This window comes from Bradyrhizobium sp. UFLA05-153 (assembly GCF_054185185.1).
Genome location: NZ_JBBIAM010000053.1, coordinates 1 through 57,671 on the forward strand (window position 1 = coordinate 1; position 57,671 = coordinate 57,671).

Sequence of the window (57,671 nt, forward strand, 5' to 3'; positions counted from 1 at the left end):
CGGGCGTGCGCGATGAGCAGGCTTCCAGTCCGCGTTAAGCCGCGGCGCCAGAAAGTCTGCTATGTCGGGGTGCCGGCGATCTTCAAGCTGCAGCAGGCCCGCCGGAAATTAGCCCGGCGGGCAGCATCGCACCGGGTGCGTGCAGCCTCGTTGCCTCGCCTATATTGGTCTGCTGAGCCTAAAATGGTGACGCGGCTCACTTTGCGAGTATCGCGATACTGGGGCCGGCGCCGAAGAGACCATCGTTCTGTTCAATAACGTAATCAAGGCCAGGCATTATTGGTCCAGCCCAGCCTTGAAGACGGGTCCCCTAGCCATGGAAGACATGAATAATCGTGCCCGCCAGGAACCTGCCCGATAGCAGATGGTGCTTTTGAGCGGAAAGATCGGACATGAGGACGAAAAACTGCGCGCTGCTTGGCTGACGCGCTGCAGTGACATTGCGCGAGGATGCTGCGTGTGAAGCGCCAGAGGCTCCCGTCTGTCCGGTAGGTGGATGAGAGCTTCTCATGCTCCTGTTCGAAGAGCCGTCCTTAAGTCTGAACGCTTTGAATTCCGACCCTTGGCCTCGAAGCTTCACGAAGAGCAGATGCGCCCGTGTTTTAAGCTCCAAGAGTAAGTCCGGCTGACATACTGAGGGGCTTACTTCAAACGAAGTCTCGTAGCGCTTCATGCAAAGTGAATCTTTGACGCTCGACGTGTAAGAGACCTTTGACAACCTAACCGCGTGAGCTATTCTGAGTGCCGGGCGCTCCTTGGGAAACTGGCAAGGAGGATTGCAATGTCCGCATTGATTAGACAGGTAGCTCTGGTTTCTTTATCCCACATTGTACCCGCGCGCGCTGTGATGCAGATATCAGCAGCCCTGCAAAAGCAGGCTACGCGAGATCTTGGTCCTGTGTGGGGGATTTCGGCGACCGTCGACGCCTTCGAGCGGTTGGGCCAGGTCCCGGTCGGGACATGGCCGATCGTCATAGGGGCCAGAGTGCCTCCCGGTGCTGGCGGCTTTCACACCGACAAGAACGGCCAGCCGTTATCGCTCGTGCGCGCAAACCCCGATATCGACGTGCTCTGCCAAACGTGCAGCCACGAAATGATCGAAATGCTGGTCGATCCGTTCGGGAGCCGGTTCGTTCCGGGCGACTCTCCGATGCCGGATCAGGGGCGGGTGAACTTCCTCCTAGAGGCTTGCGATCCCTCCGAAGCAGCGCAGTTCGGATACACGGTCAATAACCTACTCGTATCAGACTTCTACACGCCGCACTATTTCGATCCGGTGCAGTCGAGCGGCGTGAGATATTCGTTCACTGGAGCGATAACCGAGCCAAGGCAGGTACTTGAGGGCGGTTATCTGTCCTGGCAAGACCCTACTTCGAGCCATTTTTTCCAAGAGCGAAGAATTGAAACGGACGAACCGGAATTCGAGGATTTGGGTATGCCGACGGACGCCAGGATGACGCCGCGTGAGTTCATAGACAGAATGACGGACAGGTTCACTAACGAGGCGATCGGCGTCGGACGAAAGTCGGCCTCCATGGCGTCGAACCTCAGTCCGGAAAAGCTCGACCATGCAACGAACTCGCAAGCACAAGTTTGGGAGGAGCTTCTGGAGAGACTATCTGGGAGGGGAGACAGCCGACGTGAGGAACGTCCCCTCGAAGCGGTTCGCCGCCCACCGCGAGCCCCCAAAGCCGCGTGATGTTGTGCGTGCCGCTTGCTGGAATTGTCATGCGAGCATGAGATAGCAATGAATAAGCGGACGACACGAAAGCCCAGCAAAAAGGCAGAGCATGCGGACCGGGAGCGCGAGCTGCGAGATTTGATCGAGCAAGTCGAGACCAGAACGAGCGGTGATACGCCCCCGGAGGACGAGAGCCCGCACGATTTCGTGGAAAGAAAACGGCGCGAGAGGCCAAAGCCGAAGGATAGCTAACGGCTTTGCTAGCGTCGACTGAGGTGCCCGTGCCAGCATTTCGCGGAGAAGGCCCGCTGTCTCAGACCTTGCCTCGTGGCACGGCAGGAGAGAGGCGGCGGGTATTTTTTCTCTGGCGAGGGCCGTCGTCGTTTTCGACGGCTGATTTAGGCCTTTGCTGAGATTCTACTTGTGCCGACAAAATTCGGTTGGATCGCGGTTTGCGAAGTGATTCCTGCGCAGGAAAAGATCGTTGTCATAGGCAGAAGGTACGGAAAGCTCGCGAGCGCCTTCAGCGATAACAAGACGTGAGGCGAAATGGCTCGTTTACTCGATTTAGGATTGCGTCCATAGTTACACAGCATTTTTGATGTTTTCGATTTCAGACTGTGGGGAGGTAGATTGTGCCCCGTCAAACCAATCTTTGCGAAGTCGTTTACCTCTTCGCGTCGGCCTTTCTGGCTGTCTCGGCGCCGTACGCCGCTCACGCAGCGTCAATCAAATCGACAATGATGGAGGTCATCGCGCCGCTGACCGACGACGATGGAGAGGAAGCCACCAACATCAGCGGCGTGAGTTGCCTGCCACCCGTCGGCGAAAAGCACGTTTGCCTCACGATCGATGATCAAGGACGGCTGGCGCAAGCTGCGACGATCGAGGGATCGAGGCTCACGGGTGCGGGCAAGATCCGGATCATCGACAAGGAGGCCGCGCCCGCCGACGTTGTGGGAAAAGAACCGGACATACACGAGTGCTCGAACAAGGTCGACAAGTTCAAGGATTTGGACGGCGAAGCCGTCGCGCATTATCAAAATGACTTCTACGTTGTCGGGTCACACGGATGCTCGCGCAAAAGCAACAAATTCCGCGCCTCGTCCTTCATATTGGCGCGAGTTCCGGACGACATGGTTGCGAAGGCGGCAGCCGCCGGTCCGAAAGCGCCGATCGAGAAGGGCCAGGTCGCCACGAGCTATCGCTTGTCGGAGGCGCTTCTGATCGCACCTCATGCGAAGGCATTCTTCACGCGGGATCTGATGACGGGCAACGGCCTTAACGTCGAAGGCCTCGCCGTGGTCGCCGGCAAGCTCTACGCGGGACTGCGAGCGCCGGTGATCGGGATGAAAGCGTATCTGGTCGAAGTGGATCTGGATGCGCTTTTCGATGCAGGTCGCTCAATGTCGCTTGGAAAAGAAGTTCGTGAGATCGAGCTCGATTTCCTTGAGGGGCGTGGCATCAGGGATCTTGCAGTTCTGGCAGACGGTCGGCTGCTTATCTTGAGTGGACCGGCCCAGGCCGAGGGCATTTCGTTTGCGCTGCATGCAATAGACCCAAAGAATAGTTCATTCAGCCTTGTCGCGATCATCGATGATATCCCTTCCGATTGGAAGGCAGAAGGGCTTCACGTTCTTGGACAAGACCAGTCCGGTCTAGAGCTCATGATCATGTTCGATGGACCGAAGAGCGGCGCGCCGAGGCGATACAATATCAATTGAAGTGATTTCAGACGACCGGAGTCGCAGCCCACAACGGTGGTGACTCAAAGCTCAGTGGAGGCCGATTTCTAATCTTTAAATCTAAAAATTGATAGGTGACCGTCATGTATGGGCACGGAGCTTTTATTTTCGAACCCGCTGCAGCATCAAAGAAATATCGCAATTGGGATGGTGTAGCGAGCGCCCTTCTCAAGATGAAAATGAATCATGCCTGGATCAGAGGGCACGGCAAGGATGGTCTGTTCGAGGTTAAAGATAATCTCAGCCTGGTTGGGGCCCTGCGTAAAGCTGATATCAAAGTCCTTGTATGGGGCTGGTGTCAGGGCGAGGGCCAACTCGATAAAGACATCAAGAACGCTGCAGATGCCATCGCCAAATTTGACCCAGATGGGTACGTCGCCGATATTGAGCAGGGCGTAAACGGGGCGGAATGGACGGCGAAAGGCATCAAGACGTTTTTGACGGCAACGAGGGCTGCGCTCGGTGGCAAGCCGCTGATCCTGTCCACGCACGGTTTCGTGCCCTACCATGAACCCGAGCTGATGCGCGCGGCCGATCCATTTGTCGATGCCTTCGCACCACAGGTTTATTGGTTCTGGTATCCGAACAAGAGGATGTTATCGCAACCGGGCGCAAAAGGACCTTACAAGACCAACGATGCCGCCGCATACGCCAGTCTGTGCCTCGACGTTTGGCGCCACATCACCCGTAAGCCGATCGTCATCACCGCCCAGGCCTACTGGGGAGAAAACCAGCAATGGGGGCGCCAGGATGCTGAAAATAAACTTCAGGAGTTCGTAACGCGCTTTACGCGGTACGATGAAATTGCAGGCCTCAATTGGTGGCATCTCGCGGGCAACGCGGCGATGTCGCCCGCCATGGAAGAACTGATTGCGGCTGCTGATTTCCAGGCCAAGCTAGGTGCCGTCTTGAGTGCTGGCGAAGAGCCTTCCGTCGTGCCGGCAACCTTACTGGCGTTGAACGGAGAAGCCCAACCGCTCGACCTCATCGCCCCACAGTTCGATACTGCGTCGGCGTTAGCCGCCGTCACTCCTCGCATCATTGCAACCGCAAAGGCCTCGGCGATCGCTCGATACGACTGGAAGAACCGCGGTCCGGCTTGCGTCGGTTACACGGCCGGGATGGCGGTCGCCTACGCGGCAGCGTATGCCAGGTTACAGGCGCATGATCCGGTTGCAGACCGGATGTCGCGCGCACTGGAGCCGGCCTTTCGTGACCACCGCGGGCATCTGAAGGGCGATGCGCTGACGTGGTACGATGACCAGTTTAAGACAATTGGCATGGGCGCTGCGACATCGCTGGAGCGGCTGCGGCGGCTATTCGTGCTGCAGCTTGGCCTCGGCGTGCGTGAAAGCAGCGGGCGCTACTGCGAGGGCCGAGATCGTAGCGCACAGAATACAAGTGCCGACACGGCCGAGGCGGGTCTGTTTCAGATAAGCTTCGATTTGCTCGCCGCGCGTGCGGAGCTGCTTGACATCTTTCACCACTATCAGAGCAATCCGGAAGAGGGATTACGCGAGACTTTTGAAGAAGAAATGTCGCCGCCTCCACGAGCAAAGGACCTCGAGAATTTCGGTCCCTCCACCTCGCCCGGCTTTGCGTTTCAGAAGCTCAGCAAGGAATGTCCGGCGATGACAGTCGAGATCGCCGCCCTGGGACTGCGGGAAGAGGCGGGGCACTGGGGGCCGATCATCAATCATGCCGCCGAGGTGCGATCTGCGAGCAAGGAGTTGTTGCTGACCGTGGAGGGGATCATTGACGCGCCGATGACCGCAGCAACCGAGAGCGTGATAAAGGCTTTGGGTGCAACCGTCATGGAAGACGGTCGTAGCCGCCCGGAGATCGCCCGGTTCTATTCGCAGCGCGTCGATCTAGCCGACCTGTTGCCTATCAATAAGCATCTTTCAAGCGCCAAAGAGGAGACCATGATCTCGCTACTCGGCGCTCCGCACCTCCCGCTGACGACCCATGGCCAGAACGAGCGGGCATCGGACCTCGTCAAGCGGAACCTCGTCATCGAACGCATGTCGCCGCTCTTCCGATTGCAGGGCTTAGAACCGGCGATCGCCGACCTGAAGACGGTTCTGGCGCAAGCTTTCGCCGCGGAGCCGGACCTTGAGAGCGTATTGTCGACCGAGGGCATGCTCAGCGTGCGTATGCGCAAGCCGACCGACGGCTCCGTCAGCACGAAAATTTCCAATCACGCGTGGGGAACGGCAGTTGATTTCAAGATCGTCGGGTTCGAAGCCCCCGCCAATACCGGCAGGACGGTGCCGCGGTTCATTGCGATCCTAATCCCCTTGCTCAATGCCGCGGGATGGTACTCCGGGGTAGGCTTCCGCGACACGATGCATTTCGAAGTCTCAGAAGAGCGCATCCGGAAATGGTCGAACGAGCACGTGTTCAGATGACGGCTAACCGACAGATGAAACCGGCTTCGAACTTGCGATAAGGTCGGTTTCTTGAGCGAGGCGGAATTTTCCATTGAATGCTGCTTGGGCGCACTGGTCTGCCAGTCGCCTCGCTCGGTCAATACACACTTCTTTGAATATTGATGCGATCTCTGGTCAAGCTCATGCGCGGGTAACCGAATTGAGGGAAACCGTCATCACTCGATATTTTCGCGTTGTCGTGTCCAGCGGTGTTCGATTTTAGACGCTTATGTCCTGAACCGAACGCTTGCGCGCAAGTATTTCGTCGGTGCGGTGCGAAGGAGATAGTTTTCGCTCATGCTCAAGCAAGACTCGCGGGCTATCTTTTGATGGCACGCCAATTGCTGGACTTAAGAGAAGGATGCGCAACATGTGGTGGTCTCATTGTCCAGGATTTGAATTAAGTGTGCTCGACTGATCTAAGTGAATGCGATGGACGCTGCACCGCCCGGTGCGGCGCCCGGAGGTTCGCTGCGGCATGTAGGTGCCGCTGTCGTTATCTGTGCCGAACTATCACAGTCGCGTCGGTGTCGCCGAGCCGACGGCAACGCGGGATGTGATCTGCGTGGGGCCGGGGCAGAGAATCCGCGCGCTGATTAAGGTGCACGGCGCCCGTATCGAACCCGAACAGAATGTCGTCCCTCTGACGCCTGCGTGTCGTCGCGCCCTGCCTTCACACGAACGCTAAAGGATTCTCCATAATGCGCGCGCCAAGCTATTCCGAGGCACTGGAGTTCGCGATCGACCGCTCCTACGAAATCAACCTCGACATGCTGAGGGCGCGAAAACTGCACCTTGACACCTACAACGATTATCTAGTCGGCACATATCCACCCCTCAAAGCAATGGGCGAGCTGAATGCCGAAAAATTGTTGAGTGAGATTACCTCGTCAATTGATCTCTATTTTCACATCCCCTTCTGCAATCAGTATTGCACCTTTTGTCACTTCGCCAAGGAAATCAACCCGCGTTCCGGGCGAGTGGAACGTTATCTGGCGGCTCTAAATAAGGAAATGAGTTGGTCGGACGCGGCGCTTGCCGGTAGGGAAATTGAGACCGCATTCTTTGGAGGTGGCACCCCCTCAATCTTGACCAACCCACAACTCAAGACGCTATTTGACATGATCAAACAGCGCTTTGATCTATCGAAGTCCGAAGTAAGTTTCGAATTGCACCCTTCTCTTGGAAAGCAGGTGGACGCCGCAGATCGCATATCCACTATGCTAACAGGCGGCGTAAACCGCTTCGTGCTCGGCGTTCAAAGTCTTGATGAAAACATTCTGCGCATATTGAACCGCGGGCACGGTGCGGACGAGGTGAGACAACTCGTAAAATTGCTGGATGAGCTGGGCGTTCAGAATCTATCGCTGGACCTTATCTATGGGCTGCCGCAGCAAACGCTCCGGAGTTGGTATGAGTCGCTCATCGGTCTACTGGATATGGGAGTGGAGAAGTTTAACATCTTCCCATTGTTGTTCAAATCGACGGACCCCGTAGCCCGCCATTTGAGCAAAGGGCGCTACCAATTCGCTGGGGCAAAGGAGCGCATCATCATGCATTTCATGGCGGAGCACATCCTTACGAGGCTTGGCTATCGTCATGGCCCGATCTTCTATTGGACCAAGAAGTCTCAGCCGCACTCCGTTCAGCAGCGCCGCAAATACGATTCCTGGAACGACAACAATCTGGTCCCGTTTGGGGTTGGCGGATTTGGCTATATGAGTCAGTGCCAGTTCTACAACGAGGCAGATTTAGATCGCTACTTACAACGGGTTGAGTTTGGCGCGAAGCCAGTGTGGAAGGGCGTCGTCCTATCGCAAGACGATCTGATGCGCAGAACCGTCATGCTCGCGTTGCGAAGTAGTGGAGTGTCGCTCTTCCGCTTCGAGCGGGAATTTGGAGTGTCCATGGAACAATACTTTCATCGCGAGCTTAAGAAACTAGATGAGGCAGGACTCATCAGCATTTCGAACGAAGGCGCGCTGACGCTAACCACCTCGGGCATCATCAATTCGGGCGCGGTATCGCTGCAATTCTTTTCCAACGCGGTGCTTGAGCGGGTCGCGCGCACCGACAGCAGGATCTTAGACAAACGAAAAGATCTTATCGAGAAGCACGACTACTCACCGGCCGCCCGATACGGGGCGACTGCCGAAATGCAAGCTGTTTTTAGCCAGGGCCGGTGAGTGCTCGCTATGGTCGGCAGTATTTCCCCTTCCGCCCAAGAACCGCTGCGCTACTGCTCGCAAGACATATTTTCTCATGTGACCGATAGCATTGATTCTCGACGACGAAAACGACCGCTTGGGCGATTCAGCAATTTTGTCGTCGATGAATTGCCACATAGTATTGCGGAGATCAAAGGCAGCGAGCGGCCGGATGAAGCGGTTAGGGCACTCGGTCGCGCTATCAGCGCGATTGTGGCGGACACGGACTATGATGCGCTGTTGCGCCGGCTACCGCAGTCCGATTTCGAGATCGCAAAGACAGACATCCAGTATCTCACCAATTGTGCCTATCACATGTCCGCTTTTGCCGGTCTCCATCCCGGGGACGCTGAATTGACGGTGGGGGAAGCGCTAAGTCGTCTTGCCCGCTTAACCCGCCTGCGGCAGCCTGGCGTTGATGTCCTCTCCTATGAGGATATGATACTTACGAATCCGGTGCAGAACGATCCGCGTCTATACTGCCTCGGAGCGGCCGGCGTCGAGGAACGAGATTTTTGCTTAGGCCATCAATTCATCGAAAGCGAATTGCAGTTGGCGATTGACGCCCTACTCGAGTTGCGAGATGCGGCTGACACGGATGCGCGTCAATGTCTTGCGCTGTGCGTGGAGCACCTTGAGACAGCGAATCATGTCCTGACGCGCTTTGAACATATGTCGCCGGATCTATTTGGCCAATTCCGCGTGTTTTACGCAAAGAATCCTTACAAGAATAGGCTTGGCCCAAGCGGCAGATTCTCTGCCCGTATTGTGGCTGTCTCAGTGCTGCTGATCGGCAAGGAGCTTTTCCTCCAGAAACCGCACTTCTTCACGGATGTATATCGGCTGTCCGAATACTATCCGCAAGCGTACATTCACGAGGTATTCCGCTGGTTGGCGCAGGACAAGGAAGGCGCATGTCTCAAGCCAGGTTGGCTGGAAGGAAAAGCAGACTTCCCTGGGGAGGCAACCATTTCGCCCGTCATTGAGCACGGCGACAGTGAAATCCGAAGGCTGCGCGACTCCTGTGTTGGAGCGTTGGATCGGTTTACCCTGATGCACCATACCACGGCTTTGAAATATACGGTCGAGCCTGGTCGACCACTTGTCGGAGTTGAGGCATCTGAAAGTATTAACGCTGTCCTTTTGCAGCGGCTCTTGACGACGGCGCGTCAATAAGCTTGAGGGTGCTATCTGCGTGGGCAAAAGGATAATGACGGGAAAGGGGCTGGCCTCTGATGCGAGTCCGCAGCGGATGTCGATGTCTCAAGACGAGGTGATCTTTCGTCGGTTTGAGCCAGGGGATGCCGATGATGTGTGGCATCTGCATAGAGCTGCATCCGAACATGGTGGTGCACGTGGCCCAGAAGGCGCGTGGGAGGATGATTTAAGCAATGTAGGCGAAGTATATATCAGGTCGGGCGGCTACTTCTTAACTGCCCATATTGGTTCCCGACTCGTCGCCATGGGAGGATTGAAGCCTGTCGATGTTGACGTTGCACAGCTGAAGCGCATGCGGGTCGATCCGGCCTTTCGCCGACGAGGGTTTGGAAGGCGCCTCCTTCGTGAATTGGAATTGAGAGCCGTTGCTCTGGGGTTCAAGTGCATCGTGCTCGATACGACAACGATCCAAGTCGCGGCTCAAAAACTCTATGAGGCAGCCGGCTATGTTCGCCGCAGGCAAGGGATGCTGCACGGATATACAGTGATTTTCTACGTGAAGCAGCTGGCCGACCAGGGTGAGGCTCGCCGTTTGACCAAGTAAGTTTGTGAGGCTGGAACGGTCCATTCCAGCGCTGTAGACCAGCTTCATGACGCACTGAAGCAACGTGAGGTGCTGCGTTTGTGGCGCGGGCCTACCAACAGATAACGCGCCGCCGCGCAAGCCGCGCGCGCGCTTATCCGTCCACTCATGTCCGTCCACTCATGTCGCACCTCCCCTTGAGCTGGGAAACTTGCTGCTCACTTCCGTCAGATGCCGGTTAACGGTCCCCTTCGTCATGCCCTCTAAGCCAAACGCACCTGCACGTCAGCTTATTTAACCATCACTTGGAGCAACGGATTAGCCGGACGCGGCGATGCAGGGAGGGAAAGGCTGCTGATGGGCGAGTCAATGCAAACACCGTGCGGATTTTGCTTCGCAGCTCTGAACTCTCTGCGCTTGTCATTTTAAGGCACCAAATAGTGCTGATCCCACTCGGGTCTGGGCACTGGCGTCCCGAGGGTATAACTAAATGACCGAATTGTTAGGCCGTCGTCGCTCGTTTCGCAGCGATACGCGACGTGGTACCACACGCCGCGGCTTCGCAATGCGGCGCCGCCCGCGGCTATGGCATGGCCACGAATGACCGGGTCGGCGAAAGCATAGGCGACGAATTCGTCCGGCCGAAAGCCCTGGTGCTCGCGGCCGATTGCTCCCATCGCGCGTGCATCGCAACGCTGCTCAAGTCGCGTTTCCGGAGAAAGCGTCAGCATCTGCTCTTCGGTGGACTTGGCCGCATTGGCAATCCGAGGTAGGGCGAGAAGGATCAGGTAGGCTGATAGGAGGTGTGGTCTCATGTTCAACTTTGTTATCGAGGTCGACGGCTGTCACCTCAATCTGGAACGGCGTGCTCGCCGCGGGAAGTCGTGCCGCGCTCACGAATGTCTGTGCGGGCTGCACCTTTTGAAGGCAGACAGCAGTCGCCCATACAATGCTTGTGTTCGGCAACATTACGGCCGTACCTGACGGATTTTGAAATCTTGGCAGTATCGGAGAGCTGGACGCTCTGTTTTGAACGCAGCAGAGCAGTTCAGGTAAGGGGAATCGGGCTGCTCATGCTGGCGCGACCCCAGCAGGGGTCGAAGCAATCGTTCGCGGGGGCGTCAGCAGTCAGACGCGTTCAAGGTGCCCGACGGGGTGATGCTCGCCGGCGGTATCGGCAAGGAGCGCCGCGAGTGCCGCGCATTGGTTGCGAATGTCAGGTATCGCGATGATCTCCCAAAAGGCCGCGCGCGTGAGCGGACCCACCGCGAATAGGCGGTGCGAAGCCGTGCCGGCGCGGCTGATGACCGCACAATTGCGATCAGTCTCGATGCCAATGCAGAGCGGATCGACGCGGCAAAGGCCACGATCGAATAGACGGCGCACGGCCGGATTGAGCGTAGCGCGCGGATCTTTGACGATGCCGGTGCAATCGACGACGGCGCCGACCTGTATGTCGACAGGATTGGCGTCGCCCCGCCTGCGGTACTTCACTCTGGCGCCGGTCGTGCTGGGCTCGACGTTGATCACCTTTGCTGCCATCAGGGTGAGCTGACCTCTGTCAAGCGCCCGAGTGATGCGTGCTTCGACTTCCGGAGCCATCCGATGACGATGCACGTCCCACCAAGCGCGCGCGTGTTCCAGAAAGCGGCGTTTCGATGCCAGCGGAAGCTCATGCCACAGTCGCTGGGTATAGGGTCGAAGGCCGTCGATGACGCTGCGCCAGTTGCCGCCTTGGGCCGCATTCCGGTCTATGCGATCACGAAGCCAGCGCAGCAGGTTGCTAATGCTGGCACCGAAAGGAACATCCCCCTCTTCAATTCGCAAAGCATCGATGTGGCGGTGGGGTTTTGCGAGCAGGCCGCGCCGTGACATAGCGATGATCGGCCCGCGATGGCCGTCGCGCAATAGCGACAGAACGTAGTCGACCATGGTAAGGCCCGTGCCCAGGATCAGTACGGTGGCATCGGTGTCGACGCCAGCAGTCGATGGTGGTGCCCCGGGATTCGCATGAGCCGGGCGGTTAGCTCTCGTATCATGTCCGGTTGCGAGAACGACTGTGTCGGCCATCAGCAATCGGCCATCAGCCAGCTTGACCGACACGCAGGCGGGACCTTCGTTGATATCGACGCAAGTCCCGTGCTCGACCGACAAGCGCGGTGCGTCCGTCGGCTCAGATGTCTGCTGCTCGAGCAAACTGGCGATGTAGTCGCCATAGACGCGTCGTGGCACAAAGCAATAAGGATCGCGATACAGCGACGCGTCCGCGTCACGCGAGTTCAGCCAACGCCAGAAGTGATCCGGTTGGTCGGGCAGCGCGCTCATATTTGAGGCGCGTACGTTGAGCAGGTGATCAGGATTGCCCGTGTGATAAGCTATACCGCGTCCGATGTCGGGACGCTGCTCGATCAGCGTGACGCGTAGATCGCTGGTCGGCTGATGCAGCAATTGATAGGTGAGCAGGACACCACTGGCGCCGCCACCGATGATCATCACGTGCCGCGCGCTTGAAATCGTCATGCTACCACTCTGTCGATCAAGGCCTGGAGCACATGTGCGGTTGCCAAGGCTCATCATTGAACAAGCTTCACTTTTCTGAACGAAGCTTATCCCTCTGAAGTTTCGTCGATATGCGCTATCACTTCAATATGAAGCCGCGGATATCACCCGCGCCTCAAAATTGTGCTGTCGCCCTAAGACTAGGCGATAACCGCGGTTTTCTGTCTAACAGGAAGATGTCATGAAAAAATGCCTGGAGGTTGTCAGGCGCGCCGCGAGCTACAGATCGTGGTTGCTGCGCGCATCTTCTCCGTTAATCACGCCCATCCGGCCAAAAATGCAAAGTCAAGGAGACTTGGGGCCGTATGAACCTCCTTCTTCTAGTTCGCGCGAACAATAACACGTCCTTGCTCTGATCGAGAGAGAAAGGATGGTGCTATGAGAATTTCGAAAGTTTTCACGTGCGCGGACATCTTTTGAGGCCATGGAATTCTCCATTCAAGCCCGGAAACGGAAACGCGTTTCATGTGGGCGACTTTCGGCCTGGAGCTGGGAGCTGCAATGTGCAGTGAACTCTTACGAGAAGTGGCTGGCCGACGAGGATGAAGCGCTTCACTTGACCAAGTGAGCCCAGCGCTTCTGGCTAATGCTCTTTTGGTCATTCAGTCATTCCATCATGTTCGCCGGTCTCAAGAGCGTCTCTATGCTGCCTGCACTTGTACCGCATGCGATTAATTCAGTCAGCAAGTCCAAAGACTCGAGCTACAGTCGGCGCTCCACACTTCGGCGTAAAGGCGACCGCGGCTCAATAGCGGCCTGCGACAAACGCAACATCAGCTTGTTGTCAGCTTGGCTAGACCTGGTAGCGACGCTTACTTTAGAGCGCGTTTCGCAAATCTGACTGGTCACCTGAATTGCGATCTCCGCCATGGCCCGTGATTAGTTTCCAGCCGAAGATTTAAGCAGTTGAAATGGGGCGAAGCTAACTTCGCCCCATTTGATGTCGCGTTGGGTACCTCTGTCCGGCTATGTCAGGGAAATAATCCCTTGTGTGGCAAGCGCATCCAGAACCCGATCCGCCAACTGCTCCGCTGGCTCGTCCAGTGTCTTCAAGTGCACCTCCGGCGCGTTCGGCGCTTCGTACGGGGCATCGATGCCAGTAAAGTTCTTGATATTGCCTGACTTTGCCCTGGAATAAAGGCCCTTCGGATCGCGACGGACGCATTCGTCTATTGGCGTATCCACAAAAACCTCGACGAATTCGCCCTTCCCCACGAGGTTGCGGACCATGTCCCGCTCCGCCTTATAGGGTGAGATAAACGAGCAGACGACGATCAGGCCGCTTTGAAGCATCAGTTTCGCCACTTCACCAGCTCGTCGAATGTTTTCGATCCTATCTGCTTCAGTGAAAGCGAGATCGCAATTGAGGCCGTGACGGAAATTGTCGCCGTCCAGCAGCATCGTGTGATGCGACATCGCGAACAGCTTTTGGTCGACGATATTGGCAATCGTCGACTTGCCGGAGCCGGAAAGGCCGGTCAGCCAGATGATGCACGGCTTCTGCCGTTTGAGCGCGGCACGTTCTTGCATGCCGATCGTCAGCTGTTGGCAGGCGACATTGCTCGAGCGGCGCAGCGGAAAATCAATCATTCCCGCACCAACCGTACGGTTGGTGTAACGGTCGATCACGATGAAGGACCCGGTGCGCCGATTGACGTGGTACGGATCGAAGCTCACAGGCCGAGTGGTCGCGACGTGACAGAAGCCGATATCGTTGAGGCCCAGCGTGGCCGCCGCAAGGGGAGGCTCACGGGTATTGACGTCGATCTTGTATTTGATACGCGTGACGTTGCCGGAAGCAATCGATTGCGTGCCAATCCGAAATGCATAGGAGCGGCCCGGCATCATTGGCTCTTCATCCATCCAGATCAGATGAGCGGCAAACTGGTCGGCGACCTCGGGGCGCTGCGTGGGACCTGCCAAGACATCGCCGCGGCTGATATCGATCTCATCTTCGAGCGCGATGGTTACTGCATCGCCAGTTTCTGCACCTGCAAGATCACCATCACCGGTCACAATCCGCATCACGCGCGAGCTGCGACCCGAAGCCGCCACGATGATTTCGTCGCCAACCGCGATTTTTCCCGAGGCGATCGTCCCCGCATACCCCCGGAAATCCAGATTGGGGCGGTTCACCCACTGTACCGGAAAGCGGAAGGGCAGGTCGGTCGTCTCGGGCTGAATATCGATAGTCTCGAGGTAATCCAGCAGGGACTGGCCGTGATACCAATCGGTGTTGCCGGATCGGTAGATGATGTTGTCGCCGTGTCTGGCAGAAATCGGGATTGGTACGATCGACTTGAAGCCGAGCGCCGAAGCAAAGCCGACGTAGTCGCTCACGATGCCGTCGTAGACATCCTTCCGGTAGTCAACGAGGTCAATTTTATTAACGGCGACAAGGACATGCCGGATGCCCAATAGCGAGCAGATGAACGAGTGGCGCCTGGTTTGCACCAGGACTCCCTTGCGCGCATCGATCAGAATGATGGCGAGCTGCGCGTTGGAGGCGCCGGTCGCCATATTGCGGGTATATTGTTCGTGACCTGGCGTATCGGCGACCATGAACGATCGGCGCGACGTGGTGAAGAACCGGTAGGCGACGTCGATGGTAATACCTTGTTCGCGTTCAGCTTCCAGGCCATCGACCAACAGGGCAAAGTCGATCTCTTCGCCCGTCGTGCCGTGCTTAACGCTGTCGCGCGTGAGCGCCTGCAGATGGTCCTCATAGATCATCTTGCTGTCGTGCAAGAGGCGCCCGATCAGCGTCGATTTGCCGTCATCCACAGAGCCGCAGGTGATGAACCGCAGTTGATCTTTGCTAACGGGCTCGCCGAGGCAACGAACAGCGTCCGTATCCATCAAAAGTATCCTTCCCGCTTCTTCCTCTCCATCGACGCTGCCTCATCAGTGTCGATGAGACGCCCCTGGCGCTCCGATACTTTCGCAAGGCGCATTTCGGCTACGATGTCCTCGATGGTCGTGGCTTCCGACTCAATGGCCCCGCTCAGGGGGTAGCACCCAAGGGTGCGGAAGCGGATCGTCCGCATCTCGGCGGTCTCATTTGGCCGAAGCGGGAGCCGCTCGTCGTCCATCATGATCAACGTGCCGTTCCGATGCACCACGGGTCGCTGTTTCGCAAAATAGAGCGGGACGACGGAGATTCGTTCAAACATGATGTATTCCCAGATGTCGAGCTCCGTCCAATTCGACATCGCAAACACCCTCATCGTTTCGCCCTGCCGGATGCGGGTATTGAACAGGTTCCAAAGTTCGGGCCGCTGATTGCGCGGATCCCAGACATGTCCTGCCGAGCGGAACGAAAATATGCGCTCCTTGGCACGGCTTTTCTCTTCGTCCCGCCGTGCGCCGCCCAATGCCGCATCAAATCCGTACAGGTCGAGCGCCTGCTTGAGCGCGTCGGTCTTCATAACCTGCGTATGCAGTGCGGAGCCGGACTCGATGGGATTGATGCCGCGCGCGATGCCGTCCTTGTTCACATGGACAATCAGATCGCCCCCGATGCGTCTGGCCGTTTCGTCGCGAAAGGCGATCATCTCCCGGAATTTCCAGGTCGTATCGATGTGCATCAACGGGAAAGGCAGCTTTGCCGGATAGAAGGCTTTCACGGCAAGGTGCAGCATGACGCTGGAATCCTTGCCGATCGAGTAGAGCATCACCGGTTTCTTGAACTCGGCGACAACCTCGCGCATAATTTCGATCGACTCAGCCTCGAGTCGCCGCAAATGCTGAGGCAGTGCGTGTGTTTTGAGTCGGGTTAAGTCCTGCACGTTCATCTTTGAACATCCTCGAGATGTGCCCGCGCAATGAAATTGCCGTTGCGGTACTCGTGCCGCATCTGAGGGCTTACCTGTGAGATCAGTGGTCGCAGCGCTTGTGAGAAGGATCGCTCGGCCCGCCGCGGTATTTCATCCATGGTCGGTCCAAGCGGGGATAGAGGTTGGCTTCACCGTCGCCACAGACATAGTATTCTGGGGGCGAGCCCGCGTGACGATCAATTCATCCCTTGGTTGCTGCCTCAACATACGCTGGTTTAACGTGTCGCGAAGCCGTTGCGGGCAGGCGCCGGTGCAGCGCGTCGGCCCGTCTACCTGAACGGAAGGGCATGAACATCGCTTTTCGCGCTTGCAGGCGCCCGGCCACCAATACAGCTATTGGTGCAGGGTCGTCGAAGACCGCGCCAATAAGTGGGTTGCCGCGTCCATGATGACATACTCATCGCAGTTTTCCCGACAGGAAATCTACCATCTTGCTCAATGGCTGGCGTTTTTCCTACGCGGCAGAATGTGGTTTGGTGAAATCGATTTTTTGGATGCGACGCATTCAAAACTCGGATGGTGACACTCCTGTGGTCTTGATCCGAATCTCCTCGTAGCACTCGATACTCTGATGATCGAACTCAGTCTCACGGCGGCAGCTCCTCTGGTAGCGGGCGAGCGATGATTTAGGAGAGTTTCATCGGCGCGCCGTTTTACACGGCTCTGGCGCCACACGTCTCCTGCTAGACCGGCAAACCGACCTGACGGTCACTCGACCCGTTAATGGCGGCAGTTGGCTCCAGAAAATTGAAAGTCTCGATCGCCGTGTGGCCGATCTGTTGTCAGGTGTGCAGACTAGTGAGTTGGTCGACCTCTATCGCGCATACAGCCGATATCCCTCGCCGTGAAGCGATGTCCGGCAAGAGGCCAATTGTGATACTTATCCACTCAGTACTTAGGTGACGGGTTATCTACGGATCGGCCTTGAGACGGCTTGCGCCCAAGTCAACTACCAGTCTTAGCAATTGATTGAGATGACGGACACTGGCACTGCATGAGCTCCCGCGTGTCGTTGGGATGGATTAAAAAAGCTGGCCACACCGAAGCTGATGGGTGTGCTGTCTCCTCTTGCCCGCAGCCATGAAATGCGATCTTTTATTTTCCCAAAACACCATGATGGCCTCTCTTTGCTCCCGCCGATCGCTCACATGTTCGGAAGCTTCATGAAGCAAACGGGGCATAATTGCTTCCGAGGCCTGCTTGGCGGCGACTGTAATCTTTCTAAGGGGAGGTCTTCCTCGAGCGTAGATGCCATGATGAGCGAATTCTTAAGGCTCATAATGGTGAATGAAGGGAGGCGTTCTCCCTCGCATGGGACCGCCAGGCTTCCGCGAAGAGCTATGGAGCCAGGTGCGAGTGGCTCAGACGGTTGGCGTCGAGTGCTTCGCTTAGCCAAGCAATGTCGACCGAATGCCGGTGCTCGATCGCACCTTTCCGACGCGAGGCCAAGTTCAGACGAGGCCAACCTCCGCGCTGAGCATGACCGGATCGCGGCATGACCGCTTCAGCTGCCAAACGTCCCATCGCGATCCGGGCGGTGCTTCCTTTCGTTTTTCGCCGCTGGCTGCTGCAGCCCTACCGCGCCACCTTTGTACTGGTGGGCTTCCTCGGCTCAACGGCGGCGGACCTGTTTATGCCGGTCTACTCCGGCCATCTGGTCGACGCATTGACGTTAGGCCCTCACAATCAGGCGGCGCGAGATGCAGCGCTGGCCGCCTTCGGCGGCATCCTCGCGCTCGGCTTGGTTTCGGTGATCCTGCGCCTCATAGGTCTGCAGGCAATCGTTCCGTTCACGCTTCAGACGATGTCGGACGTGGCGCGCGACACGTTCATGCGCGTCCAGCGGTTCTCGACAGATTGGCATGCCAACTCTTTCGCCGGTTCCAGCGTGCGGAAGATCACGCGCGGCATGTGGGCGCTCGACCTGCTCAACAATACAATCCTGATGTTCCTGTTGCCGTCCCTGACGGTGCTGGTCGGTTCGATGATCCTGCTCGGGCTGCATTGGTCTGCGCTGGGTGGGGTGGTCGCGATTGGTGCGGCAATCTATGTCGCGGTGACGATGACGTTTTCGGTCCGCTGTATCGCGCCTGCCGCACGGGTCTCCAATGCCTGGGACACCAAAATCGGCGGCACGCTGGCTGATGCACTAACTTGCAATGCGGTTGTAAAATCGTTCGGCGCGGAAGGGCGTGAGGATGTTCGGCTCGCCCGCGTCATCAACCGCTGGCGCATGCGGCTGCGGCGAACCTGGCTGCGCTACAACTACTCCGCCATGTCTCAAAACTCGCTCCTGTTGTGCCTGCGGGCATCGGTGATCGGCGGCTCGGTGCTCCTGTGGATGGCGGGGCTCGCCTCGCCGGGCGACGTCACCTATGTGCTAACCAGCTACTACATTATCCACGCGTATCTGCGCGAGGTCGGCATATACATTAACAACCTGCAGCGCTCGGTCGACGACATGGAAGAACTGGTCGCGATCCATGACGAGCCGATCGGGATCGTAGACGCACCGGATGCAAGGCCGATCGCCATTCAGGGCGGTGAGATCGTATTCGACGACGTCACCTTCCAGTATGGCGGCGACGGGGCGCCCCTCTATGACAGGCTATCGGTTGATATAAGCGCGGGCGAGCGGGTTGGTCTGGTTGGGCGCTCCGGGTCCGGCAAGACGACCTTCGTCAAGCTGGTGCAGCGGCTCTATGATGTCTCGGGCGGCCGCATTCTGATCGACGGTCAGGACATCGCTTCTGCCACGCAGCAATCGCTCCGCAGCCAGATAGCCGTCGTGCAGCAGGAACCGATCCTGTTCCACCGTTCGCTCGCCGAGAACATCGCCTACGGCCGGCCCGGAGCCGGGATGGGGGCGATCGAGCGGGCGGCGCGGCTGGCCAATGCGCACGAGTTCATTCTGCGCCTGCGCAGGGGGTACGGCACGCTGGTCGGTGAGCGCGGTGTCAAGCTCTCGGGCGGTGAGCGGCAGCGCGTCGCGCTGGCGCGCGCCTTCTTAGCGGATGCGCCGGTGCTGATCCTGGACGAGGCAACCTCAAGCCTCGACTCGGAATCGGAAGCCCTCATCCAAGAAGCGATGGAGCGGCTGATGAAGGGCCGCACTTCGATTGTGATTGCACATCGGTTGTCGACGGTGCGCAGCCTCGACCGCATCCTGGTGTTTGATGGCGGCGTCATCGCCGAGCAGGGCACGCATGCTGCTTTGACCAAGCGACCCAGCGGGATCTATCGGCGGCTGTTGGAGAGCCAAACTACCGAGTTCGGCCGGATGTCTGCGGCAGGTTAGCAAGTAGGAATGGTACTGAGACCTGGAGACAGCATGCGAGGAGACGGCAACAAGCGGCCGGGTTTGGTGCAAGTGAGAGGCCTCGGCGGCTGTCAACATGCACGAAAGTCGCTTCGGCCAATTGCCGCCCGCGTCCCTGAAATCGCGGATGGAGTGAGTCGCCAACATCGTTGAAAATCCCTCAAAAGACCCATTCTGCGCTGAAATCCGGCGCCAATATCCGGACCATTGCATTAATCAATATGGACAAGTGGCTATTGTGCAGCGGCAGACGGATGGGCGTTATTTCGAGACGAGGCATACAGAAAGCGACGTGCTGCCGTGGCGTTCTGAATCCAGAGAGCCGCGGCTGCAATCGGCGCGAGTCGAGTGACGCTGACGCGCTATGTGCTGAATTCGTTCGTCGTATTCGTCCTCCCGCGACGAACATTACTGGCCGCCCCACATCTGGGGCGGCCTTTTTTCCGTGCGCCAGGTATGGCGCGGAGCACTGTGACTGGCGCGATTTGACCTGAGTGGTGTCCGGTCGATGACTTCGAGGTAAGAGTCCTCTAAGGGCCCCGGTGATGGGAACGGTAGCAAGGGCGTCGCCGCGAGGCGGGGGTCTGAAGGAAGCAGTAAGCAAAGTGCTGCCCTTGACGAACCGGCAGCGCATAAGAGGCGTCCACATCCGGGTGAGGGAGCGGAAATCCCGAAGCCAAATATCACCCAGACGGTGCACCGTCACCTCAATCGTGCGCCTGACGAACCGCCGTATATTGTAATATGGGCCCGTACGTGATGTCGAGGGGAAGCCGCGAAGCTTGCTCCCACCCGATTTCTCGGCTGAGCCCTTCGATCTCAAAACCTTGCTGAGGACTAGGTCACTAGTGCCGATCGTAAGAAAGAGCACGAGGAGCGGCGTCTCTTAGCCAAGAGATGCCTACCCCGTCGTAGAGCTTCTGTCGGTCGGAGAACGATGATTCCCTGCCGATAAGCCAGCTGCCTCAGTCCGCTGAGTCAATTGCACAAGCGCCCGGTTCGGCGGCATCCGTGACTTGGTCGATTCGGGGGGGCGGGACACTTCCACATCAGCATTGTTAAGACTTGCTTGATGTGCTTGCAGATTTGCGGAACTCCTTCCTGTCTAGAACCCGACTTTGTCCAGCAGCAGGGAGCGCGAAGTGAATGCGTCCGTCTCCAATATTGAGACGAGGTGCTGAGCGTGCATCGTCGTTCGGCCGGTGAAACAGGCAGTAAAACTCACTAGAGCTCTGCTGCTCTACTAGGAGCACGTTAAGGCAGCAAGGGAAGCTCAGCCCGTTGTAAACCTGCCAACCGCTTGCTCTTTGGCGGTGCGGTTCTTGAAGAGAAGGAGCCTCTCGGGCGACTTCTGATGAGACTAATGGGGCCCACCAACTTGGGCACTTTCAGCGAGTCACTGAAGAACATAATCTCCATTCCCTCGCGGCTATCACGTGCGCTGTATCCTATCCGATAAACTAGCTGCTGATACGAGCTATAGAGCGTTCGCACAGTTGGAACGTTGTCGTAGGAAACGATCCAGTGTTTGTGGCCAAGCGTTTTGGGAACCTCAGCAGCCACCTGGGCATGGTCACTTGGGTGATAGTAGTCGTAGTAGAGGTCGCGCCCTTTCGCGAAGTAGGGTGGATCGAGATAGACCAGCGTTTTGGGTGGCCAATCGTTTGCCTTGGACCGCAGGAAGGTACAGGCGTCCATGCTTGTGAGGTTAATGCGCTTTCGCATCTTCGCGATGGACTCGATTCGTTCCATTAAGCCGTCTTTGTTGAAACGGGCATCAATCTTCCAAGGTCCCGCTTGGTCCCGGCCGCCAATGACGCCACCGTTCAGAATGCCCGAGCGGTTGGTGCGGTTTAGGAAGAATGTCGCAAAGCCAAGCCGGAGGTCCCCATAGCGGTTGGCGTTTGAAAAGATGAAGCGCTGCCGGTCCCACTCTCGCATTGTCAGCGGCGTATCCTTGATCAATTTGCAGAGACGCTCCGTGTCGTTAAGGACGCTATTCCAGAAGGCAAACACGGGGCGGCTAAGGTCATTGACGTGAATCGAGGAAACGTAATCGTGAAATAGCAACTCCAGCGCTACGGCGGCGCCGCCGGCGTACGGTTCAACGTACTCGCCATCGAAAAGACCGTTCTCCTTTATGACGGCTTTGACGAACGACGCCAACTTCCCTTTGCCGCCTGGATAGCGCAGTGGTGTAAAGTGGTGGAGGAGAGTCGTCCCTACGTTGGTCTGCGCGTTAGTTTTCATTTCCAGATTTTTTCGAAGTAGAGCTGCGCGTTGTCCCACGCGACCTTGAGATCCCGGTCAGTGGGCGAGAAGAAGCGATTGTGAACGTAATTGTGAAGCGTGTCTACGAAGAGAGGATTGTTCTTGTCGTCGATGCCTCTAGATACTCCTGCGAGGTCCTTCTCGCGGATGCCCTTCTTCACCATTTCCTTGATCGCCTCGCCGACCTTGGCCCGCAGGTTTTTGTCCTTTGTCCCTCCATTAGGGATCTTGACGCTGAGAGGGATGCCCGCCGCTTGCAGAAAGTCATCTGTCGATTGCTCGAAGAAGACCCGGAACAAGACCGAGATCGAGTGCGGGTAGGCATCGAGCGGAAGAGAGCGAAGCTCCTTCATAATCTCCGCCATCTTCGCGTTTGAAACGGTCAAGTAGCAATCTCGTGGGATAAGCGTCTTGCGCACCGGGGCCGGTTTTGGTTTTGGTTTCGGTTTCGGCGCGGGTGTCTTGAAGTCACTGTCCTCTAAGACGTCGATGGAGCGCAGTTCTCCCGACTGTTTGGATAGGTCGGGCAGGTCCTTACCGAGCCTGCTGACGTAGGTGTTTTGTTGTTCCTTGTTTTTGAGCTGTGAGACGTTGATAGTGCCGCTCGCCAAGTCAAGAACGATACGACGCAGAGGTTTTATGACTTCGGTCGGGGGAAGCGACGTCTTGAGCTTCGACTCAGTGATGTCCACGCCGATCTTCTTCCGCACCGAGGGCGTTGAAAGGAGGCGATCAAGTGTTGAGATTGGGAAGCGGTCTTCCACGATCTGTTTTTCTTCTTCACTGAGCGCGCCATGTGACACGACCATATCTAGCGCCTGAAGCGCCGGGTCTCTGCCTCGAAAACGAGCCGTTGCGACACCGCCCCAGTTGACAATGCCGTGCCCGTTATTCTCTCCCGTGTGGCGCTGATTAATCCAGGTTGCAGCGTCTTGCCGGTCGACTATTTCAAAACAATCAATGGGTTGAACGGCGTCTAGGTCGAATCCATCCGCCAGTGATTCGAGACGGCGCTTGACGGGCGCGCGCACCTCGAGATCTTTGAGAAGCCGTGCGTTGTTAAGGACGCGCAGCGCAGCGAGACGTCGATTGCCCTCCAGGACGATATACCGTCCTCGTTCAGTTGCCGACTTGATGACCAGCCAGCGGTCCATCGGATTGAGCCCATCATTCACGATGCTTTCCGCCAAAGTGACGAGCTTGACGTCCTGATCCTCAATTATCTTTTGTAGTGCGCCTCTTTGACTATCGGCTCTGCTAATCCGCGGATTGTCCAAATCGAGCAGCAGTTCATCAAGCTCAAGCTGAACGCTTGCCATTTCCCCCGTCCCCTCGGCCGCTCCCCACCGTTACAGGTCGAAGCGCTGCTTTAATTGATTTAGCAATATTCCCATCGCGATAAGTGCGATAAACGCCTCGTTGGAGCTCAAATCCTGCGCGCGGACGTCCTTCTTCGAAGGATTTCATTGAAGGTCTCTGAGCGACCTCAGCTTTGGAGTCTGTGGGCTCGAAGGTGTTCTGGTGTCAGCGCTCAAGTCGAGCGCGTCGTCGTAATAGGGACAAATATTCCGATCCCGTGCCGAGCGAAACGGGAGGCATTTGGTAGCAGCAAGAATCACCACGCCCTCCAAAGCTGGGCGGTCGAGACTCAGGCGGCAGCGCCGTACGTTGTGGGGCGCCGCGTCGCTGCCGTCGGCTCCAGCCTGTTGCGCGCCATGGAAAACTGCCCCTCGCCCCTCGGCGTCACGAGGAATTGCCCCCACCTTGGATAGCCGAGGAGAGAGCGAATGAACGAGGAACGAATCACGGAAGGCTCGTCGTGGATTGATCCACGGGGGCAGGTGATGAAGACGCCGGATGACGTGGCGGAGATGTTGCGCCTGAGGGCGTGTGGGTGGGGTCTGAAGCGGATTGCGCGGCAGCTGGGCTGCAGCTGGGCTGCAGCCATCACACGGTGAAGGACTACGTGGCGGCGGGCGGGGTGAAGCCGTTCAAGTCGCCTGAGCGCCCGAAACGACTCCATGGCTTCGAGGGTTGGCTGCGCGAGAGGTTCGTTCGGTATCGCGGCAATGCGGATGTGGTGCGCCAGGACCTGTTGGCCGAGAAAGGCGTGGCAGTCAGCCGGCGAACGTTGCAACCCGCCGTGCAGCCCTATCGGCAGGCGCTGAAGGCCGAAGCGCTGGCGACGACGCGGTTCGAGACACCTCCGGGCCGGCAGCTGCAGGTCGACTTCGGCGAGGTCTGGTCGAGATCGGCGGGGTGAAGATCAAAGCATTCGTGTTCGTGGCGACGCTCGGGCATTCGCGGCGGCTGCATGTCCGTGCGTTCCGGGCCGAGAAGCAAGAGCACTGGTTCGCCGGGCTCGAGAGTGCATTTACGAGCTTCGGCGGCGTGCCGGCGGAAGTGCTGATGGACAATCCACGCGCGCTCGTGGTGCGCCACGACGCTGTGAGCCGGTCGGTTCAGTTTAACGATAAGCTCATCGCGTTCGCGAAGCATTGGGGCTTCCATCCTCGCGCCTGCGCACCGTATCGGGCGCGCACGAAGGGCAAGACGGAGAACGGCGTCGGCTACGTGAAGAAGAACGCGATGGCGGGGCATTCCTTCGAGCTGGGAGGCATTCGAGGCGCATCTCGCCGAGTGGGAGCGTGAGATAGCGAACGTGCGTATCCACGGCACGACCGGCGAGGCGCCAATCGTCCGCTTCGCGCGTGACGAGACACACCGGTTGAAGCCGCTCGGTGGCCAGCTGTCGTTCGGATCGTTGCGCGAACTGACCCGCGTCGTCGGCAACGATTGCGCCATCGAGATCGCCGCGAACAGCTACTCGGTGCCATGACGGCTGATCGGCGAGCGCGTGGCGGTGACGGTCGCAGCTGGCGAGGTGTCCATCCGCCATGGCATGCGCGAGGTTGCGGTCCACAAGCAATCGGAGGGGCGCCGGCTGCGGATCGTCGATTCCGCTCACCTCGACGGGGTTGCCGGTCGCAATGGCGCGCTCTGCCGACCGGCAATCGCGACACCGGCAGGGCTGGCGCCTTCTCCACTGCCCTCATTGTTGCGCCCTCTTGCCGAATACGAAGCAGCGATCGGAGGGAGCTTCTGATGGCGTGCACAAGGAAGGCTACCGAATCACCAATCGATCGGGTCGAGGCCATGCTGGCGCGATTGCAGCTCTCCGGCATCCGCGACCAGCTCGACAACCTGCTCGACGAGGCGGCGCGCGCGAACCTGTCGGCGCGCGAGACGCTGATCCTGCTGTGCGAACGCGAGATCGCGCGTAAGGATCATCGCCGCATCGAAATGGCGCTGAAACTCGCACACTTCCCGGCCGTGAAGGAGCTTGCTGGCTTCGACTTCGAGGCACAGCCGTCGATCGACCCAAAGCAGATCCGTGACCTGGCCGCATCACATTGGATCGCCAACGGAGAGAACGTGCTGCTGCTCGGCCCGCCGGGCGTCGGTAAGACGCACTTGTCGATCGCGCTCGGGCGAGAGGCGATCCTGGCCGGATACACGGTGCAGTTCACCACGGCGACGACGTTGGTCGCTGGCCTGGCCAAGGCGCACGGCGAGCGACGCCTGGACGAGAAACTGCTCGCGCTGTCGAAGCCAAAGCTGCTGATTGTCGACGAACTCGATTACCTGCCGCTGGAGCCCGACGCGGCGCATCTGTTCTTCCAGTTGGTCAGCCGCCGCTACGAAACCGGCGCCATGCTGATCACGTCGAACCGCAGCTTCCGGTGGTCGCCACCGCGATCCTCGACCGGCTCCTCCACCACAGCCACGTGCTGACCATCCGCGGCGACAGCTACCGGCTCCGTGCCAAGCGAAAGAGCGGCCTCATCCAGTCGCCCGCCGCTGACGGCCCTCCGGTCGGCTCCGCCTCCCTCCGTCCCGTCAGCGGCGGAGCCAACCTTCAACCGACATCATGAACCCGAGGGTGGGGGCAGTTCTTCATGACGCAAAGGGGGCAGTTCCGGATGGCGTTTGACACCAGCCGAGCCACTCGCTGCTCCACCCACCGCCGTAGCACGGAATCGCGCAGGCCAAGCTCCCTGGCAACAGATCCGATCGAGCGCCCGCTCGACGCTACGAGATCAACCTCTTGCCGCTTGTAGTCATCCGTCGACCGACGTTGACGTCCTTCCATCCGACACCTCCTGGCTCTTCGACCCGAGTTGTCCATCAATTCGGAGGAGGTTCACTCGGCGCGGCCGAAGTGCAGGAGAAAGGACGCGATCCGCTAAGAGGCATTTGTCTGAGCTTTTCGTGGACCGCTCCCCAAGGGATCTGGCGCTAGCGTTTAGCCCGAACCGGAGCCGCGTCGGAAGGGTCCAATAGCTTGCACCTTGGTTTGATTAATCCCGCCGTCCTTTTCTTTGGCTACGCCAGACTACGATTTCAATACTCCGGCGATTGAAACGAGCAGCCGTCCTGCCCTTTGTGTCGTCCCATCATCGGTGGGGCAATCACTGTCATTTTGAACCGATTCGTCGCGCTCAGCCATGAGCGCGCTGGACCTTTTCTGTATCTTGGAGGAGCCGGGCATGAGCTTCGAAACAGCGCTCGACGAAGCAAACGAGCCAAATTTGCAACAAACCGATACTGCCGAGGGGATGGGAAAACAAAACCCTGCCGTAACGAGAAAGGTCAGCGTCCAGCTTTCCGAACAGATTTTCCGCCGTCTCGAAGTTGCAACGGGCCGGCCCGGAGTTGGCAAGAGCATGGTCGTGGAAGCCGCTCTTGAACGCTTTCTTGATCCAGCACCGCCGATCGAAGGTCTCATTCATGAGGCGCTCGATCGGATAAACGGACAACTTGAACGTCTGGACAATGACGTCCGTGTCATCGCCGAGACGGTTGCGCTGCACGCCCGCTATCACCTCACCGTCACACCTCACATGCCGCAATCACAGCAGCGTGAAGCGTGTGCACTCGGCCAAGTGCGATTCAAGGCCCTGGCCGAGCAGGTGGAGCGGCGCGTGAGCTCGAACCGGCCCTTACTGCGAGAGACGATCGACCAAATCAATACCGCTAATGCTTTCGGTTATGCCGCTGACAATGTCTCGCAAGTCTTTGCGGATTCTGCCACCATTCTAGCAACTGCTGATACGAGCGCTGCCGCCGAGGAGGGCGGCAGCAACCGTAACTTTCACAATCTGCCAAACGCGTTCTGCTAAATCGGCCGGCGATCGCGGGATCCGCACGCAAGAAGCGGCGAACGGCCGATCCAATCTCAATCCATCGCAATCCGAAGGCAGCCGCCGACTTGCGACTTGGCGCCTGATCGGCTGCGTTTTTCTGCCTTTCGTTGCCGGCTATTACCTTTCCTATCTGTTCCGCACCATCAACATGCTGATCTCGGGACAGCTCTCAGCTGATCTGGGCCTCGATGCTGCCAACCTTGGCCTGCTGACGTCGATCTATTTCCTGGTCTTCGCAGGCGTCCAGATTCCGATCGGGACACTGCTGGATCGTTTTGGCCCACGTCGGGTCCAGAGCATGCTCCTATTGATTGCCGGCGGCGGGGCGGCTCTATTTGGAGCGTCCACAGGATTTCTGGAGCTTTTGGTCGCCCGGGCGATGATTGGCATCGGTATGTCGGCCGCAGCCATGGCTGGGCTGAAGGCCATTGTCACCTGGTTTCCAAGGGAACGTATTGCCCTGGTCAATGGCTACATGATGATGCTCGGCGCATTGGGGGCGGTGACTGCAACGACGCCCGCCCAGTGGCTGTTGGAATATACCGGCTGGCGTGGGCTGTTTGAGCTCTTGGCTTTTGCGACCTTTGCTTCGGCCCTCCTCATCTTTTGGACCGTTCCTGAGGCCGCGCGACCACACGTGATCCAGCCGACCGCCATAAAACTAAGTGCGATCTACACAGACCGGCGTTTCTGGCGGATAGCGCCGCTTTCGGCAAGCTGTATTGGGTCAGCCTGGTCATTGCAGGCCCTGTGGGCAGCACCTTGGATGACAAACGTCGAAGGGCTCAGCCGCGAATCCTCGATCACGCATCTCTTCATCATGGCGCTCGGGATCAGCGGCGGCGCGCTGCTACTTGGTACGTTGGCTGATCGGCTACGCCGACGCGGGATAGGGTCGGAAGCTCTGTTCGCGGCAGTGACAGCGCTGTTTGTGGGGGCTGAGCTTGCATTGATCTTGCGGGTGCCATTGCCATCGCTATTGCCATGGATCGTCATCTCGATTGTCGGCGCAGCGACGGTCCTCAGCTATGCGATCGTAGCGGAATATTTCCCAAGAGAGCTCACTGGCAGAGCAAATGCCGGCTTGAACGTTCTTCACTTTGGCTGGTGTTTCATCGTCCAATATGGGACCGGACTCATCCTTGACCAATGGCCCGTTCAGGAAGGCAACTATCCGATCATTGCTTACCAGGTCGCGTTCGCATCCGCCGTTGGGGTGCAGGTTCTGGCGCTAGGCTGGTTCATGATCCCATGGTTTGGTGACTTGGGCAGACGGCTCGCCAAATTCTTTCTCCGCAATCCCGAAACAAATAGAGGCGCCGTCGAGGCATCCGTGACATCAGCGGAAGCTGACGTACGCGAGCCTGAGGAGGAGGAATGGTAGCGCGAGCCGCATGCGCTGCCACTCCTCGCCTAACCATGAGATCATCAACGATTCCGGCGCGTCCAGACATTTCTGTTCGATCTTTCTTTTTCTACGCTAACCTACGATCACCGAGCGTCGCTCGTTGCGCCAATGAAGGACCTGCTTTTCTAATCATACCCATCTGAGGCCGCTTGGGGTGCCTCAGCTCTTGGGACATCGATGACAATCCAGCCGTTTCAGCCGGAGGCAATCTCGCGCGGAGCACGCATGCTGCGCACTGCGCTTGGCCCTGCGATCGCACGCTTTTTGGAAGATCCCTCGATTGTCGAGGTGATGCTCAACCCGGACGGTCGGCTGTGGATCGATCGGCTGTCGGGTGGCCTCATCGAGACCGGCGAAGGCCTGTCCGCTCCTGACGGAGAACGGATCATTCGGCTGGTCGCTCACCACGTCGGTGCCGAGGTTCATGCAGGTGCGCCACGCGTCTCGGCCGAGCTACCGGAGACCGGAGAGAGATTTGAAGGACTGCTGCCGCCGGTCGTTGCCGCCCCGGCATTCGCGATCCGTAAGCCGGCGGTAGCTGTGTTCACCCTAGACGACTATGTCGCTGCCGGGACCATGACCGCCGAGCAGGCTGGCGCTCTTCGAAACGCCGTCGCCGATCGCCACAACATCCTGGTCGCTGGCGGTACCTCCACTGGGAAAACCACTCTCACAAATGCGCTCCTTGCAGAGGTCGCCAAGACGTCGGACCGTGTGGTTCTCATTGAAGATACACGAGAACTTCAATGCAAGGCGCCGAATCTCGTTGCCTTGCGCACCCGGGACGGCGTGATCTCGCTATCGGATCTTGTCCGTGCCTCGCTGCGCCTGCGGCCCGATCGTATTCCGATCGGCGAAGTGCGTGGGGCCGAAGCTCTTGATCTCCTCAAGGCGTGGGGGACGGGCCACCCCGGCGGCATCGGGACCATCCATGCTGGCACTGCTCTTGGTGCGTTGCGCCGGCTTGAGCAGCTCATTCAAGAGGCTGTGGTCACGGTCCCGCGCGCCCTCATTGCGGAAACAATCAACGTCATCGCAGTGCTTGTTGGCCGCGGCGCCGATCGGCGCCTGGCCGAGCTTGCTCGCGTCTCGGGGCTCGGATCCTCCGGCGACTACTGTCTTTCAGCAATAGGAGATCAACCATGAGTTCTCGAGCGCCTCGCAATGCGGGGATCATCGCGATCGCAGCATTTGGCTTCGCTTCGAGCAGCGCGCTTCCCGCCTGGGCAGCTGGCTCGAACATGCCGTGGGAGCAGCCGCTCAACCAGATCCTGCAATCGGTTGAGGGGCCCGTCGCTAAGATCCTCGCAGTCATCATCATCATTGTGACCGGGCTATCGCTGGCATTTGGCGACACTTCGGGCGGATTTCGGCGGTTGGTGCAGATCGTGTTCGGTCTATCAATCGCCTTCGCCGCCTCGAGCTTCTTCCTGTCGTTCTTCTCCTTCGGCGGCGGAGTGGTGATCTGATGGATGAAGTTCCAGGATTCGTCGCACCGGTCCATCGCGCCTTGACGGAACCAATCCTCATGGGTGGTGCGCCACGGGCAATTGCGATCCTCAACGGCACCCTGGCAGCGGCGCTTGGTCTGGGCTTGCGGCTCTGGATCGCGGGTCTCCTGATCTGGTTCATCGGCCATATGGCTGCCGTCTGGGCCACCAGGCGCGATCCCGATTTCGTCGAAGTCGTGCGCCGCCACGTCCGCATTCCCGGTCACCTCAACACGTGAATTGTCCCATGATGAATCTTAGCGAATACCAGCGCTCAAACGCGCGTCTTGCAGACTTCTTGCCCTGGGCGGCGCTCGTCGATGAAGGGGTGATCCTCAACAAGGATGGCTCGTTTCAGCGGACGGCGCGGTTTCGGGGCCCAGATCTCGACAGCGCCGTGCCGGCCGAGCTTGTCGCCGTTGCCGGCCGGTTGAACAATGCCCTGCGCCGTCTCGGATCCGGTTGGTCGCTGTTCGTTGAAGCGCAGCGGCATGGCGCCGGCGCCTATCCTCCGAACACCTTTCCTGATGTAGCATCCGCCCTGGTCGACGCCGAGCGAAAGGCGCAGTTTGAAGAGGAGGGCGCGCACTACGAGTCGAGCTACTATCTGACCTTGCTTTATCTGCCGCCGGCCGAGAGCGCCGCGGTTGCAGAACGGCTGCTCTATGAGGGCGGTCATCGGACGGCTGGTGCAGATTCGAAGGAAGTGCTGACCAGCTTTCTCGATCGCACCAATCGCGTGCTTCAGCTCGTTGAAGGGTTCATGCCGGAATGCGGCTGGCTCGATGACGAGGCGACGCTGACCTACCTGCACTCCACCATCTCGACTAAACGACATCGGGTCCGAGTACCCGAAATACCCATGTATCTTGATGCCTTGCTTGCCGATCAACCGCTAACAGGCGGGCTCGAGCCGACGCTGGGCCACGCCCACATCCGTGTTCTGACCGTGGTGGGATTTCCAACTGCGACGACGCCGGGGATTCTCGATGATCTCAACCGCTTGGCCTTCCCGTATCGCTGGTCGACCCGGGCCATCATGCTCGACAAGGCCGATGCCGTAAAGATTCTCACAAGAATCCGGCGTCAGTGGTTCGCCAAGCGCAAGTCAATCGCGGCGATCCTCAAAGAGGTGATGACCAACGAGGCCTCAGCTCTCCTTGATACTGATGCGAGCAACAAGGCAATCGATGCCGATGCGGCCCTTCAGGAGCTGGGCTCAGATCAAATTGGAGAAGCATTTGTCACAGCAACTGTTACCGTCTGGGATACCAATCCTCGCGTAGCCGACGAAAAGCTGCGGCTGGTCGAGAAGGTCATCCAGGGGCGCGACTTCACCTGCATGATCGAAACCGTTAACGCGATCGAGGCTTGGCTCGGCAGCCTGCCCGGACACGTCTACGCCAATGTCCGCCAGCCGCCGATTTCGACCCTTAACCTCGCCCATATGATCCCGCTATCGGCCGTATGGGCGGGGGAGGTGAGGGACCATCACTTTCAGGCGCCGCCGCTGTTCTTTGGCAAGACGGAAGGGTCGACGCCGTTCCGGTTTTGCCTGCATGTCGGGGATGTCGGGCACACTCTTATTATAGGGCCGACCGGGGCCGGCAAGTCCGTTCTCCTGGCGCTGATGGCCTTACAGTTCCGCCGCTATCCTGAGGCACAGATCTTTGCCTTCGACTTTGGCGCCTCGATCCGGGCCGCGGCCATCGCAATGGGCCGAGACTGGCATGATCTCGGCGGCGCGGTCGCCGGAGAATCCTCCGATTTCGTTGCGTTGCAGCCGCTTGCAAAGATTAATGAAATCTCCGAACGGGGGTGGGCGGCCGAATGGATTGCCTCGATTCTCTCCCGCGAACGGATCGAGCTCACACCTGAGGTCAGAGAGCACATATGGTCCGCGCTCAATTCTTTGGCTTCGGCTCCTGCCCCTGAGCGCACCCTTACAGGGCTATCGGTGCTTCTTCAGTCCAATATCCTAAAGCGCGCGCTGCAGCCTTATTGTCTGGGCGGTCCATATGATCGCCTGCTCGACGCGGAAAGCGAGCACTTCGGTGGCTCCTCGGTCCAGGTGTTTGAGACCGACGGCTTGATCGGGACCGCGGCTGCTCCTGCTGTCCTTTCATATCTGTTCCACCGGATTGAAGAGCGATTTGATGGCCGGCCAACCCTTCTCATCATTGATGAGGGCTGGCTCGCGCTCGATGACGCCCATTTTGCCGGGCAACTGCGCGAATGGCTAAAAACGCTTCGCAAGAAGAACGCCTCCGTTGTCTTTGCGACCCAGTCGCTTGCCGATATCGACGGCTCGGCCATTGCGCCGGCCATCATCGAAAGCTGTCCGACCCGGATCCTGCTGCCCAACGACCGCGCCATCGAGCCGCAGATCACGGCAATTTACCGCCGCTTTGGGCTTAACGATCGGCAGATCGAGATCCTGGCTCGCGCGACACCCAAGCGGGACTATTACTGCCAGTCCCGTCGGGGCAATCGCCTGTTCGAGCTGGGATTAGGTGAGGTCGCGCTCGCGTTCACAGCCAGCTCCTCGAAGGCCGACCAGGTCCTGATCGACCGTGTCCTGGCCGAGCACGGCCGGGAGAATTTCGTGACGGGTTGGCTCAAGGCGCGCGAGCTCGCCTGGGCCTGCGACCTCATTCCGCAACTTGCAAAGACGGGGAGCCTCTGATGAGACGATTAGCTCAGCTAATAGCAGTGGGCTTGATCGCTGCTGCCGTGGTCCAAATGCCACGCGAGGCGACGGCACAGTGGATCGTGTTCGATCCCAACAATTACGCGCAGAACGTGCTGACCGCCGCGCGCGAATTGCAGCAGATCAATAACCAGATCACATCGCTGCAACACCAGTCGATGATGCTGATCAACCAGGCAAAAAACCTGGCTAGCCTGCCGTATTCCTCATTGCAGCAGCTCGAGCAGTCGATCCAGCGTACCCAGCAATTGCTCGGCCAGGCCCAGCGTATTGCCTATGATGTCCAGCAGATCGATCGCGCCTTCTCATCCACCTACGCACCGGCTTCTGGCGGCCAGTCCGACCAGGCGCTGATCGCGAATGCGCAAACCCGCTGGCAGAACGCTGTTACCGGCTTGCAGGACGCCATGCGTGTGCAGGCGACTGTGGTCGGCAATCTCGACACCAACCGTACCCAGATGTCGGCCCTCGTGAGTGCGAGTCAGGGCGCCAGTGGTGCGCTGCAGGCGAGCCAGGCCGGCAATCAGCTGCTCGCGCTGCAAAACCAGCAGCTCACAGATCTCACGGCGGCAATTGCTGCGCAGGGGCGTGCGCAGACTTTGGAGCAGGCTCAGCGAGCGGCCGCCCAGGATCAGGGCAGGGAGCAGCTCAGGCGTTTTCTGACGCAGGGGCAAGGTTACCAACCCACAACAGTGCAGATGTTCCACTAATGTCGAAGAACAAACTTGAAAAGCTCCCGATGGTATTGGCGGTGACGCTTGCTGTCTTGGTTGTTGCGGCTTGCGCGATCCGGCTACACGGCGATCAAGATCAGGCTCCGTCTGAGGCGTCGATCGCGGAAGAGTCTTCTGACTCGGTCGCCGCAAAGCTCGAGCAATGCCGGACGGTTCAATACGAGCAGAAAGATGCTCTGCTCGCGTGCCGGAAGCTCTGGGCCGAGAAGCGCCGTGAATTCTTAGGCTTTGGCCGAGGATCCTCAGGAGCGAGTATTAGCCAAACTAATCCAGACGCATCATCGCCTCAGCGTGGCAAGGATGAGAGCCGTCTGCCATCCGGCTATCCCACTATTCCCACCAATGACGAGTGAGCGATGGGCGGTACTGGCGTCATCGATCAATTCCTGGAAACCTTCACCCGCTACATCGACTCCGGATTCGGCCTGGTCGGGGGCGAAGTCGGATACGTCGCGACTACGCTTGCTGCGATCGACATCACGCTCGCCGGGCTGTTCTGGTCCTGGGGCGCTGATGACGAGATCATCGCCCGCTTTGTCAGAAAAACGCTGTTTGTCGGTGTCTTCGCGTACCTCATCGGCAATTGGAACAGCTTGGCTCGGATCGTGTTCGAGAGCTTCGCTGGTCTTGGACTGAAGGCATCCGGGACCGGCCTGTCATCGGCGGATTTTTTAAGACCAGGAAAGATCGCTCAGGTTGGACTTGATGCCGGGCGGCCGATCCTTGAATCGATCTCGGGGCTGATGGGCTATGTCAGCTTCTTCGAAAACTTCGTTCAGATCACGGTCCTGCTGTTCGCTTGGATCGTGGTGCTGCTCGCCTTCTTCATCCTGGCAATCCAGCTGTTCGTCACCCTGATCGAGTTCAAGCTGACTACTCTCGCTGGTTTTGTGCTGATCCCATTTGGGCTCTTTGGAAAGACGGCGTTTGCGGCCGAGCGCGTTCTCGGCAACGTCATCTCGTCCGGGGTCAAGGTCCTGGTGCTCGCGGTCATCGTCGGCATCGGATCGACCCTGTTTGGTCAGTTCACCTCCGGCTTTGGAGGTAATCAGCCGACGGTCGAGGATGCAATGGCGCTGGTCCTTGCCGCATTGTCACTGCTGGGCCTCGGGATCTTCGGCCCCGGAATCGCCAACGGCATCGTTTCCGGCGGTCCGCAGCTCGGTGCTGGGGCCGCCGCCGGCACGGGTCTCGCCGCAGGAGGAGTGGTTGCCGCCGCAGCCGGCGTTGCTGCAGGTGGAGTTGGACTTGCGGGCGGCGCCATCGCGACTGCAGCAAGGGGCGGGGCGGCCATCGCGAGCGGAACCGCTAGCGCTTTTCGCGCAGGAGGTCTGGCCGGTGTTGCGCAAGCCGGCGCCTCTGCCGCGGCGAGTCCTTTGCGTTTCCTCGCTGCTCGCCTTGGCGCAAGCGGCGGCACGGCCAGCGATGTGACTAACGAAGATCCCTCAGGTACGACATCCGAGGACGTGCCCGCCTGGGCGCGCCGGGCAAAGCGCGCACAGGCCATTCACCAGGGCGCGACAGCCGCGGCAAATGCGGTTCGTTCCGGCGATCACGGAAGTGGCGGCGCATCGGTCGATCTCAGGGAGAAAGACTAACGATGGCGGCTAAGACGTCTTTCATCCTTTCCGGCCGGCGGCACTCAAGGCGGCGCCTTTAGCTTCAAGGAGATCACTTCATGTTCAAACGATCGGCCGTTCACTATGGCCGTACGCCTGAGCCGGTCACTCCTTATCAGAGGGCAGCCCAGGTTTGGGACGAACGTATTGGCTCAGCGCGGGTGCAGGCCAGAAATTGGCGCTTGATGGCGTTTGGCTGTCTGTTCTTGTCCGCAGAATTTGCGGGTGCTCTCGTTTGGCAGTCAGCGCAGGGAACGATTACCCCTTGGGTCGTGGAAGTCGATCATCTGGGCGAGGCTAAAACCATCGCGCCGGCAAATGCCCCCTATCAGGCGAGTGATCCGCAGATTGCCTTTCATCTGGCGCGTTTCGTCGAGCATGTGCGCGGTCTGCCGCTGGATGCCATCGTCCTGCGTCAGGATTGGCTCAGCGCTTATGACTTCACGACCGACCGGGGCGCAGCCGCGCTCAACGACTATGCGCGCAACAACGATCCCTTCGCCAAGGTAGGAAAAACGCAAGTTGCCGTCGAGGTCTCGAGCGTCATTCGGGCTTCACCGGACAGCTTCCGCGTAACCTGGACCGAGCGGCACTACGACAACGGGCAGTTAGCGGCAACCGAGCGCTGGAGTGCAATCCTCACCATCATCATCGAACCGCCCCGCGATATCGAGCGACTGCGCAAAAATCCGCTCGGCATTTACGTCAACGCGATCAACTGGTCGAAGGAGTTCGGATCGTGATGCCGCAAGTTTTCGTACCGGCACTCCAGAGTTTCCGACGAAGCGCCATGTCCGCGCTCCTGATCAGTGTATGTATCCTTAGTGGCTGCACCACATTCAAGCCGCCGAAGATCAGCTACGACGAGGAGATGCCGCCGCCTCCCGATCTGCCGGCATTCGGCGATGACCGACCAAAACCGCTTCACGTCCCGCCGGCCTGGACGCCGGCGCGCGGCGGCAAGAAGACTGAAGCCAAGGAACCGGTCGAGCGGATCGAGACTGCCAATGATGCTGCGCGCGTCGAGCCTCGCAAGGCCGGCTATTTCAATGCGGTGCAGGTGTTTCCCTATAGTCCCGGCGCGCTTTACCAGATCTACGCGGCGCCGGGACAGATCACCGACATTGCGCTTGAGCCGGGTGAGCAGCTGATCGGCTCAGGTCCGGTGGCCGCGGGGGACACCGTGCGCTGGGTGGTTGGTGATACCGAAAGTGGCGGCGGCGATACGCGACGCGTCCACATCATGGTCAAGCCGACACGCCCGGCGATTACGACGAATCTCGTCGTCAACACAGACCGCCGCACCTATTTGATTGAGCTCCGCTCCCGAGAAAAGCCCTACATGCCTTCGGTTGCCTGGTTTTATCCCAAAGCTCGAACCGCTCCCGGACAAACGATGCCGCCCACACCTTACATTCCGGATCTGGCCGAGCGTCGCTATCGCTATACGATTGGAGGAGACAGCCCGCCTTGGCGGCCGGTCAACGTTTATGACGATGGGCGCAAGGTCTACATCGAATTCTCGGTAGGGATCACTCAGGGCGAGATGCCGCCGTTATTTATCATTGGACCGGACGGCAAGAGCGAGATCGTCAACTACCGCGTCTACGGCAATGTCCTCATCGTCGATCGGCTGTTTGCGGCCGCCGAGTTGCGGCTCGGCGCCGAAGGCCAGCAGAAAGTCCGGATCGCAAGAAGTGACGGGAGGCCGCTATGAGCGACACCGGAGGAGATCACGCCGCTCGCGAGCCGGCGAAGGCGGATGCACGAGAGGATATTGCCCAATCCTTGCGGCTCCGACCTGAACGGTCGCGAGTAACGCGCCTCTCCCGCAAGGCCCTCCTTGTTGGTACCGCTTTGGCTCTGGCGGCTATCTCTGGTGCGGCCTTTTGGGCTTTGCAGAGAACTGAAAAGCACAACCCCACCTCTGAGGAACTCTATTCGACCGACCACCACACTATTGCCGACCAACTTTCGACCCTGCCAAAGGACTATGTCGGAATACCCCAAGATGTGCCGCGGCTCGGACCACCCTTGCCCGGAGATCTGGGGCGCCCGATCCTCGCAGCTCAAAACTCAGCGCAATCGGGATCGCTTGCGGCCGATGCCGAGCAGCAGCGCCTCAATCAGGAAACTGAGGCGGCCCGTACCAGCAAGGTCTTTGCCTCGATCAACGTTCGCCCGCTGGCCGCAACAACGTCCTCCGGCGAGACGCCGGGCAGCACGACGACGTCTTCCGATGAAGCCTTCGCGCAGAATGGACAGGATCGCAAGCTTGCGTTTGTCAATGCGGCCGTAGATCGCCGGATGACGAGCCCCGATCGCCTCGTCAAACCGGCATCTCCCTTTGTGGTCCAGGCAGGCACGGTCATTCCGGCAGCTCTCATCACCGGGATCAGGTCCGATCTGCCCGGCCAGATCACGGCACAGGTAACCGAGAATGTCTTCGATACTCCAACGGGTCGGGCGCGCCTGATCCCCCAGGGCGCGCGACTGATCGGGACTTACGACAGCCAGGTCGCTTTTGGACAGTCGCGCGTGCTCCTCGTCTGGACGCGTCTGATCATGCCCAATGGACGTTCCATCGTGCTCGAGAGACAGGCAGGAGCGGACGTAGCCGGTTACGCCGGCCTCGAGGATGAGGTCGACAATCATTGGAAGGAGCTATTGGGAGCCGCCGCGCTATCGACATTGCTCGCCGTTGGGACCGAGGTCAACTCTGGGGCGAATGCCAATAGCTCTAACAGTGACATCATTGCGGCGCTGCGCCGTGGTGCAGGAGATTCCCTCAATCAGGCTGGACAACAGGTGGTCCGGCGCAACCTCAACATTCAACCGACATTGACCATCCGGCCGGGATTTCCGGTGAGGGTCATCGTCAATCGCGATCTCGTGCTTGAACCCTACAGAGGATGAAATGACCAGACTGAAGATTGGAGCGATTGCAGATGACAAGCCGGTTCGGATCGCGATCGATTTGCCTGGCGCTGTGCATCGCGATTTGATTTTGTATGCTGAGATCCTCTCGAGGGAAACCGGCCAGAAGATCAGCGACCCGAACAAACTAGCAGCTCCGATGGTGGCGCGCTTCATGGCAACAGATCGGGCCTTTGCAAAAGCGCGAAAGCGGCGTCACACCACGGACGGCGGAGGATAGCGATCGGCCAGCAATTTGAGGAAGTTCGCCATGGCTGGATTGTCGTTGTCATGGCGCCAGACCGCGGAAAAGCCGATGCGGCATGGTCCTATGCCGTCGCGCAATTCCCGATAGACCAAACCAGAAACATTGGCGTCCACGTCGGATTCCAGCACGAGGCTGATGCCGAAGCCCATACTGACGAGATTCCTGATTTCTCCGCGGCTGACATCGCGATACTCGATCCACGGCCCCTCTGTCGAGGTGATGAGCTTTGCATTCAGCAATGCTTCGAGGTCGTGCCCCGCATCGTATTGGCTCGTCAAGATCACCTGGTTCTTCAAGTCGACCCATGAGATGCCATCCTGCAGAGCCAGGGGATGATCGTGAGGGAGAGCAACAAAGACCCGCTCACTCCAGAGAGGAGTGTTTCTGCTGCCGATATCGATTGGATCTCCTGCTGCGACATAGAGGTCAATCATGCCATTGCGGAGCGCGGTGACCAATCCTGTTCTGGAGCGCTCGACCGCTCCGAGCTCTACCTGAGGAAATCCGGATTTGAACTCGAGCAGTATTGCACGCAACTGACCAGCGGTAAGCGACGTGCAGAATCCGATGACTAGGCTGCCGCATTCCCCACGGCCAGCCGTCTTCGTTCTCGCGACGAGCGTATCCATCTGTTCGAGGATGGAGCGGGCCGTTCGCAGAACATGATGTCCGGCCGGTGTGGCCCTTACCCCAACGGTCGATCGCTCGAAAATGGTTACTCCAAGTGAATGTTCCAGTAGCCGGATAGAGCGACTGAGCGTCGATTGCGTGATAGAAAGACTGTCAGCGGCTCGACGAAAGCTTCCATAGTCTGCTGCAGCAACTGCCAACTGAAGTTGACCGAGATCCAGTCTAAGACGTCGAATTCCTGCCGTTAGACCGGCAAAGCTTGCGTGTCGCGTCATTGCAGCACCGCGGAAATCCGGAAAATTGAACTAAGTTGGTTGGGTAGACAATTGCACCTATTTGCAATTGTGAATGGCAATCACCGACCGGTGAGATCATCAGGAGGACGAAAGGCTTCGTCGTGCGCTTGCCTCATGATGTTTGGTGATCCGCGTAGACGGTCAGTCACATCGACATAATCATTTCTCGGCTTCCAACCGACGAGCACGTTGTGATGATCATATGCACCCATGACGCTCCGTCTTCCGGCGATACCCATGCGTGGCTCACGATCTCCTGGGGGATGAATCTGAAACGCGTGCGAGCCCGAGGACTTTGCTCTCGGTCAACGCGACTTATCTTGTGTGTGGGAGATACGAGAATGACTTGGCGATTTAAATTGGTCGCAAGGACTGGGGTGCTCAGGCGGTCTCCAACAAAACCGGCGTCCAGAGAACCGGCCCGGAAAGACCGCCAGAGTTGCGTACGTTCTGAAGAGCTTCCGCAGAAACTTCGAGATATCCCGCCATGGCGAGGGTGTTTTCGATGCTACAGGGAGCCGCGATATGGCGGCGGGTCCAGCCCGCGCATTTCAGCATTCTCTCCATCCGAACGGCGGTAGCCGCGACGATGTTGTTCAGTCGTCTGGACAGTCCGAATTCGATCGTCGATGCGAAAAGATCGTAAGTCGACTTAGCCAGCCCGTGTTTGCCCTTTGGAGCATGGGGAGAAGCATCACTTGCGGACCTACTGCTCTCCCAGAGCGACGGATCTGCCTTAGCAGAAAGTCCACCAAGAACCATGGGAAACGTATCGCGCACCATCGTCGGTCCTATGATCGGCAAGAGACGAACCGAACCTTCCACATGGCCTTCAAGAGACGTTTGGATCAGGGAGGCCGGATGCAGCGCATCGAAATCATCGATTTCCATGTCGCCGCAGCTCTGAACGCTCCACTCCAACCGTTGCTTAAAAACGCGATAGCGCAACTTATACATGGATGCTAAGGTGCAGGAAAACGCGTTGTACGATGACTCCGTGATAAGCTGCATCATGTCCCCTCCCAAAGGAGAGGAGACTCTGGAGGAGTTGCCCGCCAACATCATCCCCCATAACTATGCGGGATCACAGTCTTAATCTTGCCTATCTCGTTTGGCAGCGGCCAATCGCATGGCGGCTTGGACGACTTTACGAACTCCCAACTTGTCTCTCGCGCTCCTTAAGTAATAAGTCACGGTATAGTGGGAAATGCTGAGGATCTGTCCAATTTCCCAAGCGCTTTTGCCCCTTGCGACCCACTCCAAACATTCGACTTCGCGGGGAGACAGTACGATTCCGTCGACCGTCAGTTGATCCAAGAGCTTGCGGCGCACCTGCGAATGGAAGCATCTCGCCATCAGCTGAAGGACAGAGGCATTCAGATCGATGCACCTCTCGAACTGCGGACGCTTTTGGTCAGTTGAAAAGGTCAGAGCAGCAACCGAGCCATCTTCATCGTGAACTGGGACTGTGAAACCTAGCCGAATTCCGAATTCGCTAGCCTCCTCGAGAAATCTTCGTTGCGCCGGAGAGATTGGTCTCGAAGGCACATCTAAACCCCATTGAAATGGTTCAGTGTTCTCCAACGAGCGCGTTAAAATCGGATCCAGTCGTTCGTAGTGACTGCGCACATAGTGCGCGACCCAGTTATTCGGATACGTTGATATTACTAATGGCTTTTTGCCAGCTCGCCGCGGCATCGCAAGATATGCAAAGCAAGACAGATCAAGCTCGCTCGCGGCGATTGCCATCGCCTCTGCAAAGGCATCCGCATATTCAGCGCTCGAGAGAAGATCAATGTATCTTTGAAAGATGCGATGCATGGTGATGCGCGAGATAACGGCTTTGGGGGACCAAAAGAGTGCGGAACGTTTCCTGGCCAGATGCGTGGTCGGATCCATGACGGCTAGCGGTAGCTCACTCGTGTGAAGGTCAATCAGGCTAGGTCAATTATCGAAATTGAGGCGTCGGGCTCTTGCTGTCAAAAATCCGCAGAGCTCGTTGCACTATAGCTGCGCCGTGCAAGCCAGAAAAGGTCATGCCGAGCGGTTGCGCAGACAATTGCGTCCATTTTTGGTTGTGAGCCGCTGCTGCAGTCTGCGAGAGCCTTGTCTTATCGAGTTTTTCAAGCTCCTCGTCTCCGACGCCCATGAGGGGATCAAGGCCACGGTCGGAAAGGTTCTCAACGCCACCGGGCAACGCTGCCGCGTGGGGTCGTTGAAAAAGTCTGAATTAGCTGATTCCGTTCTCGTCGGTGATTCGCAATCGGCGGAGCAACGAGATGCTGGGGCGCAAGGAGCGAGATCAGCTGGAGCTCTTCATCACCGGTTCGCTCAGACAGCCCATTCCGGATGAGCACGTGCTGGTGCGGGTCGATCGCGTGCTCGACCTGTCGCCGCTAAGGGAAGAGGTCAACGACTGCCATTGCGCCAGCGACGGCCGGCCCGGCATCGATCCCGAAGTGGCGGTACGGCTGATGCTCGCCGGTCTGCTCACCGGCATTGCGCTCGATCGCAGACTGGTGCGCGAGGCTCAGGTCAACATCGCTATTCGCTGGTTTGCTGGCTATGGCCTGCATGAGTAGTTGCCGCACCCTTCGAGTCTAACGCGCATCTGCCAGCGCTGGGGCGAAGAGCAGTTCCGTCGGATCTTCAAGCGCACGATCGAGGCCTGCCTGAAGGCCAAGATCACCACAGCCGAAATGGTCCACATCGATGCCTCGCTGATCCGAGCCAATGTGAGTTGGGAGAGCCTCACCAAGCGGCATGTGGCGGATGTGCTAATCGAGAATCAAAGCGAGGATGAAATCGAGGCTGAGAGAACGTGCCGATAGAGCGGCAAATACAAAAAGATATGTATCGCTGATCCCGACGCGACCATGGCGACGAGCGCCTGCAACAGACGGCTAGAGCCTGCCTACAAACAGCACACGGCAGTCAATGACAAAATCGGCGTCATTCTCGATGTCGAGGTCACAACGGGACAAACGAAACGCTGAGACATCGGCCATGCTCTGGTGTGTGCATTCCGTCAACCGGTCGGCAAATATTTGAAAAACCCGATCCATCATTGGTGAACCCGCGGGCCTCCCTACTAAGCGCGATTTGCATTGTCAGAACCCGAGAATCGCTGCCAATAGGGCGAAACGAGGAAGAAGTTGATCAATTCCGGCGTAGATCGATCGGTTACGCCAAGGCCGGGATCAGTGGAGGTAAAGCCATATCGGTTCGGCCGAGTTCCTGGCGGCTACTCTGTGGTATTTGTCGACGCCGGAATCGGCGCGCTCGCTCCAGCGGGTCGAAATCCTGCGCTCAGCCGCAGAAGGTTGCTGGATTCCTGCGTAAGTTGGCTTTCCTAGTTGCAGCTTGGTACCGCTCTTCCGATTAGAAAGAGCCGCTCACCAAGGAGATTGCAAATGAAGATCGGCGTTCCCAAGGAAATCAAGACGCACGAATACCGCGTGGGCCTGACACCTGGAGCCGTCCGCGAATATGTGGCCGCAGGCCATAGCGTCTTGGTTGAGACCGATGCCGGCGCCGGCATTGGCGCAACGGACGACAACTACAGCAAAGCCGGTGCAACGATCACGGATTCTGCTCGCGAGGTCTTTTCGTCAAGCGATATGATCGTAAAGGTCAAGGAACCGCAGCCGTCCGAATGGACTCAACTCCGAGAGAACCAGATCCTTTTCACTTATCTCCATCTGGCGCCGGACCCGGAGCAAGTTAAAGGCCTCATGAAGTCCGGATGCACCGCGATCGCTTACGAAACCGTAACCGACGTTCATGGTGGGCTTCCACTGCTTGCGCCAATGAGCGAAGTCGCGGGCAGGCTTGCGGTTGAAGCAGCTGGTGCGGCACTGAAAAGGTATGCAGGAGGACGTGGACTTTTGATCGGAGGCGTGCCAGGCGTGCAGCCTGCCCGCATCGTGGTGATCGGAGGCGGCGTTGTCGGTACGCATGCCGCACGGATGGCCGCTGGCTTGGGCGCCGAAGTCACAATCCTTGACCGCTCTATACTGCGGCTTCGCGAGCTGGATGAATTGTTCGAAGGGCGCGTTCGAACAAGATTCTCGACAATAGAATCCCTTGATGAGGAGGTATTCGCAGCGGACGTCGTGGTCGGCGCGGTTCTCGTTCCCGGCGCGAGCGCCCCGAAACTGGTCAGCCGCGGCATGTTGAGCTCGATGCGCAAAGGCTCCGTGATCGTCGACGTTGCCATCGATCAAGGCGGATGCTTCGAGACGTCGCGTCCAACGACGCACGCTGATCCAACTTATGAGGTCGACGGCGTCATTCATTACTGCGTCACCAATATGCCCGGAGCTGTCCCGCTCACCTCAAGCCACGCACTCAACAACGCTACGCTGCCTTTTGGTTTGGTTCTCGCCAATAAGGGATTTGCAGCCGTGCTCGAAAACCCGCATCTGCGCGCAGGCCTCAACGTGTATGGCGGCCGTCTAACGTATAGGGCCGTGGCCGAAAGTCTTGGCCTGCCATTTTCGCCGATTGATCAGGCCGCAGCCTGATCTCAGAAGTCCCCGAGGGGACTTTTCCTCCCTTGACTTGGCGGGCCACTCCTTCGGGGTGGCCCCTCTTTTGTGGTGTGCCGAGCATGATCGGCGGCTTGGAGGTGAAAGTCCTCTATCCGGCCTGATGACGGCGAAGGATTAGCGAAGCGCAAGGGCGTCATCGTGAGGTGAGGTCCGAAGGAAGCGTGGAGCAAACCTGCGGCCCGATGGACAAGAACCGGATAATGAGGCCTACCCAGGCGGACGAGCGGGCCACTGATCGCAAAGTCCATAGTCATCAAGGACTGGGGTGGTAAATCCGGCGGGCGTGCAGAGAAGGCGACCGATCGTACCTCGGGAGATCTCCGTCGTGTCCGGCGCACCGGACTGAGCGGGTTGTTAGGCTCGTGATCGCGGCGGAGAAGTCAGCAGACGGCGTAGTAGGCGGAACGAGTTTCGCTGAAGGCCTGAACGCTGGAAAGACGCTTGGAAATGGAAATATTGGGCTGGCCATGCGGCAGAAAATCCAGGTCACTGGCCTTCGGAGCGGTGGGAAAGGGTGAAGCCCGGACGGCACTGCTCAAAGGGCCGAAGCCACCTAGCAATCCACGATCTGAGCCTCTGGCACGGGACGTAAAACAAACCGTCTGTGCTTAATCTAGCGAACCGCCGGGTACGGACCCGTATGTCCGGTGGTGTGGGAGGGGCGGCGTCGCGAGACGCCCCCCTATCCCGATTGAAGAGTCGTACGCCTCAACCCCTGCTAATTGCAACCCGCAGATCAACTCGGGCAGGAATCCAAGAACAGAGGTGCCGACGTCATAAGCTGGTCAGAAACAAGAAGACCCAGGGCGGTCCACGGAGTCAAGCCGAGCCTGATGCGGTGAGCGATGAGATAGGGAGACCGTGCTTATCGAACTGAAAGCAATGGAGCTACCTTCTGCACCGGCGGCGGCTTCGAGCCGCTCTGCCGGCGACGTTCAAACGCATCGAAAAGGGGCAACCAGACGCCGAATTTAAGCATCAAGGCAGGGCTCATTGCATTCAAAGAGTGCTGAGGCATCGCTAGTAGCATTCTGTCTGTAACGCACTAGCCCCGCCTATTGTTGTTTGTCGGCGAGGGTCAGGGCAACGATCGGCTGCAGACGATAGCGTCGCATCAAGAGCTCGCTGAATTCGCCGCCAAGACCAACCGCACAGATAGGTCGCAGGCGGGTGTGTCGCAGTACGGAAAATCCATCAGGAGGAAACCTTCATGTCGGCACTGCCGCTTTCTGGTATGAAAATTCTCGACCTTAGCCGCGTATTGGCAGGTCCGCTCTCTGCGCAGATGCTGGGTGATCTCGGCGCTAACGTGATCAAGATCGAGCGGCCGAACACCGGCGATGATGCGCGCGCCTTCGGTCCCCCTTACTTGGCGGATCCGGAGGGGCGCGATAACAACAATAACTCCTTCTATATCTGTGCCAACCGCAACAAGCGGTCAGTCACTGTGAACATCGCTAGCCCGGATGGGCAGACTGTTATCCGCGAGCTCGCGAAGGGCTGCGATGTCTTCATGGAGAACTACAAGGTCGGCGATCTCAAACGCTACGGACTGGACTACGAGTCCATCAAGAAGATCAACCCAGGCGTCATCTATTGTTCGGTAACCGGCTTCGGCCAGACTGGCCCTTACGCGGGACGCGCAGGTTATGATGCAATCTTCCAGGCTATGGGCGGGTTGATGAGCGTCACGGGACATATGGATGGCGAGGCGGGGGCGGGACCGATGAAGGTCGGGCCGTCGATTGTAGATTACATGACGGGCATGAATGCTTCCATCGCGATTCTCGCCGCACTTTATCATCGCAAGAACCATGGCGGAGCGGGGCAGCACATCGACGTCTGTCTCCTCGACACGGTGATCGCCTCGCTGTCGCACTTTGCGCAGATATTCCTAATTAGCGGCAGAACGCCGCCCCGGCGCGGCACTTGGGGGAATGGCGGCATGCCCGCTGGCGTGTTTCGCTGCGCCGATGGTGAACTGATGCTCGTGGTCGGCAATGATACGCAATTTGCCCGTGCCTGCGCGGTTCTCGGCGAACCGGCGCTCGCGACCAATCCGAAATTCATCAAGAACAACGGCCGCGTCGTGCATGGCAAGGAAATCATGGCGATCTTTGCCGGCCTCTTTCTAAAGAACGAGGTCGCCTATTGGCTGGAAAATTTGGAAAAGGCCGGGGTGCCAGCTGGCCCGGTGAATAATTTCGAGCAAGTCTTCGCCGATCCGCATGTGCGCGAGCGCAATATGGAAGTGAAAGTCAACCATCCCTTCGAGACCTCGCTGTCCCTTATCCGTAATCCGCTGACCTTTTCGGAGACTCCCGTGAAGGAGTACCGTTACCCGCCCCGACTCGGCGAACACACGCGGGAGATTTTGGTACGCGAGCTCGGCTATGATGACGCTAAAATCGCAGAGTTGAAGCAGGCGGGAGCGATTTAACGTGCGCATGGTCAACTATCTCCCGTAAGGCAGGCCTAGCATTACAGTTGAATTTGTTTGAGAGTTCTGAATCCATGGGTAACCATAATTCGGGATCTGATGATTGGTGGTGCGTCGGTTGAGGATACGCTGACGCTGTGGGCTTCGTCCTTGCGAGATGCCAAGCCACGCATCCGTCCGCTCTCTACGCGGGACCGGGGCGAGGCCTCGGTAGGGCAGTTTCTCGACGGACGTTGGGCCATGAGCCGCGCAAGTCGGTTGGATGCGGGCGGAAGCGGCCGGCGATCCAGGCCCGCAGGCGATCCTAAGCCGGGGGCAGTGGGACGCCGACGCGCTGCGCGACATTGTACGTGAGTACGCGCAGGAAACGCTGGGCGATGAGGACGCGTTTCTGGTTACCGATGAGACCGGCTTTTTGAACAGGGCAAGGCCTCGTGCGGGGTGGCACGCCAGTACACCGGCTGGGCGGGCAAGATCGCCAATTGCCAGATCGGAGTGTTCGCATCCTATGTGTCACGGCATGGCCATGCCTTCATCGATCGAGCGCTATACCTACCAAAGGAATGGACGAATGGACGGACGAACCCGCTCGCCTGAAGGCGGCGCATGTGCCTAACGATGTGGGTTTTGCGACGAAGCCTAAGATCGCGCGTCGAATGATCGCTCGCGCGATCGCCGCAAAGGTGCTGTTCTCGTTTGTGGCGGCGGACAGCGGGTATGGCACGGGAGAGATCGAAATCTAGCTGCGCAAGTCGGGCAAAGGATATGTTCTGGATGTTGCGTCCAATCACGTGTTCCGTTCCTGGGGTAAACAGCAGGCGGTCGCCGGCACCGCCGCCGCTATCGCGCCGAGCCTTCCCAAGAAGGCCTGGCGCCGCCTGTCGTCCGGCGAAGGGACCAAAGGTCGCGCTGGCACAACTGGGCCTATCTCGAGCTGGCCGATCTCGACGCCGGCGAATACAACGACGCCCTTACCGGGGAATGGACGCGGGGTCTTCTGATCCGCCCCAATATTGCCAACGGCAGCTTGGGCTTCTTCTCCACACGGTGCCCCAAGGGCACATCCACGCAGAAGCTAGTGTCGGTGGAAGGCCATCGCTGGGCCGTCGAGGACAGCTTCGAAACCGCTAAGAACGAGCTCGGTCTTGATCACAACGAAACCCGCTCGTGGCATGGCTGGCATCGCCATGTCTCACTCGTCATGCTGGCCCTCGTCATGATGGCCCTCATCCGTCATCGGACCAATTGCCCAAAAAACTCGAACGAAGCATCGTTCTTGATCCGCTGGTAGATCCAGAAAATCCGCCGCATCGCCATGAAGCTTGCCCAGCGGCGCATCCCACACGCCGACGTTCTCGCATGGTCGTCCTGGCGCCGGGCCACCAGGCTCACGCGCGCATAGCTCACCTCAAACAAAAAATGCAACTGTAATGACTGGGTTATGTGGACGCTTGTAGCGGTGATGGTGACAGGGGTGAAGTGGTTGCGCGCGGTCCTAAGGTAATGGATTGGTTCGCTCGGCGAAACTGCTTCAGCTTGCTGAAGCAATTTTCGACAGGGTGACGCTGCGCGACCTGGGCAGAACAACCACCATTTGAATATTCGCAGGCGCCGGGCAAAGCATGCGGCCCAGACCGTTAATCGAAGCGTCCGATGTCGTGATGTCCCGCGGAGCAAAGATACTGGCCGCATTTACTCGTGAGCAAGATGTCCGTTCCGCTACAAGCAGCAAGCAACTGCCGATCGATGCAAAATGTTCCCGTGAATCTAGGGAGCATGGGGCGCGCCGAAAAGTTCTAAAACGTTCCTGCCAACAAGCTCACATGACCAAATTCCGCGCAAAGTCTTCGAACCCGGGAGCGCGTACGGCACAAGCCCTCGAAGAAAGGCGGTGCCTCCGATAAAATCGCGCTTGCCATGCTACTGCCTCCTGCTTCGCTTACAAACAGGCAGCATCTCGTTCGCAGCGGGATCAGGCACGTCTTCCTTCCAGCGCACCGATCCAAACGGGCGCTCTAGCATGCGGCGGATACGGACTGGATCGGGGCCGATGTGGAAAGCCACGGCCTGACGATCCAGTGCACGCTCCGATTGCGTCGAGCGGTTACGCTGGCGCAAGTAATCGAGCCACGTCGGACAGTGATAGCGCTCCGTCCACAGCTCTGGATCGGCGATATCGCGTGCAATTGACCAGCCATAGGCTCCGTTGCGCTGCCGAACTAACTGTACGTCCTGCATCAAATTATGGAAGGCGCGCGCGTTCTCGAGCGCGACGCGGTATTCGATTTCCATAACGAGCGGCCCGCTGCGGTTGGTGAGCGGGAGCCGCACCTCGGGATCGGCCAGCATCTCGGCGTCCTCGCCACGCGCGTTGATCCACGGCATGCGCAGCCAAAGTCCAAGTAGCGGCGAGATTAGCATCAACGCGGCGGAGACGAGCAGCGCGATGTTGACGCCAGCAACATCGGTGAGGCGCCCCCAGCCCCAGCCGCCGATTGCGATGCCGCCAGAGAACGCAGCCTGATATGTGGCAAGCGACCGACCCGCGACCCACCGAGGCGCGGATAGCTGCGCGGCGATATTGAAAAAGGTGACCACCATTGTCCACACGGCTCCAGCCAGCACAAGTGCGATCGCAGTCAAGATGGGCTCGCGGCTCAGCGCCACGGCTGCGATTCCTCCGCCCATGGCGAGCGTACAAGCGCGTACAGCGGCTTCTCCGCTTAATCGCCTGCGCACCTCGCCGATGCAGAGTGCGCCGATTACTGCACCGAGACCAAAGGCGCCAAGCATGATGCCGTAGGTCTGCGCGCCACCATGTAAGAGTTCGCGCACGACCAGCGGTAACAATGCGGACACTGAACCGCCAATCAGGCCGGTTGACATGGCGCGCGCCAGCACGATCTTGATCGAGGGCGAATTGATGATGTACCGCACGCCCGAGATGATGGCGCGGCTCAGCCGCTCGCGCGGCAGCCGCGATGGTTCCGCCATGCGCTTCCAGAGAAACAGCGCCAAAATCAACGGCAAATAGAGCAATGCGTTTATTGCAAAAGCTGCTACCGCGCCAGCCGTCGCCACCACAATGCCGCCGATCGCAGGTCCAAAGCTGCGCGCAATGTTATAGCTGATGCCATTGAGCGCAACCGCCGCCGGCAACGCCTCGGACGGCACCTGCTCGCTCACTGAGGATTGCCAAGCCGGGCCCATTAACGCCATGCCGCTGCCGACCACAAAGCAGAGCGTGAGCAACAGATTCGGAGTAGTGAGGCACAACCAGTCGAGTGCAGTTAGCACAGTCGCGCCGCAAAATGCGATCGAGAGCGCGACCAGCGCCACGATGCGTCGATCATACATGTCGGCAATGGCACCAGCAGGTATCGAGATCAACATCACCGGCAGCATTAACGCCGTCAGTACCAGAGCGACCTTATCAGCCGACGAAGTCAGCTCCGTCATCGTCCAGGAGGCACCGACCCATTGGATCAGGATGCCGAGATTGGACAACAAACTCGCGAGCCAGATGCGCCGGAAGTTGGCATAGTGCAGCGGCGCGGCAATGCCGTCGATCCGAAAAGATGGGTGCTTGTCTGAATCGGTCATATCGGCTTCTGCCTCGCGCGACGGTTTGATTTGGAACAGATGAGCGACGGTTAAAATGTGCTGCTGATAAAAGAGCAGGAATTTGCCCGATCTTGCCTATCTTGCGCAGTTAACGTGAGGAAGGGTTACGGGGCGAGCTAATGCCCTGAGGCGCTCCAAGCAGTCGTACCCGGAATTACAAACGTCTATGAGCTCTATGCCGCACCGGTGTGATCGTTTCGCCGTGCGAACCAATGCTATGCCGCAACAGACGCGCGTTTAACGATGAACTTGTGTTCGGTGAAGACTGCTTCGCAAGCGAAGCGCCGAATGAGCCAGGAGCGGAATTCCTGGGTCCTAATCTCTTTTGGGACATCAACGTCCAAAAAACCTAAAACCTAGGTGGTACACCGTCGCCACAGAATAGAGGAACGACAATGCGGATTTTTCGCGTTTTTAGTGGATGAGCGAGGAAAAAGTGCGCGATGGGCAGTCAAGCATCTCTATGAGGTGGTGCACCGTCAATCTTCGTGCGGAAGCTCTATGGGAATCGCGAAGCCCGCTTTGACGCGGTCCATGACGACCATTGTCTTGAACCCCTTAATGTCCGGGTTCTCATAGAAGAAACGCCGTGTGAACTGCTCGTAGTCTTCCATGGTACGAGAGGTAATGTATAGGACGAAGTCAGCGTCGCCGGTGACGTAAAATCCGTTGACGACTTCTTCCGATGATTTGATGGCCTTTTTGAATCTATCGATTATGTCCGCACGCTCTCGCTCCAGGCTTACCAGCACAAGCATTTGAATCGGTCTTCCTACGCCCTTCGCCGAAACGATTGAGACGTCGGCTTCGATGATTCCTTCGGAGCGAAGCCGCTTCAATCGTCGTTGACACGCGGTGGCAGAAAGGCCGGCAAGTTCGCCAATCACCTCGGATGTCAGGCGATTGTTCTTTTGTACGATTTCGAGGATCCGGGCGTCCGTTCGGTCGTATTGCATAATAGGCTCCAGGTGAATTTCACCGCCAAAGGCTCGTGTCTTGCAGGAAACCATTCAGACGGCAGTAAAATGCGACGCAAATCTTTTCACGACATTAGTATCCTGAATGCATAGGGAATTTCAACAAAAGGCGTCCGGGCGGTCATATGGTCTTTCAAGCTGCTCGACACGAAAATCCGCACCTGCTCGGCCTTGCGAAGGGGCGCCTGGAGAATCTGTGTCGCCGTGACTTCGTCGCGGGTGCTGCGTTCATCGACGGTCGTTGGATTGCCGGTGACCAAAGAGACGCTGTGGTCGATCCGGCGAGCGGGGAAGAGGTTGCGGATGTCGCTCGTTGCAGTGCCGTGGAAATGAATCTGGCCATCGCTGCGGCCGAACAGTCTTCTTCTGTGTGGCGAAAAATGTTGCCTGCAAAAAGGGGGGGCATCTTAAGAGCGTGGGCATCGTTGATGCTTACGCATTCGGAAGATCTTGCGGTCCTGGTGACGAGCGAGCAGGGCAAGCCGCTCGCTGAGGCGCGTCACGAAATAGGGTACGGCGCCGGATTTCTCGAATGGTTCGCGGCAGAGGGGGAACGAGCGTACGGAGAGACGATCCCCAGCCACAAGCCCGGGAGTCTACTTCACGTGCGGATGCAGCCAATTGGCGTGGTGGCTGCGATCACTCCGTGGAATTTTCCTGTCGCTATGATCACACGGAAGGCAGGGGCTGCCCTTGCTGCGGGTTGTCCGATCATCGTGAAGCCCGCTCCGGAGACCCCGCTATCTGCTCTTGCGGTGGCTAGATTGGCTGAACAGGCTGGCGTCCCCCGTGGCGTATTTCAAGTGCTGGTCGGTGATCCGATCGAGCTTTCGACGCCGCTTTTGCGAGATACAAGGGTGCGGGCCCTTTCGTTCACGGGGTCCACTCAAGTCGGCCGTCTGCTTCTAGAGAGTGCCGCGGCGACAGTGAAGAAGGTGTCCCTCGAACTGGGAGGGCATGCCCCCTTCCTCATCTTTGACGATGTCGATCTCGATAAGGCTGTAAAAGGCGCGTTGGCTGCAAAATTTGCTACGTCGGGGCAGGATTGCTTGGCGGCTAACCGCATCTATGTGCAAAAGGGCATTTATGATGCCTTCGTTGAGGCGTTTTCCGCAGAGATAGCTCGGCTGAAAGTTGGTCACGGACTCGACCCAGCAACAGACATCGGGCCGATGACGAAGTTGTCGGTGGCTAACAAGTGCAGGGCCCAAATCGACGACGCTGTGACCAAGGGAGCTCGTCTGATCTCCGCAAGACAAGAGCAGGCACTGAGGCAGAACTTTGTTCTTCCAACGTTGCTCGGTGGCGTTACAGACGACATGCTCATTGCCCATGAGGAGACGTTTGGTCCGGTGGCCGCAGTACTTCCGTTTGATACTGAAGAGGAAGTCCTCGCCCGAGCCAATGCCAGCGAAATGGGATTAGCCGCGTACGTCTATACGGACAGTCTGCGCCGAGCGCTCCGATTGTCTGAGAGCATCGAGTACGGCATGGTCGGCATCAATACAGCTTCATTTACGGGGCCGCCCATTCCGTTCGGAGGATGGAAGCAAGCGGGGCTCGGTCGCGAAGGTTCGCGACACGGGATTCAGGAATACATGGAATTGAAATACGTCTGCTTCGGCGATTTGTCGGGTTAGGAGAAACGGAATGAATGATATCAAGAAAATCGCCGAGCTCGATCGCGCGAGTGTTTTGCATCCCTTCACGCAGCTCAAGGAATTCGCCACTGGGAAGATCGGTGATCCGACGATTGTTGCTAGGGGCAAGGGCATTCGAATCGAGGATACGCAGGGGCATAGCTACATCGACGGCTTTGCAGGCCTCTATTGTGTAAACATCGGATATGGCCGGATCGAAGTGGCTGAGGCCATCGCGCGCCAAGCTTACAACCTGGCATATTACCACACATATGCGGCCCACACGACTGGGGAGTTGGCGACGCTGGCCGATCGTCTGGTCCGAATGGCACCCGGTAAGGCGAGCAAGGTGTTTTTTGGTTTGTCCGGGTCCGATGCCAACGAAACCCAAGCTAAGCTTGTTTGGTATTATAACAATCTCCGTGGTCGGCCGAAGAAGAAGAAGATTATCTCGCGCGAGCGCGGCTACCATGGCTGCTCGGTCATTTCCGGTTCGATGACCGGTATGTCTTTCTACCATGATTACATGGACCTTCCCTTTCCGGGCATTTTGCATACAGGCGTACCTCACCACTATTGGGGCGCAGAGCCAGGCGAGACAGAAGAGTCGTTTTCTCGCCGGCGCGCAGCCGAGCTTGAAAAGTTGATCATGCGAGAGGGGCCCGAAACTGTTGGTGCCTTCATCGCTGAGCCCGTGCTGGGCACGGGGGGGATTACACCTCCCCCTACTGGCTATTGGAATGAAATTCAGGCCGTGCTCAGGCGCTACGACATTCTCCTAATCGTAGACGAGGTGATTTGTGGATTCGGTCGGACCGGCGCTGATTTCGGCAGCACCCTATACGGGATCGAGCCAGATCTGGTGACAGTTGCCAAAGGACTGACATCCGGCTACGTCCCGCTCTCGGGGGCCATTGTTGGTGCAAGGGTTTACGCGGTTATGGAGGAAGCCGCGGATCGGGTTGGAGCCTTTTCGCACGGATATACCTATTCCGGCCATCCGATTGCGGCCGCTGCTGCCAATGCGGTCCTCGATATTGTTGAGAAGGAGCGACTAAGCGACCGCGCGAGGGTCGTTGGTGCGCACTTCCAGAAGCGACTGAAGGAACGGTTTGCCCAACTCGAGATCGTTGGAGAAGTGCGAGGCGTGGGATTACTCGGCGCCGTCGAGTTCGTTGCCGATCGCCAGACGAAACGGCGATTTGATCCGCAGCTCAAGGTGGGCGCCCGCATCTCTAAGGCTGCTCGTGATAGGGGACTTATTGTACGAGCAATGCCGCACGGAGATATCCTTGGTTTTGCGCCACCTCTCGTTGTATCCGAAAGTGAGGTTGATGAGATCGTTGATCTGGCATATCGAGCGACCATCCAAGTGATGGATGAGCTCACAAAACAATCGTAGGTTACGTGAAGCGAGGATTCTAATATGCCGCCATAAACCTGTCGTCGACGAATAACCCTGTAGGGCCGCACCGCGACAGTGGCGTTGGATAAAGTTCGCGTGGCGGCGAGACCACAAGTTCTGCGCAATCTGCCGATTTGGCAGTTTTCCGTCACGCTGGTCCGCGCACGATGTGGCTCGGTATGCCGGCCAGCTTGAGCGCAACAGAAGGTGGATGCGTGCTCGCATACCGCTGCTCGTTGAGCTCAGGTAAAGAATCGCTGCTGGTTTCACTGCACTGGCGCCCGTATACACTCCGCATTCTCATCCCGCGACAGAGCAGGCACTCAGCATCAGAGAGGCGCAAGAGTGTTCGCACGATTATCCTGCAGCGATGAAGCAGTTTCGGCGGTCGTGGTCAATGATGTAGCCGATGGCGCTCCAGAGGCCGTCCGGTCGATCCGCGGCTTGGCGTTCTTTGAGCTTGGGGAAGGTGTTCTCGACAGGATTGAAGTGGGGAATGCAGGACCGCAGGCAGAGCAGCTCGCACCTGCCGCTTCGATGATCTGGAGCACCGTTGGTCCCTGGTGGCTGGACAGCTTATCCATGGCGCCTGGCCTCAGGTCGGGTCTGAGGACCTGCTCGACGTAGGCTTCAAAGGCGTAATGGTTGATCAGTCCATCGAGGACACATATGAGCTAGCTAGTCCCTGCGACAAAGGTCGAGGTTTCCAGTGGCCATGGGGAATCGCAACCTTCAGCCGGTATTTTGAGCCGAAGGACACGTGATCATGGAATACGTTAGCAAGAAGGAAGCAAAAGATTCTCGTCTCGATCATGGTCCATTCGCCGATTGGGCGGCCGTCGATCCGCCGGAGAAGCTGCTCTGGCTATGCTGTTGCAGGCGTTTTATTCGATCCGCTCGGAGCGGCTTCTGATGGAGCGGCTTCCTCGCGGCGGGGCTGGCGCAGCCCAGGGTGACGAGGCTTCTGTCGAGCGATCACTTCTCGGTTCACGGCACGCTGATCGAGGCCTGGGCCTCGATGAAGAGCGTCAAGCCGAAGGACGGCTCCGGCGAACCGCCGGCGCCAGGCGCTGTACCGCAAGGGTAAAGGCAACGAGACGAAGTTGTGCTTCATCGGGCATGGGCTGATGGAGAACCGTCACGGCCTGCTGGTCGACGCCTGCCTGACGCTAGCTGACGGGCATGCCGAGCGGGTGGCCGCGCTGCACATGATCGAGCCCTATGCCGACCGGCCGACAGCGATCACGCTTGGCGCCGACAAAGCCTACGATGCAGAAGACTTCGTCAACGAGCTGTGCTCGATGAATGTGACGCCGCACGTTGCACAGAACGCCAGCGGCCGTAGCTCTGCGATTGAGGGGCGGAACGACCCGGCACGGTGGCTATGCCGTCAGCCAACGTATCCGCAAGCGCATCGAGGAGGCATTCGGCTGGATCAAGACGATCGCCTGGCAAGAGAAACCCAGCTTTCGTGGCCCTGATCGCGTCGCATCGGCCTTTACCTTCGCTGCCACCGCCTACAATCTGGTGCGGCTGCCAAAGCTGATCGCGGAGGCTGGATGGTGGCCAAGGTGCCCGGCTTCGCCAAGGCCTTCCGGCCGCTGGCGCATCGTCGAGATGGACAAGTGGGACAGCGACTTCCTCGATCATGAAGAGAGGCGCATCTCACTTGCAATGGCAAGTCCGACGATGAAATTGCCTTCGGTGCGCTGAACGTTTTTCTCGACGTCCGCTACGGCGCTCGAGACGGTACAGCCTGCGCGGAGTTCTCATGGGAAGGTCACGATGAGAATGACCCCGCCCGCGGCCGCGGATTGGTTATGATCGGCACTGCGGGCAGGGGGCGGCCATTTCTATACACAATGGCGACGATTCAGGCTTGCCGTCAGTTGTCGATGCTGGCCATATCCGCAGGGTCCGGCTTCGTAACAAAAACTTACCTGCCGGTCACCCTTGCCAAGCTTCTTCGCCAACTTGGCGATTTGATCGGCGCGATTAGGGATGGTCCCCAAGTTACGAGCTGCCCCCCGCCGCGCATCGCTTCGGCCATTGCAACCGAAATCGTCGCCTTGTTGCACATCCAGCCCCACGAAGATGCTATCGTTCATCAGGCCCGCTCCCCATGCTTGAGGCTCGGCGCCGGACCATTCGGCGCAACCCTCGATAGGAGCTTGCCACAGGGCGGGCCGCCCGTCACCTCAGAGGGCAAACATAGGGTCTAGGAAGGCCGCACTTTTTGCAGAATTTCTTCTAAGCATGCTTGAGTTTTGCAGCATTTGGCCGCTGGCCCGCCATATAGTAGAATTTCGTGATAGGGGAGGTTATGTACTTTGGATTTCCAGCTTACCGAGTCCCAGCGCGAGTGGCGCGATGAGGTTCGTGCTTTTCTCCGCGAAAACGTTACGCCTGAGCTCGAGCGTGAGCTTTACAATGAGGGAATCCCGCATGAGCCTGGCGTGTGGCGTTGGGGTCCGGAGGCGCGGAAGTTCCGCGAAAAAGTCGGGCAGAAAGGGTGGTTCGGTCTAACCTGGCCCAAGGAATACGGTGGCCTGGGCAAGGGGGCGATCGAGCAGCACATTCTCATGAGCGAATTCGACTACGCCCTCGTTCCTGGCTCTGACATGACCGTTACGACCGTTGCGCCAATCATCATGCGTTATGGTACGGAGGGTAACAAACGGGATTTCCTGCCGCCTATCGCTCGCGGGGAGATCCATATTGCGTTAGGGTATTCCGAGCCAGACGCAGGAACAGATCTGGCGAGTCTCAAGATGCGGGCCGAGCTCGAGGGGGACGAGTGGGTCGTCAACGGATCGAAGATCTGGAACAGCCAAGGGCACGTTGCAACGCATGAATGGCTCTGCGTGCGCACGGACCCGAGTGCGCCTAAACATCAGGGTATCTCCGTGCTCATGGTTCCGCTGAGCACCAAGGGAATAGAAGTGCGTCCGCTGATCGCGTGGAGCGACTACCGAACTAATCAGGTGTTCTTTACCGACGTGCGGGTGCCGCGTCGAAACCTAATTGGCGAAGTCAATAAGGGGTGGGAGTATATCACTGGGGCGCTCGCGCTTGAGCGCGGTGCTCTGGCGAACGCGGGTGACCTTCGACGAGAGCTGGACGACTTGATCAAGGCTTGTCGAGCCAGTCCGATAGGAGGGGTGCTTCTTATCGATGAGCCAGATGTGCGGCGGCGCCTCGCAGAGCTCGATGCCGACGTAGAAGTTGCTCGGCTCTACGGCTTGCGTGCGGCGTCGCAGATAGAACGCGGTGAGATGCCTACCACGACGGTAACTGCTGAAAAAGTCTACGTCAGCGAGGTCCGCCAGAAGATAGCCGACTTCGGAATGCAGATCTTTGGCATGCATGGGCAGCTTAACTGGCGAGATCCTGCGGCGCCCGGGCATGGAGCGATTGAGCGGCTCTACAGACATGCGCCGGTCGGGCGCTTCGGCGGAGGTGCAAACGAGGTATTGCGGGACGCCATAGCCCAGCATGGATATGGCATGCCTAGCTATGGGAGAACTAAGCGCAGCTGACGCCGGGAAGATTATTTCTTAGATGAGGACTGATATATGAAGGTTTCGCTCTCTGGCGAGCAGGAGGAGTTCGTCCGCTCGATCCGGCGTTTGTTTGCACGTGAGTGTCCGCCCTCTCTTGTTCGGGAGCTCCAGAATCCGAAGGTTGAAGCTAAGCCGGCGCGGCTTTGGACTCACCTTGCCGAATTCGGGGCGTTCGGCGCGGCGCTTCCTGAGAATGTAGGTGGCCTAGGGGGCACGCTGTTCGATCTGGGGCTTTTTTACGAAGAGGGTGGTCGCGCTCTTTGTCCTACAGTCGTGTACAGCACGATCGAATTCGGCCTCGCATTGTCGCGTTTGGCTGGCAATGCCAAGATCTCGAAGTGGTTGCTAAAGGCGGCTGCTGGAGAGGTGCTTGGAACGATCGCGCTCGCCGACCCGGGCG

The 57,671-nt window shown here is 58.4% G+C and carries 40 protein-coding genes and 5 pseudogenes (1 of these 45 running past the window's edge); 31 read left to right on the plus strand and 14 right to left on the minus strand.

The genetic code is table 11. From position 1 onward, the window contains the following. Positions 1-781: 781 nt before the first annotated feature. Entirely contained in the window at positions 782-1,699 is a 918-nt protein-coding gene (locus Q2941_RS27635; protein WP_458194307.1) for a hypothetical protein, read from the plus strand. A gap of 707 nt (positions 1,700-2,406) precedes the next feature. Here the strand turns inward: Q2941_RS27635 and Q2941_RS27640 are convergent. Next, positions 2,407-2,718, minus strand: a complete 312-nt coding sequence (locus tag Q2941_RS27640) for a hypothetical protein (protein WP_458194308.1) — start codon at positions 2,716-2,718, stop codon at positions 2,407-2,409. On the opposite strand from Q2941_RS27640, the gene Q2941_RS27645 reads away from it, so the two are divergent. The 5 genes from Q2941_RS27645 (at position 2,695) to Q2941_RS27665 (ending at position 9,827) form a co-directional block, all read left to right on the plus strand. Beyond that, entirely contained in the window at positions 2,695-3,405 is a 711-nt protein-coding gene (locus Q2941_RS27645) for a DUF3616 domain-containing protein (RefSeq protein ID WP_458194309.1), read from the plus strand. The two genes, Q2941_RS27640 and Q2941_RS27645, sit on opposite strands and share 24 nt — an antisense overlap. Positions 3,406-3,509: 104 nt before the next feature. Beyond that, positions 3,510-5,837, plus strand: coding sequence for a M15 family metallopeptidase (locus tag Q2941_RS27650; RefSeq protein WP_458194310.1), 2,328 nt, complete (start codon positions 3,510-3,512; stop codon positions 5,835-5,837). Positions 5,838-6,559: 722 nt separating this feature from the next. Next, positions 6,560-8,044, plus strand: coding sequence for a coproporphyrinogen-III oxidase family protein (locus tag Q2941_RS27655; RefSeq protein WP_458194311.1), 1,485 nt, complete (start codon positions 6,560-6,562; stop codon positions 8,042-8,044). Between the two features lie 9 nt (positions 8,045-8,053). After that, positions 8,054-9,241 carry a hypothetical protein gene (locus Q2941_RS27660; RefSeq protein WP_458194312.1) on the plus strand — a complete coding sequence of 396 codons (1,188 nt, stop codon included), beginning with the start codon at positions 8,054-8,056 and terminating at the stop codon, positions 9,239-9,241. A gap of 34 nt (positions 9,242-9,275) precedes the next feature. Beyond that, the gene (locus Q2941_RS27665; protein WP_458194313.1) at positions 9,276-9,827 is read left to right on the plus strand and encodes a GNAT family N-acetyltransferase; all 552 of its coding nucleotides are present in this window, start codon (positions 9,276-9,278) and stop codon (positions 9,825-9,827) included. 404 nt (positions 9,828-10,231) lie between these two features. Here the strand turns inward: Q2941_RS27665 and Q2941_RS27670 are convergent, their stop codons facing one another. The 4 genes from Q2941_RS27670 to cysD form a co-directional block, all read right to left on the minus strand. Continuing rightward, a complete protein-coding gene (locus Q2941_RS27670) occupies positions 10,232-10,621 on the minus strand; it encodes a DUF930 domain-containing protein (protein ID WP_458194314.1) in 390 nt (129 codons plus the stop codon). A gap of 313 nt (positions 10,622-10,934) precedes the next feature. After that, positions 10,935-12,299 carry an FAD/NAD(P)-binding protein gene (locus tag Q2941_RS27675; RefSeq protein ID WP_458194315.1) on the minus strand — a complete coding sequence of 455 codons (1,365 nt, stop codon included), beginning with the start codon at positions 12,297-12,299 and terminating at the stop codon, positions 10,935-10,937. Between the two features lie 1,032 nt (positions 12,300-13,331). Continuing rightward, entirely contained in the window at positions 13,332-15,224 is a 1,893-nt protein-coding gene (gene cysN / locus Q2941_RS27680) for a sulfate adenylyltransferase subunit CysN (RefSeq protein ID WP_458194316.1), read from the minus strand. Next, complete coding sequence (cysD, locus tag Q2941_RS27685; protein ID WP_458194317.1) at positions 15,224-16,159, minus strand: sulfate adenylyltransferase subunit CysD; 936 nt, start codon at positions 16,157-16,159, stop codon at positions 15,224-15,226. The genes cysN and cysD overlap by 1 nt, the downstream gene beginning before the upstream one ends. A 1,537-nt stretch (positions 16,160-17,696) precedes the next feature. Between cysD and Q2941_RS27690 the strand changes: the two genes are divergently transcribed. Continuing rightward, a complete protein-coding gene (locus Q2941_RS27690) occupies positions 17,697-19,499 on the plus strand; it encodes an ABC transporter ATP-binding protein (protein WP_458194318.1) in 1,803 nt (600 codons plus the stop codon). A gap of 1,275 nt (positions 19,500-20,774) precedes the next feature. On the opposite strand, the gene Q2941_RS27695 is transcribed toward Q2941_RS27690, so the two are convergent. Continuing rightward, positions 20,775-21,809 (minus strand): DNA adenine methylase, encoded by a 1,035-nt coding sequence (locus Q2941_RS27695; RefSeq protein ID WP_458194319.1) that lies wholly within the window; start codon positions 21,807-21,809, stop codon positions 20,775-20,777. Beyond that, complete coding sequence (locus tag Q2941_RS27700) at positions 21,767-23,110, minus strand: ParB N-terminal domain-containing protein (RefSeq protein WP_458194320.1); 1,344 nt, start codon at positions 23,108-23,110, stop codon at positions 21,767-21,769. Before Q2941_RS27700 ends, Q2941_RS27695 begins: the two co-directional genes overlap by 43 nt. Positions 23,111-23,578: 468 nt before the next feature. Between Q2941_RS27700 and istA the strand changes: the two are divergent. Then, positions 23,579-24,897: pseudogene (gene istA / locus Q2941_RS27705) on the plus strand (IS21 family transposase). Beyond that, positions 24,897-25,726, plus strand: a pseudogene (gene istB, locus Q2941_RS27710) (IS21-like element helper ATPase IstB). The pseudogenes istA and istB overlap by 1 nt, the downstream one beginning before the upstream one ends. Here the strand turns inward: istB and Q2941_RS27715 are convergent. Then, entirely contained in the window at positions 25,711-25,980 is a 270-nt protein-coding gene (locus Q2941_RS27715; RefSeq protein ID WP_458194346.1) for a transposase, read from the minus strand. The pseudogene istB and the gene Q2941_RS27715 sit on opposite strands and share 16 nt — an antisense overlap. Before the next feature lie 361 nt (positions 25,981-26,341). On the opposite strand from Q2941_RS27715, the gene Q2941_RS27720 reads away from it, so the two are divergent. From Q2941_RS27720 to Q2941_RS27780, 13 genes are all read left to right on the plus strand, one after another. Then, positions 26,342-26,974 carry a hypothetical protein gene (locus tag Q2941_RS27720; protein ID WP_458194321.1) on the plus strand — a complete coding sequence of 211 codons (633 nt, stop codon included), beginning with the start codon at positions 26,342-26,344 and terminating at the stop codon, positions 26,972-26,974. A 121-nt stretch (positions 26,975-27,095) separates the two neighbouring features. After that, a complete protein-coding gene (locus Q2941_RS27725) occupies positions 27,096-28,382 on the plus strand; it encodes an MFS transporter (RefSeq protein WP_458194347.1) in 1,287 nt (428 codons plus the stop codon). A 201-nt stretch (positions 28,383-28,583) separates the two neighbouring features. After that, a complete protein-coding gene (gene trbB, locus Q2941_RS27730; RefSeq protein ID WP_458194322.1) occupies positions 28,584-29,552 on the plus strand; it encodes a P-type conjugative transfer ATPase TrbB in 969 nt (322 codons plus the stop codon). Further along, complete coding sequence (locus tag Q2941_RS27735; protein ID WP_458194323.1) at positions 29,549-29,875, plus strand: TrbC/VirB2 family type IV secretion system protein; 327 nt, start codon at positions 29,549-29,551, stop codon at positions 29,873-29,875. The genes trbB and Q2941_RS27735 overlap by 4 nt, the downstream gene beginning before the upstream one ends. Continuing rightward, a complete protein-coding gene (locus Q2941_RS27740) occupies positions 29,875-30,135 on the plus strand; it encodes a VirB3 family type IV secretion system protein (protein ID WP_458194324.1) in 261 nt (86 codons plus the stop codon). Before Q2941_RS27735 ends, Q2941_RS27740 begins: the two co-directional genes overlap by 1 nt. An 8-nt stretch (positions 30,136-30,143) precedes the next feature. Then, positions 30,144-32,582: a conjugal transfer protein TrbE gene (gene trbE, locus Q2941_RS27745; RefSeq protein ID WP_458194325.1), complete on the plus strand. Its 2,439-nt coding sequence runs from the start codon at positions 30,144-30,146 to the stop codon at positions 32,580-32,582. Continuing rightward, entirely contained in the window at positions 32,582-33,316 is a 735-nt protein-coding gene (gene trbJ, locus Q2941_RS27750; protein ID WP_458194326.1) for a P-type conjugative transfer protein TrbJ, read from the plus strand. Before trbE ends, trbJ begins: the two co-directional genes overlap by 1 nt. Next, positions 33,316-33,693 carry a putative entry exclusion protein TrbK-alt gene (trbK-alt, locus tag Q2941_RS27755; protein ID WP_458194327.1) on the plus strand — a complete coding sequence of 126 codons (378 nt, stop codon included), beginning with the start codon at positions 33,316-33,318 and terminating at the stop codon, positions 33,691-33,693. The genes trbJ and trbK-alt overlap by 1 nt, the downstream gene beginning before the upstream one ends. A gap of 3 nt (positions 33,694-33,696) precedes the next feature. Then, the gene (trbL, locus tag Q2941_RS27760; protein ID WP_458194328.1) at positions 33,697-34,938 is read left to right on the plus strand and encodes a P-type conjugative transfer protein TrbL; all 1,242 of its coding nucleotides are present in this window, start codon (positions 33,697-33,699) and stop codon (positions 34,936-34,938) included. An 80-nt stretch (positions 34,939-35,018) separates the two neighbouring features. Then, positions 35,019-35,702 carry a conjugal transfer protein TrbF gene (gene trbF / locus Q2941_RS27765; RefSeq protein WP_458194329.1) on the plus strand — a complete coding sequence of 228 codons (684 nt, stop codon included), beginning with the start codon at positions 35,019-35,021 and terminating at the stop codon, positions 35,700-35,702. 47 nt (positions 35,703-35,749) lie between these two features. Further along, positions 35,750-36,676 carry a P-type conjugative transfer protein TrbG gene (gene trbG, locus Q2941_RS27770; RefSeq protein WP_458194330.1) on the plus strand — a complete coding sequence of 309 codons (927 nt, stop codon included), beginning with the start codon at positions 35,750-35,752 and terminating at the stop codon, positions 36,674-36,676. Beyond that, positions 36,673-37,875, plus strand: coding sequence for a TraB/TrbI/VirB10 family type IV secretion system protein (locus tag Q2941_RS27775; protein ID WP_458194331.1), 1,203 nt, complete (start codon positions 36,673-36,675; stop codon positions 37,873-37,875). The genes trbG and Q2941_RS27775 overlap by 4 nt, the downstream gene beginning before the upstream one ends. Before the next feature lies 1 nt (position 37,876). Continuing rightward, positions 37,877-38,116 carry a DUF2274 domain-containing protein gene (locus Q2941_RS27780; protein ID WP_458194332.1) on the plus strand — a complete coding sequence of 80 codons (240 nt, stop codon included), beginning with the start codon at positions 37,877-37,879 and terminating at the stop codon, positions 38,114-38,116. On the opposite strand, the gene Q2941_RS27785 is transcribed toward Q2941_RS27780, so the two are convergent. From Q2941_RS27785 to Q2941_RS27795, 3 genes are all read right to left on the minus strand, one after another. Beyond that, the gene (locus Q2941_RS27785) at positions 38,092-39,048 is read right to left on the minus strand and encodes a LysR family transcriptional regulator (RefSeq protein ID WP_458194333.1); all 957 of its coding nucleotides are present in this window, start codon (positions 39,046-39,048) and stop codon (positions 38,092-38,094) included. The two genes, Q2941_RS27780 and Q2941_RS27785, sit on opposite strands and share 25 nt — an antisense overlap. 402 nt (positions 39,049-39,450) lie before the next feature. Continuing rightward, entirely contained in the window at positions 39,451-40,083 is a 633-nt protein-coding gene (locus Q2941_RS27790; protein ID WP_458194334.1) for an acyl-homoserine-lactone synthase, read from the minus strand. A 78-nt stretch (positions 40,084-40,161) separates the two neighbouring features. Further along, the gene (locus Q2941_RS27795) at positions 40,162-40,968 is read right to left on the minus strand and encodes a LuxR family transcriptional regulator (protein WP_458194335.1); all 807 of its coding nucleotides are present in this window, start codon (positions 40,966-40,968) and stop codon (positions 40,162-40,164) included. Positions 40,969-41,348: 380 nt separating this feature from the next. Here Q2941_RS27795 and Q2941_RS27800 point away from each other — a divergent pair. The 4 genes and pseudogenes from Q2941_RS27800 to Q2941_RS27815 form a co-directional block, all read left to right on the plus strand. Further along, positions 41,349-42,053 (plus strand): annotated as a pseudogene (locus Q2941_RS27800) (transposase); the annotation flags it as partial. Between the two features lie 429 nt (positions 42,054-42,482). Then, positions 42,483-43,595, plus strand: a complete 1,113-nt coding sequence (gene ald, locus Q2941_RS27805) for an alanine dehydrogenase (RefSeq protein WP_458194336.1) — start codon at positions 42,483-42,485, stop codon at positions 43,593-43,595. 1,237 nt (positions 43,596-44,832) lie between these two features. Continuing rightward, positions 44,833-46,062: a CaiB/BaiF CoA transferase family protein gene (locus Q2941_RS27810; protein WP_458194337.1), complete on the plus strand. Its 1,230-nt coding sequence runs from the start codon at positions 44,833-44,835 to the stop codon at positions 46,060-46,062. Between the two features lie 84 nt (positions 46,063-46,146). Then, positions 46,147-47,353, plus strand: a pseudogene (locus Q2941_RS27815) (IS701 family transposase). Between the two features lie 629 nt (positions 47,354-47,982). Here the strand turns inward: Q2941_RS27815 and Q2941_RS27820 are convergent. Both Q2941_RS27820 and Q2941_RS27825 read right to left on the minus strand, forming a co-directional pair. After that, positions 47,983-49,665 carry an MFS transporter gene (locus Q2941_RS27820; RefSeq protein WP_458194338.1) on the minus strand — a complete coding sequence of 561 codons (1,683 nt, stop codon included), beginning with the start codon at positions 49,663-49,665 and terminating at the stop codon, positions 47,983-47,985. Positions 49,666-50,165: 500 nt separating this feature from the next. Then, positions 50,166-50,642 carry an Lrp/AsnC family transcriptional regulator gene (locus tag Q2941_RS27825; protein ID WP_458194339.1) on the minus strand — a complete coding sequence of 159 codons (477 nt, stop codon included), beginning with the start codon at positions 50,640-50,642 and terminating at the stop codon, positions 50,166-50,168. Positions 50,643-50,788: 146 nt separating this feature from the next. On the opposite strand from Q2941_RS27825, the gene Q2941_RS27830 reads away from it, so the two are divergent. From Q2941_RS27830 to Q2941_RS27840, 3 genes and pseudogenes are all read left to right on the plus strand, one after another. Next, positions 50,789-52,303: an NAD-dependent succinate-semialdehyde dehydrogenase gene (locus Q2941_RS27830; protein ID WP_458194340.1), complete on the plus strand. Its 1,515-nt coding sequence runs from the start codon at positions 50,789-50,791 to the stop codon at positions 52,301-52,303. 10 nt (positions 52,304-52,313) lie between these two features. Further along, entirely contained in the window at positions 52,314-53,705 is a 1,392-nt protein-coding gene (locus Q2941_RS27835; RefSeq protein ID WP_458194341.1) for an aminotransferase, read from the plus strand. 818 nt (positions 53,706-54,523) lie between these two features. Further along, positions 54,524-55,265 (plus strand): annotated as a pseudogene (locus Q2941_RS27840) (transposase); the annotation flags it as partial. A 296-nt stretch (positions 55,266-55,561) separates the two neighbouring features. Here Q2941_RS27840 and Q2941_RS27845 read toward each other — a convergent pair. Continuing rightward, on the minus strand, positions 55,562-55,816 hold the full coding sequence (locus Q2941_RS27845) for a hypothetical protein (protein ID WP_458194342.1): 255 nt from the start codon (positions 55,814-55,816) through the stop codon (positions 55,562-55,564). Between the two features lie 222 nt (positions 55,817-56,038). On the opposite strand from Q2941_RS27845, the gene Q2941_RS27850 reads away from it, so the two are divergent. Then, on the plus strand, positions 56,039-57,247 hold the full coding sequence (locus tag Q2941_RS27850) for an acyl-CoA dehydrogenase family protein (protein WP_458194343.1): 1,209 nt from the start codon (positions 56,039-56,041) through the stop codon (positions 57,245-57,247). 36 nt (positions 57,248-57,283) lie between these two features. Then, a protein-coding gene (locus Q2941_RS27855; RefSeq protein ID WP_458194344.1) for an acyl-CoA dehydrogenase family protein crosses the window boundary here: on the plus strand, positions 57,284-57,671 show its start. Its footprint extends 743 nt past the window's final position; only the first 388 of its 1,131 coding nucleotides appear in the window; the start codon lies at positions 57,284-57,286; the stop codon falls past the right edge of the window.

Coding starts and splice junctions, on each gene's coding strand:
- Q2941_RS27635 (WP_458194307.1), top strand. CDS start 782: ATGTCCGCATTGATTAGACAGGTAGCTCTGGTTTCTTTATCCCACATT.
- Q2941_RS27640 (WP_458194308.1), bottom strand. CDS start 2,718: ATGCGCGACGGCTTCGCCGTCCAAATCCTTGAACTTGTCGACCTTGTT.
- Q2941_RS27650 (WP_458194310.1), top strand. CDS start 3,510: ATGTATGGGCACGGAGCTTTTATTTTCGAACCCGCTGCAGCATCAAAG.
- Q2941_RS27655 (WP_458194311.1), top strand. CDS start 6,560: ATGCGCGCGCCAAGCTATTCCGAGGCACTGGAGTTCGCGATCGACCGC.
- Q2941_RS27660 (WP_458194312.1), top strand. CDS start 8,054: ATGGTCGGCAGTATTTCCCCTTCCGCCCAAGAACCGCTGCGCTACTGC.
- Q2941_RS27665 (WP_458194313.1), top strand. CDS start 9,276: ATGACGGGAAAGGGGCTGGCCTCTGATGCGAGTCCGCAGCGGATGTCG.
- Q2941_RS27670 (WP_458194314.1), bottom strand. CDS start 10,621: ATGAGACCACACCTCCTATCAGCCTACCTGATCCTTCTCGCCCTACCT.
- Q2941_RS27675 (WP_458194315.1), bottom strand. CDS start 12,299: ATGATCATCGGTGGCGGCGCCAGTGGTGTCCTGCTCACCTATCAATTG.
- cysN (WP_458194316.1), bottom strand. CDS start 15,224: ATGGATACGGACGCTGTTCGTTGCCTCGGCGAGCCCGTTAGCAAAGAT.
- cysD (WP_458194317.1), bottom strand. CDS start 16,159: ATGAACGTGCAGGACTTAACCCGACTCAAAACACACGCACTGCCTCAG.
- Q2941_RS27690 (WP_458194318.1), top strand. CDS start 17,697: ATGACCGCTTCAGCTGCCAAACGTCCCATCGCGATCCGGGCGGTGCTT.
- Q2941_RS27700 (WP_458194320.1), bottom strand. CDS start 23,110: ATGGCAAGCGTTCAGCTTGAGCTTGATGAACTGCTGCTCGATTTGGAC.
- Q2941_RS27715 (WP_458194346.1), bottom strand. CDS start 25,980: ATGGACAACTCGGGTCGAAGAGCCAGGAGGTGTCGGATGGAAGGACGT.
- Q2941_RS27720 (WP_458194321.1), top strand. CDS start 26,342: ATGAGCTTCGAAACAGCGCTCGACGAAGCAAACGAGCCAAATTTGCAA.
- trbB (WP_458194322.1), top strand. CDS start 28,584: ATGACAATCCAGCCGTTTCAGCCGGAGGCAATCTCGCGCGGAGCACGC.
- Q2941_RS27735 (WP_458194323.1), top strand. CDS start 29,549: ATGAGTTCTCGAGCGCCTCGCAATGCGGGGATCATCGCGATCGCAGCA.
- Q2941_RS27740 (WP_458194324.1), top strand. CDS start 29,875: ATGGATGAAGTTCCAGGATTCGTCGCACCGGTCCATCGCGCCTTGACG.
- trbE (WP_458194325.1), top strand. CDS start 30,144: ATGATGAATCTTAGCGAATACCAGCGCTCAAACGCGCGTCTTGCAGAC.
- trbJ (WP_458194326.1), top strand. CDS start 32,582: ATGAGACGATTAGCTCAGCTAATAGCAGTGGGCTTGATCGCTGCTGCC.
- trbK-alt (WP_458194327.1), top strand. CDS start 33,316: ATGTCGAAGAACAAACTTGAAAAGCTCCCGATGGTATTGGCGGTGACG.
- trbL (WP_458194328.1), top strand. CDS start 33,697: ATGGGCGGTACTGGCGTCATCGATCAATTCCTGGAAACCTTCACCCGC.
- trbF (WP_458194329.1), top strand. CDS start 35,019: ATGTTCAAACGATCGGCCGTTCACTATGGCCGTACGCCTGAGCCGGTC.
- trbG (WP_458194330.1), top strand. CDS start 35,750: ATGTCCGCGCTCCTGATCAGTGTATGTATCCTTAGTGGCTGCACCACA.
- Q2941_RS27775 (WP_458194331.1), top strand. CDS start 36,673: ATGAGCGACACCGGAGGAGATCACGCCGCTCGCGAGCCGGCGAAGGCG.
- Q2941_RS27780 (WP_458194332.1), top strand. CDS start 37,877: ATGACCAGACTGAAGATTGGAGCGATTGCAGATGACAAGCCGGTTCGG.
- Q2941_RS27785 (WP_458194333.1), bottom strand. CDS start 39,048: ATGACGCGACACGCAAGCTTTGCCGGTCTAACGGCAGGAATTCGACGT.
- Q2941_RS27790 (WP_458194334.1), bottom strand. CDS start 40,083: ATGATGCAGCTTATCACGGAGTCATCGTACAACGCGTTTTCCTGCACC.
- Q2941_RS27795 (WP_458194335.1), bottom strand. CDS start 40,968: ATGGATCCGACCACGCATCTGGCCAGGAAACGTTCCGCACTCTTTTGG.
- ald (WP_458194336.1), top strand. CDS start 42,483: ATGAAGATCGGCGTTCCCAAGGAAATCAAGACGCACGAATACCGCGTG.
- Q2941_RS27810 (WP_458194337.1), top strand. CDS start 44,833: ATGTCGGCACTGCCGCTTTCTGGTATGAAAATTCTCGACCTTAGCCGC.
- Q2941_RS27820 (WP_458194338.1), bottom strand. CDS start 49,665: ATGACCGATTCAGACAAGCACCCATCTTTTCGGATCGACGGCATTGCC.
- Q2941_RS27825 (WP_458194339.1), bottom strand. CDS start 50,642: ATGCAATACGACCGAACGGACGCCCGGATCCTCGAAATCGTACAAAAG.
- Q2941_RS27830 (WP_458194340.1), top strand. CDS start 50,789: ATGGTCTTTCAAGCTGCTCGACACGAAAATCCGCACCTGCTCGGCCTT.
- Q2941_RS27835 (WP_458194341.1), top strand. CDS start 52,314: ATGAATGATATCAAGAAAATCGCCGAGCTCGATCGCGCGAGTGTTTTG.
- Q2941_RS27845 (WP_458194342.1), bottom strand. CDS start 55,816: ATGAACGATAGCATCTTCGTGGGGCTGGATGTGCAACAAGGCGACGAT.